The sequence below is a fragment of the Rhizobium sp. NLR8a genome (assembly GCF_019685235.1).
GTDB lineage: Bacteria > Pseudomonadota > Alphaproteobacteria > Rhizobiales > Rhizobiaceae > Rhizobium.
This window is the reverse complement of the sequence record NZ_JABDWI010000011.1, coordinates 166,976-223,986: the sequence shown is the minus strand read 5'-3', so window position 1 is coordinate 223,986 and position 57,011 is coordinate 166,976. Positions and strand designations below refer to the sequence as shown.

Genomic DNA, 57,011 nt, shown 5'->3' with positions numbered 1-57,011 from the left:
GGCGAGCCCGATTATCGCGGCAAGAAATGGATCAGCGCCTGGCTTCCCTCGCTGATGCATTTCATCTTCCTCGACGATCCCCGCACCAAGCGCATCGTCGGCGAGCCGCGCGCCAGCCACGAGCAGCAAATCCGCAATCTCGACCGCTCAGGCTTTGCCAAGGTCAAGCATTTCGATTTTCCGCACAAGCGGGCGCTTCTCGTCATGCTGACCCGCGAGCGCTTCTTCGGTGATCATCTCTGGGTGCCCGCATCATGAACGACATGAGCGAGATGAGCGGCAGCCTGCGCAAACGCCGGCTTGCCCCGGAAGATCTTGCCAGCCCGCAGCTTTTCCGGCTGCTGCTGCGCCTCGGCCTGCCAGCCATGTTCGGCCTGTCGATCAATGCCGCGCATCACACCATCAACATGGTGTTCGTCGGCATGATCGGCGAAGACCAGATCGCCGCGATCATGATCGTGCTGCCGATCCTGATGCTTGTCGCCGCCTTCGGCGAAGGCATCGGCGTCGGTGTGGCAACCGAGGTCGGCCGGGCGCTCGGCGCCGGAAACCGGTCGCGGGCGAGCACGCTTGCCTCGATCAGCCTTGCCGCCGGCATCGCCTTCGGCGTGGCAAGCGCGGTCGCCATCGTCGCATTCCCATCTTTCCTGCTGTTCGGCGCCACACCCGCCATCGAGCCGCTTGCGCAGCATTATCTCCTCATCATCGCAGTCTCGATCCCGCTGACGATGGGGCAGATCATTCTCGACTTCCTGGCGATCGCCGAGGGCAATGCCCGCTTCAGCATGTGGACGCTGGTTGCCTGCTTCGCGCTGAACATCATCCTCGACCCGATCATGATCTTCGGCTTCGGCCTCGGCCTGCAGGGGGTGGCAATGGCAACCATCCTCTCCCAACTCGTGGCGCTCTCCATCTACGGCGCCTATCACGCGAGACGGCTCGGCACGATCCGACTGACATTCGGTAGGCGGTTCGGCGATCTCAGGCATCTCAGGCCGGTGCTTGCCGTGGGCGCGCCGACGACGCTGACGAGCCTTGCGACGGCCGGCGCAATCGCCGCGATGCTGTCGGTGGCCGGCATCTATCATGGCGAGGACGGCATTGCCGGAGTCGGGATCGCCCTGCGGCTGCTTGCGGTCGGCGCACTTCCCGTCATCGGTATTTCGCTCGGCGCGCAGGCCATCCTGAGTTTTGCCTGGGGCCGCGGGGATATATCACGGGTGCTCTCGTCAGCCCGGATGCTGACCGCCGTCACGAGCGCGGTCGGCGGCGTCTACGGACTGGCGGCGATCATCTTTTCCGAACACCTCGCCTCATTCTTCACCGACGATGCGCCCGTGGTGTCGATCGCAGGCCAGGCGATCGTCGCGGCCCACCTGCCCTTCCTGCTGTTTGGCATCCGGCAGACCGTGCTGATCCTCTTCCAGGCGCAGGGCAGGCCGAAAGCCGCCCTTGCCCTCGGCCTGGCGCAGAACGGATATCTTCTCTTTCCGCTGCTTGCTCTCCTGCCGCCCTTCTTCGGTTTTTCGGGTCTGCTCGCAGCCATGTTTCTGGCCTCGGCGCTCACGGGCCTGCTGTCATGCTTCTGCCTGGCAAGGTCGATCGGCGCACTCCGGCAGCGCTCGGCCGAACCTCTGAGCGCTATCCGTCCCCCTCCCAGCTTTTGTCCATGAAAGGATCATCATGAACCAGTCCTTCAGCCCGCGCGACCTTGGCGCCCATGCGGCCGCCGACGATCTCTTCACCCCCGTCGATCCGGCCGCCTTCAACGCCGTATCGCCGCCAATCTTCCAGACCTCGCTCTTCACCTATGACAGCTACGAGGCGATGGAGGATGTCTTCGCCGGCCGGGCGCGCAACTTCATCTATTCGCGCGGCGACAATCCTACCGTCCGCGAATTCGAGCTCTTGGTCGCCCGCCTCGAAGGCGCGGAGGATGGGCGCGCCTTTTCCAGCGGAACGGCCGCCATCACCGCGACTATTCTGAGCCTCGTGGAAGCGGGCGACCGGGTCGTTGCCGTCCGCCACCTCTATAATGACGTCTATCGCCTTCTCGTGAAGCTGCTCGGAAGGCTCGGCGTCACAGTGGATTTCGTCGATCCTTCCGACCATGACGAGGTGCGCAAGGCGCTGCCGGGCGCCAAGCTGCTCTATCTCGAAAACCCCTCCTCCTTCGTCTTCGAGCTTCAGGACATCGTGGCGCTGTCTGCCATGGCGAAGGAGGCTGGAGTCACCACGATCATCGACAACTCCTGGGCAACGCCGCTCTTCCAGAAGCCGATCCAGCACGGCGTCGATATCGTCATTCACGCCGCCTCGAAATATCTCGGCGGCCACAGCGATACGGTTGCCGGCGTCGTCGTCGGCACGAAGGAGGCGATCGCCAGGATCAACTCGGCCTCCTATCCCTATGTCGGCGCAAAACTCTCGCCCTTCGAGGCATGGCTCCTGCTGCGCGGCATGCGCACGCTGCGCGTCCGTCTCAAGGAGCATGAGCGCAGCGGGCTTCTGCTCGCCGACCGGCTGAAACAGCATCCCGACATTGCCGACGTTCGCCACCCGGCCTTTCAGGACCATCCCGGCCGGGCGACGCTGTCGGGTTATGCCGGGCTCTTCGCCTTCGACCTCACGCCCGACATCGATGTCGGGCGCTTCGTCAACGCGCTTCGCGAGATCCGTCTCGGCGTCAGCTGGGGAGGACCGGAAACGCTCGTGGTCCCCGCCAAGGTCGCGCTGCAAATCCCCGACCGGATGACCACATTCATCCGGTTCGGCGTGAGCGAGCAGACGGTTCGCTTCGCCGTTGGACTGGAAGAACCGGAACTGCTGTGGAGCGATTTGCAGCAGGCGCTGCACGCCGCACGGCGGTAGTATCCCGGCGAGGTTCATGATCGGGGCGGGCGGGTTCAGTGATCGCCGAATGGCAATGCTGCTCCGCCGCCTTGATCATGAAATTGACAAGCGTCCTCGAGACGCCGAGTTCGGCCGCGATATCCTTCTGCGGCACGCCGTTCAGGCGGTGGCGGATGAAGGCGTCGTTGGTGCGCTTCGGCAGCGCCTCGAGCGAAGCAAGCACGTCACGCAGGGTCTCTGCGGCAACGAGCTGGTCGAGCACGGTGGGGATCGGTGCGGTGATTTCCTGCACCTGGTCTATCGACCTATAGTTGTTCAACTGCTGGCGTCGGCGACGGCTCTCGTCCAGGGCGAGGTTATAGACCATCCGGAATGCGTAACCGATTGGGCAACGAATGCCTTCGACGTTCACTCCGTAAGCTTTGATGACGCCATCCTGAAATATATCCTCGGAATATGACTTTGATTTAACAACACTTTCTATCGTTTTCAGGAGTTTATCCTTGTTTTCGATCATCGCATTGACAACCGCATTTCCGTTCACATCACGATGCGATGATCGCATTACCCTGTACCCTTTTTACAAATGGAAAATCAGGCTCTGTGGTTGCTGGTCGGTTCGGTCGCGGTGTTCCTTTTTGAGCAAATGCACACGATGTGATTGCAGTGTCTAATTTAAGATGATAACGCGAGTCAAGTTTAAATCGATCGGCCGGAGACGAGAAAAAAATGGGACGAACAGTTGAGATCCTGACGGGCAAGGCGGAGCTCTGCCGGTCGATCATGGGAGCCTTGCCCGATTGGTTTTCCGAACCCGAGGTCATCGAAGCAAGCGCAGAGGCGGTCGAAGATCTGCCGGTGTTCGGCTATATCGAGGCGGATGTCGTCACCGCCATGATCGCGCTGAAGCCGCACCTGCCAGGCGCAGTCGAGATCGCGCTGATCGCGACGCGGCCGGAATATCGCGGCCGCGGCGGCGGACGACATCTTGTCGATGCGGCCGAACGCTTCGCCCATCAATCGGGCGCCCGGCTGCTGACCGTCAAGACGCTCGCGCCGCGCGGCCGCAACGAGCCGCAATTCGAGGCGACGCGCCGCTTCTATGACCGGAACGGCTTCGTCAGGGCGGAGGTGTTTGACAAGCTCTGGCACGAGGACCATCCGTGCCTCTTCATGGTCAAGCCGCTCGTCGGAAATCAGCCGAGCGAGACCGCGCTTTGAAACGACGGGACTTTCTTCTGGGCGCGCTGGCAATGACGAGCGCGCCCGACACGGCGCGCGCCGGCGACGGCGGCGTCGTGTCGCTCGATTACGGACTGGCATCGACGATGCTGGCGCTCGGCAGCGTGCCGCGTGCGATCGCCTCGCTCAGGAACTGGTCGGAATGGGTCGTCGAGCCGGCCATGCCGCAAGGCGTCGTCGATATCGGCACAACGTCCGAGATCAATCTCGAAGTCCTTACCAGCCTCCGGCCATCGCTCATCCTCAGCACGCCCTTCCTGGCAGCGCTGGATGAAAAACTCTCCCGCATCGCACCGGTCGCGACCTTCACCGTCTATGCCGCGAACGGCGATGCGCTCGACCGTTCCTACGCCGAGACGCGACGTCTCGGCGCCATGATCGGGCGAAAGAGGCAGGCGGAGGCGTTTCTCGCCCGCGCCGATGCTACATTCGAGCGGTTGCGCGAGACGGCGAAGAGCCTGTCCGCGCCTCCTGTGGCGGTCATCAACTTTATCGACCAGAGGCATGCGCGCATCTATGGCGGCCCCGGGCTCTATGGCGGCGCCATGAGACGCATCGGCGTTGAGAACGCCTGGAAGGGAGAGGCCAGCTACTGGGGATTTCAGACGATCGGCCTGGAGCAGCTCGCCGAACTCGGTGACGACGTGCACCTCGTCGTCGTGTCGCCGCTGTTTCCACCCGATGTCCTGACCCGGCTTTCCGAAAGCCCGCTCTGGACAGGCCTTCCCTTCGTCCAGCGCCAGCGAATCTCGGTCGTTCCAGGCGTCCTGATGTTTGGAATGGTCCAGGAGGCGCTGCGCTTTTCGACCCTGATGGTCGATGTTCTGGAGACTGCCGCCTGATGAAGCCTCAATATTCCCGCTTCGGCGCGCCGGCACTTGCGACGCTATTGCTGTTTTCAGGCCTCAGCCTCGCCGCCCTCGATCTCCTGCCGGCGCTGCCGCATCTCGAGACGACAGGCGGTTACGACGCCCAGCACCTGTTGCTTCTCTATTCCACGCTGCCTCGCATGGCGACGGCACTGATCACGGGAGCCGCCCTTGCACTTTCGGGAACGATTCTGCAGCAGGTGCTGCGCAATCCGCTGGCCTCGCCGACGACACTCGGCGTCTCGGCCGGCGCCAATCTGGCGCTGGTATCCGTCATGCTCGCCTTTCCCTCACTGGCGGGATGGGGCCGCGACGCGGTCGCGCTCGGCGGAAGTGCGGCTGCTGCCCTCGCGATCTTTTCGATCAGCGCCCGGCACGGCTTCTCGCCCTTTTCCCTCATCCTGTCGGGCATGATCATCGGCCTCTGGTGCGGAGCGGCGGCGGCCATCCTCATTCTGATGAACGATCAATATCTCTCGGGGATCTTCATCTGGGGCGCCGGCTCGCTCTCGCAGCAAAGCTGGGCGATCCCGCTATCGCTGCTGCCGAAAGTGGCGCTGCTCGCCGCCCTTGCCCTTCTCGCTACCCGGCCGCTGGCGCTGAGCCAGCTCGGCGATGCCGGCGCGACCAGCCTCGGCCTGCGGATCAAATGGGCGCGGGGCTTCGTCCTGGCGATCGCGATTGCGCTGAGCGCCCTCGTCACCAGCGCCGTCGGCGTCATCGGCTTCGTCGGGTTGGCCGCCCCGCAGATCGTCCGGATGGCCGGTGCAAGGCGCATCCTCAGCCAATTGATCTGGTCGCCGGTCGCAGGCGCCGGCCTTCTCCTCATGACGGACGAGACCATCAAGCTTCTGGCTCCCGGTGATTTCGTGCCGACGGGCGCGGTGACGGCACTGCTCGGCGGGCCGATCCTGATCGCTCTGCTCCCACGCCTCGCCACCGCCTCGCGCGCACTGCCCGGCATCGCCTCGCCACGGCTCGCGGTCGGCAGCAAAGGGGCTCCCCTTGTCCTGCTGTTGGCCTCGATCGTCGCATTGGCGATCGCCGCGATCTTCTTCGGCCGGGCACCCGACGGAGACTGGGCCTGGCTGCCGGCCGCCTCATGGGACGACATCCTTCCCCTTCGCCTGCCGCGCGTCGCCGCGGCATTCGGCGCCGGAACGGTGCTCGGCGTGACCGGCCTCATTCTGCAGCGGCTGACCGGAAACGAAATGGCAAGTCCCGAGGTGCTCGGCGTATCGGCCGGAGCGACCCTCGGCGTCGCCGCCGCCCTCTTCGCCGTTTCTGCGCCGGGGCTGACGGTCCAGCTTGCCTTTGCCGGCGGCGGAGCGCTCGCCGTGCTTTTGCTGATCTTCCTCCTGAGCGCCGGTTCCGGCTTCGGCCCGAACCGCGTTCTGCTCGCCGGCATCGCCTTCGGCGCAATGCTCGATGCCGGGATCGGCGTCCTTGCCGCGAGCGGCGATCCCCGCGGCCTCGCGCTCATCCGCTGGATGGCGGGCTCGACCTATTTCGTCGACAATGCGGCTGCCGCAAGCGCCCTGTCGATTGCGCCGGCCTGCCTCGTCGCCGCCTTTCTCGCCAGCCGGTGGCTTGCGCTGCTGCAACTCGGGCCGGAAGCGGCGAGCGAACTCGGCCTCAGGATCGTCCCCACGCGCGCGGCCCTGTTCGGGCTCTCTGCGATCATGACGGCAGCCGCGACGCTGGTCGTCGGCCCCTTGAGCTTCGTCGGGCTGATGGCGCCGCACCTCGCCCACGGCCTCGGCTTTCGCCGCCCCTCGGTCCAGCTCCTCGCCTCCGCCCTCATCGGCGCGACCCTGCTCGTCATCGCCGACTGGGCCGGCCGAATGATCGCCTTCCCCTATCAGGTGCCGGCCGGCTTGATCTCGGCCCTGGTCGGGGCGCCGATGCTGCTGATCGTGCTGCGCCGGCGGCCTTGAGAAGCCGCATTCATCCCGCCAATGCTTCGGCGTCGGCCCCTGCAGGGATGCGCAATGGAGAGGAAGGATCGGTCGCAGCGCGCCATACAGCCTCGACGACGTCGACGGGCTGTGTCAGGGCGGTCACCGAGTGTTGCTCCCATGATGCGAACACCTCTGCGACGACCGACGAATAGGCGTGCGGGAAGCCGCCCTGTTGTTGAATCCGTGCGCGCGCCGTATCGCCGAACCGAGTCTCCGGCGCGCGCCCCGGAAGCACGATCCTCACACGCACATTGAAAGCCTCAAGCTCGAGCGCGACAGATTCGGTGAACGCGTTCACCGCGGCTTTGCTCGCCGTATAGACCGAGAGGAGCGGAAGCGGCTTGAGCGTCACGCTTGACGTGACGTTGACGATAACGCCTTCCTGGCGCTCCCGCATCTGCGGCAGAATCGCCTGGGTCATCGCGATCGTTCCAAGGGTGTTCGTCTCGAAAATTTCGCGGGCGATCTCGATCTGCGTTCCCTCAAGCGCGTTGAGCAAACCGATGCCGGCATTGTTTACCAGCACATCCACAGGCCCGGCGGCCTCAACCGCAGCACGGATGCTTTCAGGGCTTGTGACATCGAGCGCAATGATCGTGAGTTGGTCCGAAGGCGGCAGAAGGTCTTGGCGAGGCGTTCGCATGGTGGCGATCACCTTCCAGCCCTGCGCAAGAAAGAACCTGGCAATTTCCAGCCCGAACCCCGACGAGCATCCGGTAACAAGAACGGTCTTCATATTTTTGTCTCCTATCCATCTGCCAGCAACAGATGTAGACGGCGAACGCGGCACTTACTATCATGCATCGTCCTTGTTTCATTATCAGGAGTATCAATGAGCGACCCGCTGGCCGATATGGTCACGCTGCTGCAGCCAGCGGCGCGCCATTCAAAGCTCGTCAGCGGCGCAGGGACGTGGCGCGTCGAGCGCCAGGAGACGGGTCAGCCTTTCTATTGCGTCGTGCTGGAAGGTTCTTCAAGGTTGAGCGCGGAGGACGAGCAAGTCACACTCCTAGAAGGCGACTTCATCCTGATCCCGGCCGCCCATGCCTTCACGATGTCGAGCCTGGACGACGGATTATCGCCCGGCATTGATCCCTTTACCGTCACGATGCTTCCTGAAGAAACCCGTCACGGCGATCCCGAAGGGGCTGTGAATGCACGCTTGCTTGTCGGCCACTTCGCCTTCGGCTCGCCGGATGCAGCGTTGCTGGTTTCCCTGCTGCCGCGGATCATCCACATCCGCGGCGACAGCAGACTGTCGGCGATCGTCCAGCTCGTCACCGACGAAGCCCGCGCCGAGCGGCCGGGAAAGAACATGATCCTGGCGCGCCTGTTGGAAGTCTTGCTTGTCGAGGCGCTGCGTTCGAATTTCGGGGAGAAGGCGCCGCTTGGAATTCTGCGGGGCCTGAGCGATACACGCCTCGCCCTGGCTATCCGTCGGCTGCATGAAGATCCATCCAGGGAATGGACGGTGGAACAGCTCGCCGGCGAGGCGGCCCTGTCGCGGTCGGCGTTTTTCAATCGCTTCCGTCGCACTGTGGGCATGGCGCCAATGGAATATCTCATATCGTGGCGCATGGCGCTCGCCAGAAATCTGCTGAGGCAGGAGGATATCGGAATTCAGGAGATCGCCGAGCGCGTCGGCTATGGCTCCGCGAGCGCGTTCAGCACGGCATTCACGCGCTTTGTCGGGTTGCCGCCGTCACGATATGCCGAGCAGGCAAAGACCATGTCAAATGCCGCCGCATAATTCTAATCGGCCTCAATGCCGCCCGTCCGGCAGCGGGCAGGCCTCGCCGCAGCCGCCGACGCCAGGCAGGTTATAGCGCAGGCAGCAGACCTTGCGGCGAGCGAATTCCAGACCGCATTGCTGCCGCGCCATGCGGATCATGCCGAACATTGGATTGCGACCGCCGCCCGGCCACTCGGCATCGTTCAGCAGCGCCAGGCCGCCTTCGACGAGGGCAGGCTCGTGGCGGTGAGCGATCTCTTTCAGGATCCAGGAAAGATAGGCCGCGAGATTGTTCCAGAGAAGCTTCGGCGCCACGCCGGCAATGGCGGCAATCGCCGCAATGACCGGTTCGGCATGGCCGAGCATCAGTCGGTGAAGCTCGCCGGCCGGATCGGTCGTCGGCTCTGGCCTGCCCGACATCACGAACGCTTCCGGCTCGCCTGTCTGTTCGTTGCAGACGAGAGAGAGCCGGTCGATTTCCATCGGCAGCGCGATGCGGTTGACGAACATATGGACGCTAGGCGCGATCGTCAGCATGCTGAAATAATAGAGCGTCCACATGGAGACAATCGCGCGGCGGTCGCTGCCCGGAAACTTCTGGCCATAGCGGGCGATGATCCCGTCAAAGACGTCGCGGTCGCCGAGATCCCTGCAGGAAACCACCAAACCAGCCGGCGGCGGAGAGGCGAGCAGCTTGCCGCGGCAATAGGCGAACGGGCCATCGCCCACCAGGCCGTCGAGGTCGATGGCCTGGCGGCCGACAGGGCGATCGCCGATCGAAGGGCGCGAGGCCGCCCCGTTCGTCTCTAACGTCATGGTGCTACCACCGATACTTCAGGGTGCCGGTCATGTTGCGACCCTGGCCGAGGTAGCAGAAGCCCTCGTTGCAGACGGTGTCGCGCTCGTCGGCGATGTTGCGGATGGCAAAGGCCGCCGTCAGGCCTTCGTATTTCTTGTCGGCCGCGCCGAAATCATAAGCGGCGGAGGCGTCGATGTAGAAGCTCGCAGGATTCTTCGACGTATTGGCCGTATCCGTCCAATTTTCGCTGACGTAACGGACACCCGCGCCGACTGACAGACCATGGAATGGATTGGTTTCCTGGAACGTATAGTTGGCCCAGAGGCTTGCCTCATGCGAGGGCGTCAGGGCAGGCGTATTGCCCTCGTTTTCACCGCCTCCCGTCACTTCCGACTGGTTGTAAGTGTAGGCCGCAATGAGATCCCAGCCGTCGGCTACCGCCGCGCGGGCTTCGAGTTCGATGCCTTTTCCGGTTACTTCACCGATCGAGCCATAGGCAAACATCACCGGATCCACCAGCACCGGCTTGTTCTTTTCGACAATATGATAGGCAACGGCCGACAAGAGGATATCGGAGCCGGGCGGCTGGTACTTCACACCGAGCTCGTACTGTTCACCCTCTGTCGGCGCCAGTATCTTGCCTGAGGTCGACCGGTTGGTCACCGGATCGAATGAGGTTGCATAGGAGACGAAGGGAGCAATGCCGTTGTCGAACAGATAGAGTGCACCGGCTTGCCAGGAGAAGGCGCTCTTGTCGACCTCCTCCGAGCTGATCGAAGGCAGGGTCGCATCGCGCGTCTGGTTCACCCATGTTTGCCGGCCGCCGAGATTGAAGCGCCAGTTTCCAGCCTCGATCTGGTCCAGGGCATAAATGCCGACCTGCCGCATGTCGGCCTTGGACGCTAAGATACTATAGTCCGGCGTATCGCCTGAGACTCCATAGGTCGGGTTGGCGATATCGAAGTCGAATGCCGGATCGGCTGCTCCAGCGCCATAGCCAAAGCTCGATTTGAGATTGGTATAGTCCAGCCCGAACAGCATCGTGTGAGCAAGCGGGCCGGTATCGAACTTCGCCTCGAGCTGATTGTCGAGCTGGAAAACGTTCATCTCGTCCCGGATCGCATTCGTGCCACGATGTGCAACGGTCCCTGTCCAACCGGTAACACCGAGGTAGCGAGCCCTGAGATCGAGATGCGAATAACGCAGGTTCTGCCGGAAGGTCAGGCCATTGTCGAATTCATGCTCAAATTGATAGCCGATCTGCTGCTGCTTGACCTTCTGGTAGTCGTAGTCGGGGTCGCTCGCCCTGAGTTCATGAATCTTACCGTCCAGGGTCGTGATCGCGCCGACGTTGGAGTCGGTCTCGTCGGATTGCACAAGGCCGTAAACCGTGAAGGTCGTGCCCTCGTCGGGCTTCCAGGTAAAGGACGGCGCCAGGAAATAGCGGTCGTCGGCAATATCGAAATTGGTATCGCCACGCCGGGCGAGGCCGACGATGCGATAGAGGAAATCGTCGTTGCCTTCGCTGATCGGCCCGCCGAAATCGAACATCCCTTGCACCCGGTCCTTGGTGCCGTAGGTAATACCGACTTCGCGGATCGGCTCCTCGGTCGGAAGCTTCGAGATCTTGTTGACGAGACCGCCCGGTGATCCAGCACCATAGAGAACGGAAACCGGCCCCTTGATCACCTCGACGCGCTGCAGTTGATAGGGATCGGTTCGGAACATGCCGTAATTGATATAGGGCTGGCGCAGGCTGTCACGAAAGTCTCCGACCGTCGTGACGTTGAAGCCGCGAATGTAGATCTGGTCGAAACGCGGATCGAAGCCATTCGGTCCGGTCGTCACGCCGGCCGTATAACGCACCGCCTCGATGATCGACTGGGCGCCGCGCTGCTCGATTTCCTTCTCGGTGGTGACCGAGATCGAACGCGGCGTCTCGACGAGCGGCGTGCTGATCTTGGTCGCACCCGCGCTGTTCTTGGCGGTGACGGATGTTCGGTCGGTCTTGCTATCAGAGGCTGCACCCTGGATGACGATGGGCTCCAGTGTCGTCGCGGTGTCCCCTGCGGAGGTGCTCTGAGCGGAAGCCGGCGATGCTGCAATGCCGATCAGGACGACCGCAGTCGTCGCAAAAAGGCTCTCTCTGTAAATTCGCGATACATTATTAGAAACGTTCAAAAAAACACGCGCCATAACCTGGTCCCTACGTCACGGATGCGGGCGGAACCTATGAAGCGAAGTGGAGCTTGTCAACATAAGATGAGTTTTTTTATCACCTTTTATTCGATGATCTGTCCGTGACTGTCATTCGCGAAGAGGTTGCACGTAGCATCGTCACTGGAACGCTCGAAGGGCACACCTGCGATGCGGGCTCCGGCCGCTCCTCCTGTCCGTTCCCGAACCCGTACCCAGACTGCATAACCTTATCCCAGCCGGAGTAACGACCGAAGCAATACAGCTTCAGAAGTCCCCAATTCCCTACCGTTCTTGATAGGAAGAGAAGTTTCCTATTGAGGCAAACAAAAAATCTGGTTTACTGCACTTCGCTTGTTGGCTTTCAGGGGGAGTTTAGCCGATGGTGTGGACCCGCAGGAGTATTATGCTCGGTGGATTGGCGTTGCTGGGGACCGGCGCCGCCAGCAAACCGGCAGCCGCCGCGGCAGCTTCTTATTTCGGCGGCGCAGCCGTCGACAACGGCGTGACATTTCGCAGCACCAATTTCGCAAAAATCGACAAGCGCTGGCATCGCCAGGTCGTCAAATATTTCAGCAGCGAGCCGATCGGCACCGTTGTCGTCGATACAAGGCACCATTTTCTCTACCTGATCATGGAGAACAAGACCGCCATCCGTTATGGCGTCGGGGTCGGCCGCGAAGGCTTCAAATGGTTTGGCCGCGCCACCATCGACGCCAAATCGCTCTGGCCGCGCTGGACGCCGCCGCCGGAGATGCGCAAGCGCCATCCCGAACTGCCGGAATTCGTCTCGGGTGGCTCACCGAAGAACCCGCTTGGGCCCCGCGCCATGTATCTGCATCGCGACGGCGTCGACACCGGCTATCGGTTCCACGGCACGCTGGAGCCATGGAGCATCGGCAAGGACGCCTCCAGCGGCTGTATCCGCATGTTCAACGAAGACGCCATCGATCTTTATCAGCGCTGCCCCATTGGCACCGCTGTACAGGTTCTGCCGCATATTGCCGACCAGGCTGAGGGCGCCACCCAGGTTAGCGAAACAACTCCGGTCGAATGAGGAATATCACCCCTATGTCTGCGATGATCGGATACACCAAGCGCCTCGCTGGCGCAGCCATGCTCTTGGCGCTCGCCGCCTGCTCCACCACCGAGGTCGCCTCCCTGGAAGAACCGGCGGCGGCGCCGATGACCGGGCAGACCAACGACCCCGCCCCCGGCTTCGAGAATGTCGCGCAGGGCAGCGAGGAGGATTTCATTCTTAGTGTCGGCCGACGGATCTACTTCAAGCAGGACTCCGCCGCGCTCGATGCCGTCGCCATGGCCACCCTGGATAATCAGGCGGCCTGGCTCAACAAGAACCCGACCTGGCTGCTCAAGCTTCAGGGATTCGCCGACGATTCCGGTTCCGCCTCCAAAATGCAGACGCTCTCGCAGAAACGTGCCGATGCGGCGATGGCCTATCTGACCTCGAAGGGTGTGGACCCCAAGCGCATGTGGGCCAAGGGCTACGGCAACGACCGCGAAGTCCGCGACTGCACAGAGCGCTCCTGCAAGGTGCAGAACCGGCGCGTGGTCACCAATCTGCGCACTCAGCCTGATGCGGTCTGATTGCGCCCACAGGAGGGACCGAACAAAGGCAGGCTTGGTCCGCAAGGGGTTGCGGCAAGAGAATTCGAGGGGATCATTCGTGCACAAGGGCCGGCCCCACGGCGCCGGCCCCAGTTGATGTGAATCCCTGTTCAGGATCGCGCTTCAGAAACCGCGTCCGCGCTGCGGAGCTTGCTTAACGACTTCGAAAACAGAGCCTTAGCCGCATTTTTCGCGCTGCTTCCGCGACGTTTCCTGATCTCCACGATAAACGGCTTTATCCGGGACTTCATGGAGAGGCTCTCCTTAAGCCACCTGACGCTCGGCTTCAATCTGAAGAGGCGCCTGCTGAAAGGAGCCGTCTCCGATGGCGATCTTGCGCGGTTTCATGGCTTCGGGCACTTCACGCTTCAGCGCAATCGAGAGAATACCATTCGTCAGCGAGGCATTCTCGACCCTGACGTGATCGGCGAGCTCGAAGCGGCGTTCAAATGCGCGCCCGGCGATGCCGCGATGGAGATATTCGCCGTCCTTGCCGTCGGCTTTTTGCCCCTTCACGAGAAGGACGTTCCGCTCCTGGGTGATGTCGAGGTCGCCTTCGGCGAAGCCGGCCACTGCCATCTGAATGCGATAGTCGTCTTCGCCCGTCTTGACGATGTCATAGGGCGGCCAGGCCTCGATTGCCTGCAGGCGCTGCGCATTGTTCAGGAGATTGAAGACACGGTCGAAGCCGATGCTGGACCGGTAAAGGGGGGCGAAATCAAGTTCGTTTCTCATAGCCATATCCTCCGTAAAGCAACATGGGTTGGAGACGCGTTGGAAACCTGCGTCTCCGCTCTGATCATCGGCCCGCTTTTGCGCTGCCGACGACGATGATCTGGTTTCGCACGATTTTCGATTCAAGAGGAGAATCTAAAAATTTTCAGTCTGCTTTATCCGGTAATCCGGAGCACCTCTTGACACTGTTTTCATTCAACTCAACGATAGGCGCCTGGCCGTTCGATATCGGAATCATGAGGTCGAAGGCGGCAGCACGTAGCCGGCTGGCGACGGCAGGTCGATCACGGATCTTGCGTCCGCGGCATTCGCCGCCAGGACCAGCTGATAATCACCCGGTTCGGCTCGGAAGGCGCCGGCCTCGATATCGAAATAGGCCAGATCGCGTGGCACGATTTTCATGACGGCTGTGCCTGTTTCGCCGGGTTGCAGCGAGAGCTTTGCGAAGGCGCGCAGTTCCTTGTCCGGACGTTCCACTTTGGCTAACGGTGAGCGTACGTAGAGCTGGACCAGTTCCGAACCTGGCCGGTCGCCTGTATTGGTGACGTCAATGCTGACGGTGATGCCGTCCGGTCCCATTTCACGCACCGAAAGCCGCGGCTCGCCCCAGCGGAAACTCGTATAGCCGAGGCCGAAGCCGAAGGGGAAGAGCGGTTCGACCGCGCTGATATCGTGATGGCGGTAGCCGACGAAGACGCCTTCGGCATAGTGCACATGCCCGTCCTTGCCGGGATAGACGGCAGGATCGCCCGTGATGGCGGAATTGTCGGTCAGCGCCTTGGGGAAGGTCTGCGGCAGGCGGCCGCCCGGCTCGGCATCGCCGAACAGAATGTCGGCGACGGCATTGCCGAGTTCCTGGCCGGGATACCACATCTGCAGCACGGCGCCGACCTTGCCGAGCCAGGGCATCTCGATGGGACCGCCGGTCTGGAGCACGACGACGGTGTTGGCGTTGGCGGCAGCGACCTTCTCGATCAGTTCCTCCTGCCGGCCAGGCAGCCGCATGTCGGGCAGATCAAGTCCTTCCGTGTCCCACTCGCCGTCGCGGCCGACGAAGAGCAGCGCCACGTCGGCATTACGGGCGGTTTCGACGGCGGCCTCGATATCGGCCTCGCCGAGCGGCTTTTCGACGCCGAAACGGACGGCGATGAGGTTGATCCCCTCCTCGCTCGCCGTGGACGGCTCATATTCGACGGTGATTTCGTACAGCCGGCCCGCTTCCAGGCTCACCCCACAGCGCTGCTCGTCATTGGCGGTGCCGAAATAATTCTCGCCGCGCGTCCAGCCCCCATGGCCATCGACCGTGAGCTCACCATCGACGAAGAGCCGCGCCAGCCCGGCATTGGTCATGCCGAAGACATGTTCACCGCTCTCCTCCGGCGCGTATTGCATCACCATCCGGGCCGAGAAATCGGCGGGATCGAGTTCGCCCGACGGCAGCTCGAACCAGAAGAACTCGCCCTTGTCGACGGTCTCGACATGAAGGGGATTGCCCTTGCAGCCGCGCCCCTTGAAATATTCGACGGTGATCTTCCCTTTGAACACGTCGATCAGCCGGTTGTGGCGGCAGCCGACCGCATGGCTGATGCTGTTGGCGTTGGAAAGGGCGGCGCGAATGCCTTCGAGCGGGCTCACCGTATAATGCGCTGCGATCTGCGCGCTGCCGCCGCCCATGACACGGGCGGTGGCCGCATTCGGCCCAATGACGGCGATCCGGTCGAGCGAGGTCTTGGCAAGCGGCAGCATGCCGTCATTCTTGAGGAGTACCGCGCCTTCGGCACCGAGACGCCGGATCAGCGCCCGATCCTCGGGCAGGTCGATCGCCCGCTCCGTAAGATCGGGTTTGCTCTTAAATGCGCCGACCCGCTCGAGCAGCAGCAACATGCGCCGTGCTGCCGCACGCACCGTCGCCGATTCCACCTTGCCCTCACGCACGGCCGCAACCAATTTCTCGCCGCGGTCGCGCGCCGGACCCGGCATTTCGAGATCGAGGCCAGCATTGATCGTCTCAGCCGTCGAATGTGAGCCGAACCAGTCGGACATGACGATGCCGTCGAAGCCCCATTCCTCGCGCAACACCTTGGTCAGCAGCCAATGATGCTCACTCGTATAAGTGCCGTTAAGGCGGTTATAGGAGGACATGACAGCCATGACGCCCGCGCGGCGCACCGCCTGCTCGAAGGGCGGGAGATAGATTTCGCGCAGCGTCCGCTCGTCGATATCGGACGACATAGTCTGACGCTCGATCTCGGATTCGTTGCCGGCGAAGTGTTTTATGGTCGCCGCGATCCCCTCGCCCTGCACGCCCTCGATATAGGCGACGGCGAGTTCCGATGTCAGCATCGGATCTTCGGAATAACATTCGAAATTGCGGCCGTTGAGGCCGGAGCGATGGATATTCACCGTCGGTGCGAGCACCACGGCTGCTCCCTTGCTCTTGGCCTGGCGCGCAAGGGCAACGCCCATCTGCTTGACGAGATCGGGATTCCAGCTGGCGCCGAGCGCGATTGCGACGGGAAAGCAGGTCGCCTTGACGCCGGCGACCAGCGAACCCGCGCCGCGGGCGCCGTTCGGCCCATCCGTCACCTTGATCTTCGGCACGCCGAGCCGCTCGACGGGAACGGTCGTCCAGAAATCGGCGCCTGACAGCAAAGAGACCTGCTCTTCGAGCGTCATCCTGTCGAGAATGGAATCGATCATGCAAACCTCCTCAAAAGACCGCGAGCATCGCGCCTATTAAACCTACCGATTACTCGGTATTTTTAAGATGTCAATCCGACGGGCCTAATGTAAGGAGAAAGCAGACGAGATATCGGCCGGAGCATTGTGGACCGTCGCATCGCCGCTAAAAAGGCCGGACAGGAGAAACGATGGCAGAACACAAGGCAGGACAGGAAGAAAAACGACGGCGCCGTTCCCGCAAGGGAGAGGAACGACGCGCAGAGATCCTGGCGGCGGCGATGCGGCGTTTTGCCGAAGACGGCTATCAGAATGCCGCGATCGGCGATATCGCCCGGGATGTCGGCCTGTCGCTGCCCGGCCTGCTGCACCATTTCCCAACCAAGGTCGAGCTGCTGCTGGCGATCCTCGCCAAGCGCGATCTCGATAGCGCTAATTTCATCGGGCACTTCCGCTCCGATGTCAGCGCCCTACTCAAGGGCATGGTCGAGATCTTCCGCCGCAACACCGAAATGATCGAGGTCGTCAGAGCCTTCGCCATCCTGAATGCCGAAAGCCTGATGAAGGATCACCCCGCCAAGGCGTGGTTTCTCGATCGCACTGCGGAGATGCAGAAGGACATCGCCGCGACCTTCGAGCGGGCGATCGCCGATGGCTCGATCGACAAAGGGATCGACAGCAAGGCCATGGCCGCCGAGCTGATCGCCGTGATGGACGGCCTGCAGATGCTCTGGCTGCGTGATCCCGATCGCTTCGATATGGTCGGCGGCCTGGAAGCTTATGTCGGTCGCTTGTTGGCGAGCCTCGGCCTCGATGGCTAGACGCTCTCTTCATCGAAGCGCGTGAGCCAGATCATGATGCGATTGACGGATTCGTGATATCTTTGCCCGACCAACAAGCCCGTATGCGTCGTGCCCCAGAGACCGAGATACTCGCCGCCGATATGCCGGGCCGTCGCCTGCCCTCGCCGATCGGCGGCGGCGTCGTTGACAGCTGAGATGACCAGGCTGGGGCCGGTGATCTTGCCGCCGTCGATGGAAATCCCCTCGGCTCCGCAATGAAAGGAAAAAGCGCCGAAGGCTCTGGCGGATTCCATGGACAGGTACCTCCGCTGGAAGGCGATATCGTCGGGCGTTTCGTCGGCGCTGGATTGCTCTTCACGCACCGGCGCGGGAATAACGACGCCAGGTATCTCAGGCGCAAGATCCTGGTAGGGCACCTCGTCATGCACCTGCCTGGAGATGCTGGAATCGATCAGCACCAGCCCGGCGATCTCCACGCTTTCCGCCAGTTTCTGGCTGAGGATCCCTCCCATGCTGAAGCCGATCACGACAGGAGCGACGGCACATTCCCCAGTGATTGCGGAAATTGCCTCAAGAATGTCTTCCAGATAGTTCTCGAATTCGACCTTCGTCAAATCCACCGACCGGCTTTTGTAGTGGCCTCGCAGATTGATGCAGTAGGAGGTCCATCCCGCGGCTATGAAGTGCGGGATATATTTGCTCCACATCCAGCTGCCGGTGTAAGCGCCGTGGACAAAAAGGAGAGGCGGTCGACCGGCCTCATCCGAGCGATTGTTCCCAGGAAAGATTTCCAGGAACAGGTCGTTCTCTCCGATATATCTCGCAGTGTGCTCCGGCAATTCTTTCGTGTAGTCCCGCATGCCATCCACTCCTTGACTCGGCAGCCCCATCCGTTCCGGCTGCCGAACAAAGGATATTTGTTATGCAATGTTGATCAATCGCCGTAAGTGGACTTAGATAAAGGACAAAATGTCTCCAATTGGATCTTGCCGTGGATAGTCTCGCGAGCCTCTTCGCCTTCGTTCATGCGGCCGAACAACAGAGTTATGTCGGAGCCGCGCGCGTTGCCGGCGTTTCGCCGTCCGCGATCGGCAAGGCCGTGGCGCGTCTTGAAAACCGGCTCCATGTGCGGCTCTTCAACCGCACGACGCGCAGCATCAGCCTGACCGAGGAAGGGGCTGTCCTCTACGAGCGCTCTAAGCGCATCATCGACGATATACAGGACGCGGAGGCAACCGTCCTGCAAAGCCGGGAACGCCCAAGGGGGCGCCTGCGCGTCAGCGTCCCGCATATCGTCGGACACCATCTGCTGATGCCGATGCTGCCGGCCTTTGCCGAGCGCTTCCCGGAGATCGAACTGGATGTGGATTTCGAAGACAGGGTCATCGACATGGTCACGGAAGGTCTGGATGTGGTGGTGCGCAGCGGCGAACTTGCCGATGCGCGGCTGATCGCCCGCCATCTCGGCGAGCAGCACTTCGTGGTGTGCGGCAGTTCCGAGTATTTGGAGCGCCATGGACGGCCTGAGACGCCGGGCGATCTCTTCAAGCACGCCTGCATTCACTTCAAATATCCCTCCAGTGGCCGCCTGGCACCCTGGGCGTTCAGCGCACCATACGAGCGGCTGCTTCTGCCAAAAAGCCTGACATTCAACAATACAGATGCAGGGCTGCGGGCAGCACAGGATGGTTTGGGCCTCGCGCATCTGCCCGTCTATGTCGCCGAGGCAGCCATGCGGGCGGGAACCCTGAGCCCCGTCCTCACTTCCTTCATGGTGCCCTTCGGTTCGCTCTCGCTCGTCTGGCCGTCGAACCGCCAGCTATCGCGCAAGGTCCGCGCTTTCGTGGACTTCGTGGTCGAGACCTGCGCCGCCCGGCCCGGCGCTTTTCGGCCGGCAGGCAGCCTGTCGCGCTGATCCGTTGCCGCGCATACCCGAGGCGGGTCCACTTTCCCTATTCACAACACTGGGGGCTTTGGTGCTCAGCCGCAGTTCCGGCTTGGTTTTGGATCGGAACCGGCACTTGCTCCGCCAGTGAGTGCCATTGGCCGATCTGAACGCGCCGATCCGGTCGATGCGGATGACGTTTGCGGGACGCGCGGATCCGTCGTGGCCAGCCAGCGGTCTGCCGAAAAATACGCCCTGGTCCTTGCCTGCGAGCCCGGAGCCGCCTTGAGACCAAGAGCAAAATTAAAAATGTTTTTGCTGCCGGCTTCGAGCGTGAAGCTGAGATAAGAGCCAAATCGCTCGGTCTCTACCTGGCGAAGGCTTCGGATCGACGCAAGCGCATCTTCAAAATCGCGCCAGCACGCCTGCTTCACAATGATCTCGAAAATGCGCAGCACATCAGGGGCGAGGCGCCCCTCAGCGTCAATCGCCGGCCCGACGATCTTGGCGCGGATCTCAACAATATCACCCGCTTCATCTCCACGAACCCTGAGGAAGGTAGAGCTGAGCGGCCGCACCTCGTCCCGTTCGTAGATGCGCTGAAAATAACATTCATAATCGCGATTGCGCATCGATGCGGCTTTCCATTCGCTCACCTCGATGCCGGCCTCTCGAAGAGCGCCACAAATATTCGCGCCTGAGACCAGCCACATCCGCAGAAACTGACTTGCCAAATCGAGCTTTGGAAGCTCCATCAGATGCCGCGAAATGGGCATCGGCGGAAGAGCAGAAGGAGCCGACGCATGGGAGTCGGCAGCTACGGGTGATGGTCGGGCTGCCTTATCGAGGCCTGCATACTCAAAGTGCTGAACCGGGCCTGCGGAGTGGCGGATTTCACGGTAAAGAACAGCGGTGCCTGCAAGAAGTAAAATGGATATTGAAAGCGCCGACCAAAAAAGCCAGCGGCGGCGGCTCCGCAATGGGAACTTCCACTGCCGGGGTGGGCTGCCACGAGGAGGAGGGACTGCTGAGAACACTTTATCCACGGCGTCACCTCGCACACTTGCGACCAGCGGCGTTGGCCGGCGAACGGCCAATCAGCCGCTGCGCCACGTCCTTCCAAGGCGAGCAACGATGTCAAAGCGGGCGCCGTCGACTCACCTCGACCCCGCGATTCTGATATCGAGTATATTAGGCGTCAAGCAAGAACCCTGGCTATGCGCTCACCACCGATCCGAGGCTTTTTCAGTTGGCGACAGACGAGCGCGGGCCGAGCCGGAATGGGAGACTGCAACGCCTCGCTACTGCCGCATTCACGCCGCGTCGGAGACTACTTTCCGTCGAGCCATTCCTGCAGCTCCGCCTCAGCCCGTTCCAGAGCGCTGTAGTTCAGAAGTTTACGCAATAAAGCAATCGTGACAGCGCGGGCGCGGAGATTGAAGCGGCCGTCCTCGTGGTCGTCGCCAGCCGTCTGATAGACGTCGAGCTTGTCGTAGAGCTGCTGCAGGCGGTTCTGCACGCTGCGCAGCGACAGGCTCCGGCGTTTGGCGATGGCCCGGTCGGTTAGACCGAGGGCTATGTCGACGAGGATCTCGTATTCGGAATCGGTGAAGCCGTTGGTCTGGCCGAGGCTCTTCTGCTGTAGGCCACGCACCTCGCGGTCGATGACACACTGGCTCTCGATGAAGATCGAGCGCAACGCAAGCTTCAACCGCTCGTCAGAGGCGGATTTCAGCACATAACCATAGGCGGCGCCATCCGGCACAATGCGCGAGACGCCGCGCACATAAGCCTCATCCGAATAATTCGACCAGAACAGGATACGGGTCTCCGGTCGCTCCTTCCAGATCGTCCGCGCCGCCTCGATGCCGTTGCGGCTTGCCATCTGCAGATCCATGACGATATGCGCCGATTTGTGGTCGCGGGCGAGCTTCTCGCCGACGGTTCCGTTCTCCGCCTCGATCACCGTGTCGCATTCCGGCAGGGCGGCGTTGACAGCCTCGTGCAGGTAGGACCGGTGCAGCGGGTCGTCCTCGACGATCAGAACCTTCATCGTGTCTTTCTCCTCAGTCTGGCTCGCCCGCCGGGCCGTTCGGCGCCAGCGGCAGCACGACGCGCACCGCGGTCCCGCGATGATTATGGCCGGGGCCGATCGTGAAGCGCGCCGAGATCAGCCGCGCGCGTGTCTTCATATTGTCGATGCCGCCGCCGATCCGTCCCCGCGTCTTGGCAAGCCCGGTCCCGTCGTCGGAGATTTCGATCAAAAGCTGTTCGTCGTCTGCTTCGAGCCGCACCATGATCGCCAGCGGCGCGGCATGGCGCACCGCATTATTGATCGCCTCCTGCGCTATGCGGAACAAGGCGACGCTGACGGTCGGTTCCAGCCTTTCCAGCGCCCCGTTCGTCTCGTCGGTAAGGCCGCATTCGATGCCCGATCCGGTGTCGCGGGTCGATCGGTCGAGATGATGCTCGATCGCCTGGGCGAGGCCGAACAGCTGGAGCACGGAAGGTTTTGCCTGTTCGATGATCTGCCGCAGATCCTGCATGCAATGCTGCAAGGACCGAGAGACGGGCTCGAGCGCCTCCGGGGTCACCTCGCCGTTGCGCGACAGCCGATCGATCCGGCGAGCAAGTCGCGTCAGGTCGGCGAGCGTCTGATCGTGAAGATCCATGCCGATCCGCTGACGTTCCTGCTCCAGCGCTTCGGTCAGCTTCAGCGCGCCCTGACGCAGCCCCTCCTCGCGAGCGCGCGCCTCCGCCTCGACGATCGCCGAGCGTTGCGCCTGCTCGGCTGCCTGCAGCGCGAAGAAATAAGGTGTCAGAAGGTCGGCGATGATGCGGGCGCGCTCGACGTCCTCCATCGTATAGACGCCCGCCCTGTGAGAAGAGCAGGAAAGTGCTGCGATGATCGTACCTTGCACCTTCATCGGAACATGCAGCCGGCTCCTCAGCGATTGCTCGACGATCGGCCGCTTGAAGGCGCCCTCGAAATGGAAGCGCGGGTCTTTCATGGCATCGTCCGAAAGCAGAAAATCGACCTCACCCCGCAGCAGCGAGCGGATGGGGCTGTTGACCACTGGCGCGCCGGCGATCTCGCCCCAGGCGGTCTCGATGCCCGTCTCATAGGCCGTGTGATAGTTGCCGCCCTCGAGCAGCACGCAGACGTCGAGATGATCGTGCGGAATGATGTGAGCGACTTCAGCCGCGACCGAACGGATCGCCGAACGGAAGTCGAGCTGGCCCGCGAGCAACCGGGAAATGCCGAGATAATGGTCGAACAGGGCTGCCGGTGCGAGATGCAGCATTGTCAGTTCCTCCCCGTCACGACAGGCTCCTCAACCCGCCGCAATCATTTCCCAGTAAGCGCCCGCAAATGGGCCGCCGTCTTGCATAAACCCGCAGCTTGTTGCGCAAAACCCGCAAACGAGTTGCCGCCTTGCCCCTGTACAGGCCGGCTGATCTCCCGCATCCTGCCCTTACTGAGAGGAGGAAGCTCAGTGCAAGAACAATTTTCACTCGGAGCCCGCTTGAGCCGGCAGGAGTGAAGCGATCCCGCCGACCGGCGCGATCATGAGGGAGGAAGACATGACAATCCGTAAGATGCTTCTGGCATCGGCCGCCATTGCTTGCGCCGCCATGCCCGTTTCCGCCTTTGCCGACACGTCGGCCAAGAAGATCGCCCTTTCTAATAACTATGCCGGAAACTCCTGGCGCCAGGCCATGCTGACGAGCTGGGGCAAGGTGACGGGCGAAGCCGTAAAGGCTGGCGTGGTCGCCGCAGCCGATCCTTTTACCACCGCCGAGAACCAGGCGACGGAGCAGGCGGCGCAGATCCAGAACATGATCCTGCAGGGCTATGATGCGATCGTGCTGAACGCCGCCTCGCCGACAGCGCTGAACGGCGCAGTGAAGGAAGCCTGTGACGCCGGGATTACCGTCGTCTCCTTCGACGGCATCGTGACCGAACCCTGCGCTTGGCGCATCGCCGTCAACTTCAAGGAAATGGGCCGCAGCGAGGTGGAGTATCTGTCGAAGAAACTTCCCCAGGGCGGCAATCTGCTCGAGATCCGCGGCCTTGCCGGCGTCTTCGTTGACGACGAGATTTCGGCCGGGATCCACGAAGGCGTCAAGCAGTACCCGCAGTTCAAGGTCGTCGGCTCGGTTCACGGCGACTGGGCGCAGGACGTGGCGCAGAAGGCCGTTGCCGGCATCCTACCGAGCCTTCCCGATATCGTCGGCGTGGTGACGCAGGGCGGCGACGGTTATGGCGCCGCGCAGGCGATTGCCGCGACCGACCGGAAGATGCCGATCATCATCATGGGGAACCGCGAAGACGAGCTGAAGTGGTGGAAGGAACAGAAGGACGCCAAGGGCTACGAGACGATGTCCGTATCCATCGCGCCCGGCGTCTCCACGCTGGCCTTCTGGGTCGCCCAGCAGATACTCGACGGCAAGCAGGTCAAGAAGGATCTCGTCGTGCCTTTCTTGCGCATCGACCAGGACAATCTGGAGGCCAACCTCGCCAATACCCAGGCTGGCGGCGTCGCCAACGTCGAATACACGCAGGCTGATGCAATCAAGGTCATCGAGTCGGCAAAATAACTCTCCCGACTGCCGCGCGGCCGTAAATGGCCGCGCGGCATTCTTTGCGAGCAGGCATGGCGGGGCAGCATGGATGAGGTTTTGAAGGCGGTGATCGCCGTCGATGGCGCCAAGGTGAGTTTCGGCGCGGTCAAGGCGCTCGACGGCGTCACGCTCCGCGTCATGCCGGGCGAATGCGTCGGGCTCGTCGGGCACAATGGCGCCGGCAAGTCCACCATCGTCAGCGTCATCAATGGCGGCCTGACGCCGCATGAAGGAAGTGTGGCGAGCGACGGCGAGCGGCTGGAGCGTTACGGCATCAATGCGGCGCGCGCCCGCGGCGTTCGCTGCGTCTTCCAGGAGCTATCGCTCTGCCCCAATCTCTCCATCGTCGAGAACACCCGCGTCATGCATCGCCATCTCGGCGGTTTCGGCTGGCGCAGGCGTGCCGCCAACATCATCGAGAAGAGCCTCGACACTGTCTTTCCGGGCCATGGCATCGACAGCGGCCGGGCCGTCGGCGATCTCTCGATCGCCGAGCGGCAGATGGTCGAGATTTCAATGGCCTTTTCCGATGCCGGCACGCCGCCGCGGCTGGTCATCCTCGACGAACCCACTTCGTCGCTCGATGCGAGCCTTGCCCGCCAGATGCTCGACCATGTCCGCCGCTTCACCGCCACCGGCGGGGCCGTCATCTTCATCTCGCATATCTTGCACGAGATCCTCGAAACCTCCGACCGCATCGTCGTGATGAAGGACGGCCGCGTCGTCGCCGAACGGCCGGCGCAGGGCTTCGACCATCACGGCCTCGTCGAAGCGATGGGCACCGTTGCGAAGGAGGAGAGCGGGCAGCGGGCGGCGCGCGAACAATCCACCGCGCCCGTCATTCTGTCGCATCAGGCGAGAGGCCTGCCCTTCGCGGCACGCAAGGGCGAGATCGTCGGACTGGCAGGGTTAGCCGGCCACGGGCAGACCGAGCTGCTACTTGCTCTGCACGCCGCCCAATCCGGCAATTGGCTGCCCGAGCGCGATCCGCTCGTTACCTTCGTCGCCGGCGACCGCCGCCTCAACGGCGTTTTCGAACTTTGGAGCATCTTGCACAACTTTTCCGTCGCCTCGCTCGGTGACCTGTCGCGGCGCGGCCTCATTCTGGCTGACAAAGAGGAGAGCAAAGGCACGGACTGGAAGCGGCGGATCGATATCCGCACGCCCGATATGGAAAACCCTATCCTGTCGCTTTCCGGCGGCAACCAGCAGAAGGTGCTGTTCGCCCGCGCCCTTGCAACACGCGCGCCTGTCGTGCTGATGGACGATCCGATGCGCGGCGTCGACGTCGGCACCAAGCAGGAGGTCTACGCGATTATCCGCGAGGAGGCGGCGCATGGCCGCACCTTTATCTGGTACTCGACCGAAATGGACGAGGTGCGGCTCTGCGACCGCGTCTACGTCTTCCGCGAAGGCCGCATCATCGCCGAACTCGCCGGCGATGCCGTCAACGAGACGAATATCATCGCTGCCTCCTTCGAAGGGGTGGCTGCATGACGTTCCGGCTGTCGTCCGATGCCTTGCGTCTTGCCATTCCCGCCTTGTCGCTGACGCTGCTGCTTGCCGCCGTCTTCTGGCTGCAGCCGCGCGCCATGAGCTATGTCGGGCTCAATCTGCTGTTCAACCTGGCGGTGCCCATCGCGCTTGCGACGATCGCTCAGATGCTTGTCATGGCGGTCAACGATCTCGATCTGTCGATGGGCACCTTCGTCAGCTTCGTCGCTTGCGTTACCGCGACCTTTCTGCGGGATGACCCGGTGACCGGCGTCCTGATCCTTGCGGGAGCGATCGCGGCCTATGCGGGCCTCGGTGTCATCATCTACCTGCGCGATCTGCCGTCCATTGTCGTCACTCTCGGCATGAGCTTCGTCTGGGGCGGCCTTGCCGTGCTGCTGCTGCCGGCGCCCGGCGGCCAGGCGCCGGACTGGGTGCGCTCTCTGATGACCGTCAAGCCGCCGCTGGCGCCGATGGCGATCGTCGCCAGCATCATCATCGCCGCCGTCGCTCATCTTCTCGTCATGCGCTCTTCGCTCGGCGTGCTGATCCGCGGCATCGGCGGCAACCAGCGCTCGGTCGAGCGCGCCGGCTGGTCGATCGTCGCCGCCCGCGCCGCCGCCTATGGCCTGGCGGGCTTCTTCGCGGTGCTCGCAGGTATCGCTCTCGTCGGCCTGACGACGTCGGCAGACGCCAATATCGCGCTGCGTTACACGCTGCTGTCGATTGCCGGCGTGATCCTCGGCGGCGGCGAGTTCATTGGCGGGCGTGTCTCCCCCGTCGGGGCCGTCATCGGCGCGCTGACGCTGACCCTCGCCGGCTCGTTCCTGTCCTTCCTGCGCATCTCGCCGGACTGGCAGATCGGAGCCCAGGGCGCGATCCTGATCATCGTGCTCGCGCTCCGCCTGATGCTGAACCGCCTGGAGAAACGGGAGAAACGCCGCCGATGACTCCCCTCCTCAGCCTTTTCGGCAAACCCTGGATCTGGTCATGGTTTGCCGCTTTCATCGTCTGGTTCCTGACGATCATGGTGACCCTCGGCGCCAGTACGCTCGGCCTGTCGCAGGCAGCCCTCACTTTCGCCGCCTTCTCGGTGATCGTCGGCATCGGCCAAATGTTCGTCATCACGCTCGGTCCCGGCAATATCGATCTGTCGGTCCCCGCCACCATGACACTAGCCGGCACGGTGGCGCTGAAGCTGATGAACGTGCAAAACGGCTTGATCCTGCCCGGCTTTCTTGTCGCCCTCCTCATTGGCCTCGTCGTCGGCCTCGGCAACTACGCGCTGATCAAGGCGCTCCGCATTCCGCCGATCATCGCCACGCTTTCCATGAGCTTTATCGTGCAATCGGCGGCAATCTGGACAAACCGCGGCTTGCGCATCAAACCTCCGAGCATGCTTGCGGAATTCACTACCACGAACACGCTCGGCGTACCGAACGTCGCGATCGTCGCGCTCCTCATCTCGCTGCTCGCCTGGTTCCTGCTCGAGAAGACGATCTACGGGCGCTGGATCTCGGCGATCGGCCAGAGCATGCCCGCCTCACGCATGGCCGGCATTCCGGTCGACGGCACGCGCTTCGTCACCTACCTCTTCTGCGCCGTACTTGCATCCGTCGCGGGCTACCTGCTCGCCTGCTTCTCGGGCGGCGCAGCACTCAACATGGGCTCGGAATATCTGCTGACCTCGATCGCCGTCGTCGTGATCGGCGGCACGGCGGTGGCCGGCGGCGATTCCAACGTACCGGGCATCTGGGGCGCGTCGCTCTTCATGTTCCTGGTCGTTTCCATGCTCAACACCTATGGGTTCGGCGCGGGCATCCGCCTCATGATGACCGGCCTCATCATCATCAGCGTGATCATGCTCGCCGGCGGCCGCCGGGCCGGCATGCGATAAACAGGGAAACTGCCATGGCCGAGGCCAGCATCTACGAAATCCACGACCCGCGCTTCCGGCAGTTGATCGTCACCAGCGCCGGCCTCGACGAACTCTATTCCGGCTGCCGCTGGGCGGAGGGTCCTGTCTGGTTCAACGATGCGAACCAGCTTCTGTGGAGCGACATTCCCAACCAGCGTATGCTGCGATGGGCGCCCGAAGGCGGCGTCTCCATCTACCGGCAACCATCCAACTTCACCAACGGCAACACGCGCGACCGCCAGGGCCGACTCATCTCCTGCGAACATGGCGGGCGCCGCGTCACGCGCACCGAGATCGACGGTTCGATCACCGTGCTCGCCGACCATTTCGAAGGCGCGCGGCTCAATTCGCCGAACGACGTGGTGGTGAAATCGGACGGCACGATCTGGTTCACCGATCCAACCTACGGCATCATGTCGAATTATGAAGGCTATCAGGCCGAGCCCGAGCAGGCGACGCGCAACGTCTACCGGCTTGATCCGGCCACCGGCAAACTTGCGGCCGTCGTCACGGATTTCATCCAGCCGAACGGCCTCGCTTTCTCACCTGACGAGACGATCCTCTACGTCGCGGATTCGGCGGCAAGCCACGACGAAAGCCTGCCACGTCAGATCCGCGCCTTCGACGTAGTCGACGGCAGCAGGCTTGTGAACGGCCGCGTCTTCTGCCTCATCGACAACGGTATCCCGGACGGTATCCGCACTGACGTGAAGGGGAACCTTTGGTCCAGTGCCGGTGATGGCGTGCACTGCTTCGATCCGACAGGCAAGCTGATCGGCAAGATCCGTGTCCCTCAGACCGTCGCCAACCTCACCTTCGGCGGCCCCGGACGCAACCGTCTGTTCATCGCCGCAACACGTTCACTCTATTCCGTCTACGTTGCCGCGACGGGCGCCCAACGACCGTAAGCCGGTGAAAGCCACGCGGCCGATCTCGTCAGGCCGGTCGGTGAAGGGAATGTCGGCGTCGAGATTGCCCTCTGCCAGATCGCTCATGCTTGCAGCGATCCGGCCGATCAGCGTGATTATGGTCAGCCGGCCGATGTCGAGATTGAGGGAGAGAACGAGAGTTGGCAGCATTCGCCTCCTCCTGGGCCTTCGTCGCCATGGTCTTGGCCGAGTCCACCCCTTCCTCGAAGCAGCCTGGCTGGCCCCATCAGCAATCACCAGCAATTTCGACTACGTCTGGCGGTCGCACTCCCCCGTCTTGTCAATCAGGCTAGCTGGCTCTTGGGGCCGATAGCCCGCTTCGAAGCAAGACGCCTCTCTTCACCGGTTGGACATCGCTCCCCTTTATGACTGTCACCTGCATGGCAATCGCCAAATTGTCCAGTATTGCCCCTCGGGCGAGTAGATGGGTCGCCCCGCCTAATGGAAGCGGCGGAGCGTTATTTGCAGCAGGCGGCGTCAGGCCTTCTGCAGCCTCCAGGTCCTGATTTCGAAGGGCATGATTTCGGCGGGGCCTTTGCGCTCCATCGGCTCTTCGAGGATGTTGAGCGGCTGCGACGCCCGCCATCCGGAAGGCAGGCCGAGGGAGAGGCGGCCGCGCCGGCCGGCCGGTTCGTAGAGGCGCAGGATGAGACCTTCGCCCTCCTCCGCAGGCTTCAGGCCCGAGAAGGCGACAGGCGTGCCCGCGACATCAATCGGCGCGAAACGGCCGGCGGAGAGGCCTTTGGCCTCGGCCGTCACCAGCGGCTGGTTGAGGTCGAGTGCTTCGTCAAGCACACCGCCTTCATGCCAGGCGCCCTCATGCGGCATCAGTGCATAGGTGAAGCTCTGCTCGCCTTCATCGGCCAGCGGATCCGGATAGATCGGACCGCGCACCAGGCTCATGCCGATCACATTGCCGCGGGCGCTGTGGCCGTATTTGGCATTATTGAGAAGCGCCACGCCGAAGCCCGGCTCACTGACATCGACGAAGCGATGGGCGGCGGCCTCGAACATCGCCTGCTCCCAGGAGGTATTCGTATGTGTCGCCCGCTCAACCACGCCGAAGGCGCATTCGAAGGTCGCCTTACGGGCCTTGACGTCGACCGGGTTCAGGGTACGCAGCAGGGTGCGGCGGTCGTGCCAGTCGATGGTCGTTTCGATATCGAGCCGCTTCGAATTGGCCGTCAAAACATAGGTCTGCATGACACTCGAATGCCGATAGCGGTGAACGACGCGGATTGCCGCACGGTGCGGACCGCTTTCGACGAGGCTGATGCTTTCGGGCGCATCGAGCCGGACGGATTTATCGGCATAGTCGGCATCGACGTCCCAGGCGTCCCAGTTGCGCGGCTTGTCGGCCGGATAGACCCAGAGCTGGTTGGCGGAGCCATCGACCGCTTCGCGGCCGCTCGCCTTGTGGATTAGGCTGGTAACGGCTCCATCCTTGCCGATGACGATCGAGAGATGATCGTTTTCCAGCCGGTCGACGCCGGCCTTCAGCCCGCCCGCCGGCTTCAGCGTCTGCCTGTCAAAGACGGCGACCGCCAAGGGAGCGACGATCTCAGCGGCCGAAAGCGTCGTGCCGTCGGCAAGTGTCGCGCTCACCGGTCGTGGCGCAAGCGAGGGATTGACGACGATGAGCGCGTCAGTGACCCCGCCCTTCGGCAGATTGACTGACAGCGCCTGCAAGGCCTTGGCCTGCTCGGCCTTGGCATGGTCGATGACGCCGCCGAGCTCCTGCTCCGCATCCTGATAGACTTCGCGGATGCTCGAACCCGGCAGGATGTCGTGGAACTCGTTCTTCAGCACCACGCGCCAATCCGCCTCCAGGCTTTTCGGCTTTTCGGCGCCGAGCATATGGGCGAGCGACGCGAGGGTCTCGGCGGTGATCAGCGCCCGCTCGGCCTGGCGATGCTTGCGCTTGACGCCGCTTTGGGTCGTCAGCGTCGCGCGGTGCAGTTCGAGATAGATTTCGCCGTCCCAGACGGGAAGCTTCTTCTCCGAAGCGGTTTTGTGCGCCCGCTCGTAGAAGCTTTTCACGGTGCCCCAGCGGGCCTGCGGAATGGCGGGAAAATCGCGCAGCTGCACTTCGCGCTCCACCATCTCGGGCGTCACGCCGCCGCCGCCGTCGCCGTAACCGACGGCAAGAAGCGAGGCGTGATGCTGCGTCTTGCCCCGGAAATTCTTCCAGGTCGGCAGGTAGCAATCGGGCTGCACGAAGCCGTTATAACCCTGCATCGGATTGTCGAAGGTGTGGGTCAGCACCTGGCTGCCGTCGAGGCCCTTCCACCAGAAGAGATCGGAGGGGATGTGGTTGGTCTCGCTCCAATTGACCTTGATGGTGAAGAAACTGTCGATGCCGCCCTGTCTCAGGATCTGCGGCAGCGCGCCGGAAAAGCCGAAGCAATCCGGCAGCCAGCAGACCGTGTGGCGCGCGCCAAAGGTCTTTTCGAAATAACGCTGGCCGTAGAGCACCTGGCGGGCGAGGCTTTCGCCGGTCGGCATATTGGTATCAGGCTCCACCCACATGCCGCCGACGGTTTCCCACTTTCCTTCCGCGACCTTCTCCTTGATGCGTTCGAGAAGCTCCGGATCTTCCTCCTCCATCTGCGCGTAATAATGGGCGGTCGACTGGTTGAAGCGGAAATCGGCGGAGCGCTCCATCAGCGACAGCGCCGTGTTGAAGGTGCGCCGCATCTTCCGCCGCGTCTCGCGATAGGGCCAGAGCCAGGCGAGATCGATATGAGCATGGCCGGTCAGCACCAGCTCGCCGTTTGGGGGAAAGCGCTTCTGCAGTTCCTTCAGCCGCGCCGTGAGGACCTCGAAGGCGGAGGCCGCCGAAGCGCTCTGCTCGTCGGAGAGACCTGCCGGATCGGATACAAGCTCCGGCAGCTCCCAGATCTTCTGCTGCATGACGGCGCCCGACGTGCGGGAGATGTAGGCCGCCGTATCCGATGGCCAGTCGAGGCTGCGCAAGGCCTGCTCCGCGGCATCGACCAGATGCGGCACGACCTCATGCTCGCCGAGCGCGCCAATCGCCTCGGCGATCTGCTTCAGGAGAAGATGCAGGCTGTGAACGGGACCGTCGAGCCAGATCAGCCGGGCCTTGTTGAGCCTCGGCGCGCGGTTGGGCTCGCCGAAAGGAAAGCGGGCAACACTTTCCGTCGCAATCGAGAAGCGGCGGCCCTTCAGCGGGAATTCCTGGTGATAGGGATCGAGGCCGAATGTTTCGCTCTGGCCATCGGGATAGCTGAGCGTGATCAGGCTCTCGCCGCCGAGATCGAGCTGCAGGCGAATATCTTCGAGCGGCCAGTTCGCCGGCGCTTCGGCGCTCGCGGCAAAATGCACCACGCCCTCACGATGCGGCCAGTCCTGGTGATGGGCGATCGGCTCCCCCTCGAAGGTCCAGCCATCGATCGGGCTGCTATGCTGGTCCCGCCAATGCGCGAGCTCGGCGATACGGACCTTCAGACTGTCGAGGCGTTGGGCGATGGTGAGCGGCATGGCTTATCCTGTTGAAAATCGGCGACGCGCGATCGGGAATCATGGCTTTGGGAGATAAAGGATAGTGCGATGGGATCGCGAATGCCGACCCCTCCTCCCAGCGGTTCGGCTGACGCTTAGATTAAGTAACTTTGATTTGGCGTCAAGCCCGCAAGAGATCGCCTTTTCCTGGTTTTTTTGCTCTGCCGTGCATGGGAGCTGAACCGTAGAGGCATCTAACTGCGAGTCATGAAGGATGCGAAGGACACGACTGCTGTTGCCCGCCTCCTGATTGAAAAACCAGCTTCAATTCTCTCTAAGCTAGTGCGAGAAAAAGGAATTTTCCGCATAACCTGATCTCATCTGCCGAGATGATCATTCGAGGATTTGCTCCCTCGTTTTAATGCAATTGATTTCTCGGGATCGAACGAGAGCGATCATGAAAGTCGTCATCGTGCTCTTCGCCTGCGCCCTCGCATTGTCAAGCAATAAAGTCAGCATCCCAGGCCACGATCGCCAATATTGCCGAATAGGTCAGATGATGAGCGAGCTGGTCGGCGCCGTGAAGTATCCAGAATGAACGTGTATTGACCGGGTGCGGCTGACGTCGACCGTGGATGGCCTTCAAGTGGTCGATAAGGAAATGGATCAGAAACTCGCTGCAGACAACGGCGAAAATCCACGTCGGATTCGTGATTGCAACCAAGAGAATTGGCGCGGTGGCGACGGCGTGGATGCCTGCATGGACATAAGCGCCCGGCTTCTTGAAGTTGCCTTTGCCGGCAATCATCCATTCGGGCTGCAGGACATAGTCAGCCATGAAGTGCTTGGTTTGCAACCAAATCAGCGTTGTGAGCAGCAGCATCGTCATGCTCCCTCAGTCCGCCATATCAGCCGGATCGATCGTGTGCACACGGACCGGCGCGATCCTTCCCCGTATGCCGACGCAGCCAAGCGGCCTTGTCTGAATAAGGTCTCGGGTCTTTCGAAGCGTTTCGTCGCTTAATGCAATTTCCACGCCTTTGTCCTTGGCCACGCCAACGAGCCGGCTCGCGAGATTGACGACGTCGCCGATCGCCGTATAGCTGAGGCGTTCAGTCGAGCCAATATTGCCGACAAGGGCCACGCCGGTGTTGATGCCGATACGCACCCGAATCTCATCATGCTTGGGCGCAATCGGCGCCATGGCATGCATCGCATCGCGAATTGCCGCTGCGGCGCGGCACGCGCGCAATGCGTGATCCGGCACATTGCCGGGGGCATTCCAGATCGCCATCACCGCATCGCCGATGAATTTGTCGACTGTGCCGCCTTCGGCATGAATAGCGACGATCGACAGGGTCAGAAACCGCGTCAAGCTTGGTTCAACGCCAGCGCCGAACTCTTCCGTGAGTTCCGTAAAGCCTGGCAAATCCGCAAACAACACCGTTATGTCCCTGAGTTCGCCGCCGGGACGAGGCTTAAGACCGCCATCGACAAGGGGACGAACGACCTCGACGGGCATGAAGCGCGCGAACGCGGCAAGGCCGCTCGACATGCGCTTCAGGGCGGAGGAGAAATGATCGAGTTCAGTCAACAGCGCCGGGCGATGTTCCACGGCGTCGAGTTCGAACCTCTCGATCATATGCAGCTGCTCGGCAAGGCGCGACAGTGGCCGAGCGAAGAGAATTCTGGCAAACAGGATCGCCGTCACAGCGGCCAGCACAGCAATGCCCCCGATGATGAAGATCAGTCGCTCGGTATTGGCATCGATGTCACGGGCAAAAGTCGCCCGCGGTATGGCGGTGACCAGACGCCAGTCTTCGAACGGCAACTTGCCAGATGACACGAAGATTGGGCCGAGCGCCTTGCTTGCCACCAGCGTCCGGGAACCGTCGGGCTTTTCGGGGCTGGCAGCCATGGCGACTGCCGCGGCCAGGGCGTCGGACGCGGCAAAATCCTTGAGATGAGCAGCGATCATACCGTCTGACGGCTCGGATGTCGCCAGTACCGCATTATCCCGCGTTAGCACAAAGGCCTTGCTGCCTTCCGGCATCTTGAGCCCTCCAAGGATGGCCGACAGCCGATGCAGGCTGACCGCCACCATCACCACACCTTCGAAATGGCCGAACACCTCGACTTTCTTCGAGACGACGATCGCCGGTTCAAAGCCGTTCGGAAGAATATTGACGAGGCTCCAGGCCGGTTCTGCACTGGTCCGGCCACGTCTAAACCATGGCGAGCCCTCCGGAACGTAGACACTCTCGGCCCTCAGCCGATTTTCGAAAAAGATATCGCCAGGGATTGGCTTATAGAGATCGCGGCGTAGCGGACGCGGCTTGCCGAGAGGTGCGTGGCCGATCTCCACCATTTCGATCTCGCCATCCGGCAGCGCGTGCGCCCCAAAGAAGCGGCCGTCCGGGAAGCCGAAACCGATCCAGGCAATCGCCGGCTGTTCACGCAGCAACGACAGGAATAGGAATTCACGCTTCACCTCGTCGTCCGGCCTGATCGCTCCCTGGAAAAAGACCGATCTGACGATCTCCGCGCTGCTCGAAACCAGCGCCAGATTAGAAGAAAGCTCGTTGCGAACCGCAGCGGTGCTCTGAGCATCAAGGCTCGCAACAATCGTTTCAATGTTCCGGCTTGCGGTACGATACCAGACCAGGTGCACGAGCGCCGCCGTTGACAACACTGCAAGCAGCAGCAGTGCAGTGACCGCACGCCCCATCTTTATGCGTGGGAATGTTCTAGCGTTCATGGCGGTCGGTAATCAGACGGGCGGCGCGGTCATACCGGACATAAGCCAGCGCCCAGTCCGCAAACACCACGATGCGATTGCGGAAGCCCACGAGAAACCAGAGATGGGCGATGTTCCAGACCAGCCAGGCGGAAAATCCTGAAAGACGGATGCGGCGAAAGTCGGCGACCGCCGCATTGCGTCCGATGGTTGCCAGATTTCCGAAATCGCGATAGCCGAACAGACCAGCGGTCCGACCATCGAGACCGGCGAGAATGGCGCGGGCCGCGTATTCGCCCATCTGCTTGGCGGCCGGCGCGACTCCGGGAACCGTTCTGCCGTTCTTGTCCGTGAACGCCGCGGTGTCGCCGATCACGAAGATCTCGTCATTGCCCGGCGGGTTGAGGTTCCGGTCGACATGAACGCGGCCGGCGCGGTCCGCGGGCACGCCGAGCCATTTGGCCGCCCTGGAGGCCATGACACCGGCCGCCCACAGCACGCAGGACGATCGGATTTGCCGGCCGCCGGCAAGCGCTACTCCTTCAGAGTCGCAGCGCGTTACCGCTTCCCCGAGGGACACCTCGACGCCGAGCATCTCCAGGTGTCGCCGGGCTTCTCCCGACAATTTCGCCGGCATGGTCGGCAGAACGATATTGCCGGCTTCGACCAGCACCACGCGAGCCGAGGACGGATCAATGCGCCTGAAGTCACGGACGATGACCTTTCTTGCCAGCTCGGCGATTGCTCCAGCCAGTTCAACGCCTGTCGGGCCGCCGCCAACAACGACGAAGGTGAGAAACCGCCGCCGCTCGGCTTCGTCCTCGGCTGCCTCGGCACGTTCGAAGGCCGACAGGATCCGGGCACGGATTTCGGTCGCATCGGCGATTGTTTTCAACCCGGGCGCGGTCTCCGCCCATTCATCCTTTCCGAAATATGCGTGCCTTGCACCGGTGGCGACGACCAGATAGTCGTAGGCGATGCGACTATTTGTGGTCTGAACGAACCGGTTCTTCTTGTCGATCCCCTCGACACGCTCCATCAGCACAGTGACGTTGGATTGCCGAGAGAGAATGCGGCGGATCGGCATGGCGATCTGGGCTGGCGAAAGCGCGGCCGTCGCGACCTGATAAAGCAGCGGCTGAAAAAGATGATAGTTGCGCCGATCGACGACCGTCACATCCACGTCCGCATGCCGAAGACCCTTGGCGGCGGCGAGGCCGCCAAATCCGGCTCCGAGGATGACGACCCTAGGACGGCGGCCCGCCGCCTGACTTGCCGCTGGATCCATGAGTGGCGAGTCGCCGCTTGTTTCTTCGATGCCGGCGCGCATGGCTCAGCGCCCCCTCGGGAACAGGCGTGCTCCCAGATAGTCGAGTGAAACCGCACCGGCCCCGCGCGTCAGGATCAACAGCAACGGTGCCGTCCAGAGCAAATGGTCCGGCCAGTTCTGCGGGTAGACGAGGAGCTGGATTGTCAAGATGACGCAAAGCAGCAAAAGGGCAGCGGGCCGAGAGAACAGGCCTAGAAAAATCAAGATCGAGCCAGTGACTTCGGCCGTCGTCGCAAGCACGGCGGCCACGCCGGGATCGATGACGGGCAGCTGGTATTCGAGCGTAAACAGCTGAACTGTCGCCGGCCAGGAGGCAAGCTTGCTCTGCGACGACTGCCAGAAGACGTGGGCGACCGCCAGACGGGCAACGAGCTGGACGAGCGACAACGGCAGGCTGTTGAGGCTCTCGATAGCGGCGACATAGAGACCGATAATACCGCCTCTGTGTCGCGTCGAAGAAGGGGACATCATAGTCATGACTTCCATCCTGTTCACTTGGTTGCGGGCTTGATGTGGCGAATGCGAGCGACGAGGCCAAAGGCGAAAAGGCCGCCAAAGGCACCCTCGAGATCGAAGCCGGGAGTGCGGGCAAGCACACGGCTGACCGCAGCCTCCAGGCTGGCGCGCCTTTTCAGGGCATGAAGGAAGGCGAAATGACTGGCATCGAGGCGCAGAAATCGCATGCTATCTTGGCCGCGCCAGAGCGCGATCCGCTCCGGTCGGCGGCCCAGCCTCGCCAATGCTTCGATGTTTCCGCCGGCTTGATGCGCTTCCCATATGTCCAGCGCCGGCCAACGACAAACCAGCAGGCGTAGCGAGGGCTGAAGAACGATCTCGGGTGAGGTGTCGTCTTCACCGTCCGCCAACTGCTCCAAGCGACAGCCGGGCAGCGCCAGCGCGTCCAGCGCCTCGGCAATCATCCATTCCAGCCGCGCCGTTTCGGCAATGAAGGGCATGGCGCGGATGCCATCAAAGTCCGCCAGGAAGCGCGGGAAACTGCCGCCATAGCGAACAAGCTGCGCTTCCTGCGGCGGATTATTCCGGATGAAGGCGCCGGCGACATGACGAAAGTAGTTTTCGCCGAGAAGCTGGACCGTGATCGGAAAAACCGCGATCAAAGTCGCTGTCAGCGAGGCGAAGGTGTTGTTGCGATAGATGTTGAACCGACGCAGCGGGTCGAAAGCACCTTTCGCCAGCACCGGCGCAAGATCGCAGCCATCTTCACGGAGGATGGCTTGGGCGACCCGCGATTGCAGTGCGCAACTAGAGAGCATGGCCCACCCTCCTTGCGCCGGGACGATTGGCGAACATCGACGGCTTGATTGTCGCAAACGCGGCGAGCGCCGGCATTGGGCCCGTTCGGCTGTCGGCCCGCAATGGCAGGATCATCCCCTCGAACCGGGTCGACTGTGGTGTCGGCCGTTCCACCAGCATGCGATCTTCGAAGGCGATCGATTGCGCCAGCATGTCGGCCCACATGGCTTCACCGAGTAGCACGTCGAGAGCGGGCACATCCGTATCCCATTCGATGAGCGTCGGACGCGGTCCAATCTTGCGGATCGCGTAAGCATAGAGCGACCAGACGGCCGGCGGAACGCGCGAACCGTGGTCGTCGATCAGCACGATATCACCTTCGACCTCGTTGATCGCGTGCCCGGCAAGATGGATCTCACCGATGGCGCACGGGGGAAGCTGGTCGATGAAGGCTTTGGAATCGAAGCCGAGATTGCAGGCCGAGACGTGAACATTATTGATATCGAGAAGCAGGCCGCAGCCGGTAAGGCCCACGAGCTCTACCAGGAATTCCGCCTCGGTCATTGTCGACCCCTCGAAGGCGACATAGGCAGAGAGGTTTTCGATATAGACACGCCGCTGGAGGGTGTCCTGCAGCCTCGAGACATTGGCGGTCACGATGGCGAGGGCCTCTGCGTCGTAACGCAGCGGCAGGAGATCATTCAGATAGGCGCCGTCGGCGGCGCTCCAGGCGAGATGCTCGGACACCAGGCTTGGCTGGAAGCGCAGGCAGAGCTTGCGCATGCGCTCCAGATGGTCGCGGTCGAGACCGGAACTGCTCCCGAGTGAAAGGCCGACGCCATGGACGGACAGGGGATAGCTTTCCCGCAGCCGTTCCAGCGCGTCGACGGCCGCCGAGCCACCCATGTAATTCTCCGCATGGACTTCAAGCCATCCCGCCGAGGGGCGGCGAGACAGCATTTCACCGATATGCTGGGAGCGAAGACCGATGCCCGCGGCGGTTGGCACCGGATTGCTCGGAAATATCTTGGACATCGATTACTCCTTTGGTTGAAGTGGTGGAAAGGTCAGGCCTTGGGTTCGTTGCTTCCGCCGGTGATTTTGGTGCAGGTGCCGGCCGGCACGTAGATCCAGGAATCCTTGGCGTTGTCGGCGGTGGACGTGCCGGCACAGGAGTGGCTGGCCGTCTGGCAGTCGTTCAGGCCAGCCTTGACGACGCCGAAGCACTTTTCGAACGAGAAATCCGGCTTGGCAGCCGGGCCGGCAAAGGCGCTGCCGGCAGCCACGGAGGCTGCGGCGGCGAGGGCCGAACTGATGAGAAGACGAGTGGTATTCATGAGAAATCTCCTGGATTGCGTGAGGTCAAACCGCCATCGGCTTGCCTGTCTTCACATTCCCAGAAGTCAGCCGTCATCTGAAATGCTGTCTCTGCATGATTTCGATACGCCGTCTCTATGTGTCGATGGGCAATCTCTTTCAGACAAAAAAAGCCCCCGCCGGAGTGGTGGACGGGGGCTTAAGTTTCGGCCGGCGGGAGGCGGACTGCCGAAATGGCTGAGGATCAAAGATAACGTTCGCGGACGTCTACGGTCGATCGTTTGCCGATTTCCTGGTAATTGGCCTGCAGCCAGAGGTTGGCGCATTGGCGGCCGCGATCCCTCAGGTCCATGAGCGCCCCCCAGTCGGCGTTCATCTTGCTCGCTACGCTGAGGTTTTTCATCGCTTCGTCGTCTGAGATACCGTGCACGAAAATGCGCTTGAGATTGGAAGGCGGCGTCGCTGCCGTGTCGATCAGCTGTGTGACGAAGGCCACCGCCCGCATCTCCCTCAGCAGCGACGAATTGAAACTGATCTCATTGATGCGGTTGAGAATTTCTCCAGCCGTGCGCGGCAGTTCCGTTCGTTCTATCGGATTTATGTGAACCACGAGCACATCGGGCGTGTCGCAGCCATAAATCAGCGGGAAGATTGCGGGGTTGCCCATATAGCCACCGTCCCAATAGGCTTCCCCTCCGATTTCCACGGCTTGGAACAGGAAGGGCAGGCAGGCAGACGCCATGATGGCATCGACCGAGAGCTCGTCGTTGCCGAACACCTTCACCTTGCCAGTCCGCACGTTGGTGGCGCAGATGTTGAGCTTGACAGGGCACCGTGCCATCCGGATTGCCTCCAGGTCGATCGATTGTTCCAGCACCTGGCGCAGGGGATTGAAATTGAAGGGGTTGAACTGGTACGGCGACATCAGCCGTGTCACCAGGTCGAACATGATGAACGCCGGCGAGAATTCCAGCGATTTCGAGCCTGTAAGGCGGTCGAGCAAGGTTGGCTGCAAAGGTCCGGATGCAGCTGCGTGGCTGACACGGCGCCAGAAATTGGCCAGCGCCGTCTGTGCTCCGCTCCGCCCGCCCTCAGCCAGGCCATAGGCTGCGACCGCAGCATTCATCGCGCCGGCGCTGGTTGCCACAATGCCTTCGAATGACAGGCTTGGCTCGTCCAGCAACCGATCGAGCACTCCCCACGTGAAGGCGCCATGTGCGCCGCCGCCCTGCAGCGCAAGATTGATCGTCCGCGGCTCGCGCTCGGCGAGCGACGAGTCGGGCTGCATTTTGAGCTTTGCACCCACATGTTTGTTCACGATCGCAACCTCCGTGTCTCAAATGCTTGATCAGTGCGCAGTCCAGCCGCCGTCGACAGGGATCGCCGTGCCTGTGATCGATCCAGCAAGATCGCTGCAGAGAAAGACGGCAAGCGCGCCCATTTCCTCGACGGTGGCAAAGCGCCTCGTCGGCTGGTCCTTCAGGAAGACGTCTCGGATCACCGCGTCGCGTGGGATGTTATGCGACTTCGCCTGATCCTCGATCTGGTGTTCGACAAGCGGCGTCCAGACGTAGCCGGGGCAGATCGCGTTGGATGTCACCCCGAATTCGGCGCCTTCGAGCGCGATCGTCTTGGTGAACCCGACAATGCCGTGTTTGGCCGCCACATAGGCGGATTTGAAGGGGGACGCGACCAATCCATGGGCGGAGGCGACATTGACGATCCGGCCATAGCGGTTGGCGCACATGCTGTCGAACGTCGCCTGAACGAGATGGAAGGCTGAGGAAAGATTGATAGCAAGTATGGCGTCCCACTTTTCAGGCGGAAACTTTCCGAGTGGCGAAACATGCTGGATACCGGCATTGTTGACGACGATGTCCACCTGTCCGAAACGCGCGAACGCCCTCTCGACCATCATATGGATCGCTTCCGGCCTCGACATGTCGGCGGCGTCGTAGGCAACGTCGACATCGTTATCCGTGGCAATGCCGTCGCGCAGCATCTCGATCTCGGCAGGGTCGCCGAAGCCGTTCAACATCACGGCGGCCCCTGCCCTTGCAAGCGCATGTGCAATGCCAAGGCCGATGCCGCTGGTCGAACCAGTGACAATGGCGCTACGCCCTTCCAAGGGCCTGCGGCCGACGAGAGTATCAGTTACGGGATCAAAGGCGTTCAGCATATGTGCTCTCCACTACGATCGACTACGCCGTCTGGCGTCTTGCAATCAGAATGGCCGACGGGGCTTCGCTTTAGAAATGCCAGTCTGGTATGGAATTGATAAATCCATGGCATTGGTGGAGAATGCCGCCCGCGGAGAATATTGAGGGTATTGCAAATAGAATTCATGCCGGGGGGCGGCGATGGATATCCACCATATAAGGTATTTCCTGGCGGTGTGTGAAACTCGAAACTTCACGCGCGCGGCCGAAAAGTGCAATGTTACTCAGCCAGCGCTCAGTCGCGCCATCCAGCAGCTGGAGGATGAGGTGGGCGGCCTGATGTTCCGCCGGGAGCGCAATCTCACCCACATAACAGATCTCGGCAACCTTCTTCGCCCGCGATTCCAGCAGATCCAGGACGAGTTGATGGGCGTGCGTACGGAGGCGTCGCGATTTCTCTGTCTTAGTGAAGCACCGCTCAAGGTCGGCATTATGTGCACGATCGGACCGCGCCGGTTTACTGGCCTGCTCACCGACTTCAACATGCGCCACAAGGGAATCCAGCTGCAACTGATCGAGGGCGTGCCCGCCCGATTGTCCGATCTGCTGGAGACTGGCGAAATCGATGTGGCCTTGATGTCGACGGCAACAAGCTTTCCGGAACGCTTCGACGTGACCTCGCTCTTTCGCGAGAGGTTCATGCTCGCTTTCCCCGCCGGCCACCGCCTCGGTCAATACGATGCCATTCCCATCGCGGCGATCGACGGTGAGATCTACCTGCGGCGTGTCAACTGCGAATACTGGGATTACCTCACGGATCTCTGCGATGCACAAGGCGTGAAGACCCTCGTCTCCTATTCCAGCGAGCGCGAGGACTGGATTCAGAACCTGGTCGCCGGTGGCCTTGGTATCTGTTTCATTCCCGAATACAGCGCCGTTATCCCAGGATTGCAGGTGCGACCTGTCGCGGACCCGGAAGTGTCGCGCGAGGTCTGCCTTGTGACGGTGGCGGGCCGACGCTTCTCCCCGGCGGTTTCAGTCTTTGTCGGCGCCGTGAAATCATACGGCTGGGCGAAAGCGTCGGGCCGTTCGCATTAAGGGCAGTATCGTAACAATCACGGGAGCACAGCCTGGCAAGCTGCCGGGCATTCGGTGTTTCCCCTGCGGCTGACAATAGCTTGCGGCTATCGAAATCAAAAGCATCTGGCATTTCTCTTTCGATCGGCGCTCCGCCAGTCTTCGAACATGCTCGGCACCGTCCTCGCCGGGCTCCAACAAGGAGAAACCGCTGATGAAGCCCGTATTGAAAACCGACCGCATGTCCCTCGCCGCTCTCGCATTTGCTGCAGTGGTCCTGGGCGCCGCCCTGCCCGCCGCGTCCGCCATGGCGGGCGAATGCCCGGCTGATCAGGTCACTGAAGATGGCATGAAGCCTGGCCCGATGATGCCGAAGGGCGTCTCCGACAGCGTCGTCAAATCAATCGATCTCTCGTCCAAGGGCGAGGCATGGAAGGGAAGCATGCTGCGCATGCGCAAGCTCGTCGTGCAGCCGGGAGGCATCGTTCCCTGGCATTCGCACGAGATGCGCCCGGCCAATATCCTGATCATCTCCGGCTCGATTACGGAATACAGCAGCACCTGCAAGGTGCCGATCCTGCACAAGAAGGGCGAGGTGACGGCCGAGTTTGGACATCTCTCCCATTGGTGGAAGAACAATGGCAAGGCTTCGGCCGTGCTCTATTCCTCCGACATACTGAGCCCGGAAATGCACACCGATGACGCGGCGATGTAACGGTTGCCCTTTGATCTGAAGCAGCCCCATCGCTCGCCGGCGTTTCCCTCGCACTGGCAGGGAAACGCCGCATCCCGGAGGAACAAGCATGACCGACATCGAACAGCCGCTCACGGCATCCGTTCAAGAGCGCCGGACCATTCACGCCGACAGTTGGCGCTTTGGACTGATCGCACTCATCGCCTTTTTGACCTTGGTCGACCTCTTTGCGGCGCAAGCCGTATTGCCTTCTCTGGTCGAGAGGTTTCAGGTCAGCCGCGCCACGATGGGTTTCGCCGTCAATGCCAGCACCCTCGGTATGGCGCTCGCCGGTCTGCTCGTCGCCTTCGTCGGCAGCGGCCTGGACCGGCGCAACGGCATCTGGATCAGCCTCGCGATCCTGTCCGTGCCAACGACGCTTCTGGCATTTACCGACAACATCATCGTCTTTTCAGCGCTGCGGGTGCTTCAGGGGCTTTGCATGTCGACGGCCTTCACGCTGACGGCCGCCTATCTGTCGGAGCATTTCTCAGCAGGAAAAGCCTCTACGGCCCTGGCCGCCTATGTCACCGGCAATGTTGCCAGCAACCTCTTCGGCCGCATGCTGTCCGCTGCCGTCGCAGGCATTGGCGGCCTCTCGATAAATTTTCTGGTGTTTGCCGCCCTCAACCTCCTCGGCGCCGCCCTGGTTTGGTTCACGCTCAAAAGGACGACCAGCATGATGCGGAGCGATGATCGCGGGAACCTCACCATGCGCATCTGGGGCGGACATCTTGCCGATCCAAAGCTGCGACGCGTCTTCGCTATCGGCTTCCTCATCCTCTTCGTGTTCATCGGCACCTACACCTATGTCAACTTTCGGATTGTCACGCTCGGGGTACGCCCGATGGCGCTCGGCCTTGTCTATCTCGTCTTCCTTCCGTCGATCTTCACCACGCCTTTCGCCGGCAGGCTCGCAAGCGCTGTGGGGCCGGCAACCGGAATCGTGCTGACGCTTGCGATTGCCATCGTCGGACTCGTCGCGCTTCTCAGTGCGTATTTGCCGGTCATCCTGATCGGTTTGACACTGGTGGCAGTCGGCACCTTCCTCGCACAGGCAATGGCAACCGGCGTCGTCGGTCAACATGCCAGGAGCGACAAGGCTGGAGCGAGCGGCATCTACCTCGCATCCTACTATACCGGAGGCATGGCCGGCAGTGTGGTTCTCGGTCAGGTCTACGATCACGTCGGCTGGAACGCATCCGTCTACGTGCTTATCGCAGCTCTGGCGGTAGCAATGCTGCTCGCGGGTTCGCTAAGCGCCCCGCACCGATAGATCCCAACTTTCCGTGGTAGCCGGAATAGGGGTCGCCCCTTCCATGCGGAAGCCGGCGACGAGTTTGAATACAGACACAACCGAAAGGAGTAAATGACATGCAAAGAATGATCAGACTATTGTTCATGGCCGCGCTTTCATTGGCAGGAATTCTGTCGGCATCAGCCACTATCGTCCAGGCAGGTGCCCGGGACGGTGTCGTTGTTCTGAAGAGTCGCTATTCGGTCGACGAGACTGTCACAAAGATCAAAGGCAGCGTCGCAGAGAAGGGCATAATGCTGTTCGATGATATCGATCAAGCAAGGCTCGGCAACGCGGCTGGCAACAAGGTCCGTCCATCGCGGCTGATCCTGTTCGGCAATCCGGCGCTCGGAACGACGTTCATCACCGCCAATCCAGTGGCCGGGCTCGATTGGCCCGTCAGAGTTCTCGTTTACGAAGCGAAGGATGGAACGGTCCGTGTCGCCTACACCGATTTTAACTGGATCGCGCGACGCCATGGCATCACCAGCCGCGAGAAGGAGTTCAAGATGGCGTCCGAGGTCATCAAAGCGGTGACGGATCCGGTCCATCAATGAGGTCACGGCGATGCGGTGATGAATGGGGAGGGAGCGACTTCCTCCTCATTGCGGATGTTGCAGAGAGGTTACCATCCGAGGCTGCCCTGACCTTGATGGTTGGTTGAGAACCTTCCAGGCGCGATGCTGACTTTGGTCCAGATTCTACTGGTTCTGATGACCGTTGCTCGCCACGGACTTCGCAATGCCCACGGTCCGCTGGTGGCCCCAGACCTGCTGATCATCGTATACAACGGGAAGCTCTGCGCGTTCGCTGATTGGTATAAGGCTGCCAACCATCTCGTGGGACGAGTTGTTCAGCAGCTTACTGAAGTGCGACTTGGGACGCTGCTGACATCAATTCTTCGGGACTCGGCGCCCGGCATAGATTTTGGCCCCCCTCTTCGGCTTCTGTGAAACTCCAGCGCACAGTGCCGTCCCGATCGAGCAGGAACTCGCCGATAAGCGGCATGTGACCGGCGATGATAATCTGCTGGTCGGCCGCCGTCATTTCATACGGGTCCTTTTTCTCCAGAAAGTCGCCCGCCGCAGCCGGGTTCATCGGCACGGGCAACTCCCGCGGTAAATCGATCCGCATTGTCCTGACCGCGTCCATTCCGAGCTTGTGCGGCCATTCGGTTTCATTCTCCGTGAGCTCGAGGATGGGTAAACCGAAGGCGCGATGCGAAGCCCCCTCCGGGTCGGATGCGCTGATAAGGTTGGGTAGTGGATGGTAACGAAAGTAGAGCCGCGCCCGTTCGACGGGCGTCTTGACGACAGCGAGACACTCGATGCCTTTCTCCTTCAGGGCAGGGTTGAGCTGCGCCATCGCCGAGACATGACGCCGACAGAATGGACAGTGTAGGCCTCGAAATAGACCGATCAGTAGCGGGCTACGGCCTCGAAAGTCATCGAGCGCGATCTTGCCTTCGCGCGAGATCGCATCGAGTACAACATTCGGTGCCCGGTCGCCCGGCTGCAGCGGGCGGTCGACACTATCCGTGGACATGAACAACCTCCTCCCGATCGATCAAAAAGGCAGCACACCCAGCGCTTCGGGGGGCGAGCCCTGCTGGGCGCAAACTCCCTTCGCCGGGGCAAAGTAGCGTTCGGCCTCTGCCATATTCCAGACGTCGAACTTGAGCTTTGCAGGCCCATCATAGCATGGAAAAGACATCCGCGGGCGAACATTCAGGCTGGTCAGCAATCCGCGGCGTGCTATGTCCTCCGAGAGATTTTGGATCGAGCCGCCTGCCTTCATCCGACGCACGTTCTGATCGTCCAAGACAAGTTTATCGAAAGCGATATCACATCCAACACTGAGCGTGATCTTCTCAACGCCCGTGCCATGTCGTTTCTCCTTAACGAGCCGGCCGGAGCTCTCTCCAGCCTCCGAGCCCTTCGAAAAAACTCCCTTTCTAAGTAGGCGACCATCAGCCGCAAGGATAACGCAATCTTGATCGATGATGACAGTTTCCTGATCGCAGCATCGACCTATCTGCTTTGGCAACCACACTGAAGACGCTGCCTGTTGGCGGCGAAGGGAGGGTTGAGGGATGCTCCGGATGTGGAAATTGCCGGCAGCGATGGCAGCGCTCATCGCCGTTGCCATGTCGGCGTCGTCCTGCACGACGACCTCTACCGACCCGGCGCAGACCGGATCGGTTGGATACTCCAGCGCTGACTTCGCACTCAGGCCGGCTTGTCGCGACGGTTTCGGCAACGATCGTCCTTGCAGCTATTAACGTATAGAAGACGCAGCGAGGATGATCGGCACGCCGTTGCGGTTCTCGAAAGCCGGAGCACTTCGTTGGAAAATCGTTACGAACACCGATAAGCGTGATACACACCGTCGAAGTGCTCTCAAGAAAGACGGTCATGCGGTATCTTCGGTCGGGGCCGCGTCGGCTTCACACTCAAGAGTTGGGCGCTCCCCGCGCCAAAACGGTGGGCTTGAGATCGGGTGAGATCGCCGACCGGAATATCCGCGTCATCCTAGAAGCAATCCGCCGGCACGGGCCACTGACGCGCACCGAGCTTGGGCGGCATAGCGGGCTGACCGGGCCTGGCATCACCAATATATTGCGGCGGCTTGCCGACGAGAAGCTCGTGACATCGAACCGGCGCACCGGGCTCGGCGGCGTGGCGACGGCCACGGAATTCGCGCTGCGGCCGGAGGGCGCGTTTTCGATCGGCGTCAAGCTTCGACGGACGCGCGGCGAGATCGTGCTGATCGATTTGAGCGGCCAAGTGCATGACCGGGTCTATTTCGACGTGGAGCCGGAAGACGGGGTTGGCGCGGTACACGCGGCGGTCCGGGACATGGCCGATCGGCATGCGACATTGCCGATCGTCGGGCTCGGGATCGCCGCCAACGATTGGAACGATGCCCGCAGCGAGCAGCTTGCCGCGATGTCGACGATCGCACGCACCTACGTCGAAAACGAATGCACGGCGAGCCTGCTTGCCGAGCGCACGATCGGCAGCGCCATGCCGGAGGGCGGGCTCGCGATGATCATCATCGACGATGACGTTCAGGCGGGTTTCCTCATCCGAGGCATACCCTATTCCGGCGTGCATGGGCGGGCGGGCAGCATCGGCGAAATGCTGACCGGGCCCGACAATGTCCAGCTCAATACCGTCGTCGGTTTCGATTCCCTGCGCTCGCGCATCGGAGACGAGGACTTCGCGCGCCTGCTCAGGGGCGAGGAGTTCTCCTCGTCGTCGCTGTCGCAATGGATACGCGAGGCCGCCGGCCATCTGCTCGACCCGATCATCGCCATGGCCGGCTTCATCGCCCCGAGCGTCGTCATGATCGGCGGCGACCTACCGCAGGGGGTGATCGAGGCGCTGATCCATCAGCTTTCCGTCGAGCGGCGCGACACCTCGACCAGGCCGCTGCTGACGCCATGGATTTCGCCGATGCGGCCGGCAAGCTTCAGCGGTGGCGGCGTGGCACTCGGTGCAGCCCTCCTGCCCTTCCTCAACACGCTTCTGCTGCCGCCAGCTTCGGCCTAAGCCGACCGTGCAACATAATTCGGCGGGCTCAGCCGAGCGCCTCATCGGTATGGCTGAGATCGGAGGCGAGCGCCGTGTCGAGCACCTTCTGGATGTTGGCGGCGCGCCGGAAGGAGGGTTCCTGGGTCTTGCCCGCCCGCACGGCCTGGACGAAACGTTGGTAGTTCGTCTCCACAGGATCGAAAGGCACATCGCGCCACGTCGCGGTATGCACATCTTCGCCAAGGCAGGCGCGCAGCGTCGATTTACCGGTGTCGTAGATCATCTCGACCGAGCCGGTTTCACCATAGACCCTAAGGCGCAGCTGATCCATCTGGCCGGCTGCCGTGCGTGTCGCCTGGATCGTGCCGATCGCGCCATTGGTGAAATCGACATTCATCGTGAAGCTGTCATTGGCGTCGAGATCGTATTCGCCGATCCTGTGATCCGGCGCCTTGTCGAAAGTCTTCAGCCGCGCAAAGACGTGGGCGACGTCGAGGCCGGAGCCATAAGAGGCGAAATCGACGATGTGAATGCCGATATCGCCAAGCGCGCCGTTCGAGCCGTGTTTCTTGCTCAGCCGCCAGAGCCATTTGCTTTCGCTCTTCCAATCGCCCCAGTGGCGGCCGACCAGCCAGCTTTGCAGATGCGACGCCTCGACATGGCGCACGGCGCCGATCTCGCCGGCAAGCACCATCTGCCGGCCCTTCTGCAGCGCCGGCGAATTGCGATAAGTGAGGTTGACCATGCCGACCTTGCCGGCCCGCTCGATCGCCTCGGTCATTTCCATCGCCTTGACGGCATCGGTGGCGAGCGGCTTTTCGCAGAAGACATGTTTGCCGGCGGCGATCGCCTGAAGCGTCGTCGGGTGGTGGATACGATCGGGCGTGACGTTCGCCACCGCATCGAACTCGCCCCACGCGAGCGCATCCTCCAGCGAGATGAAATGATTGGCGATGCCATGTTCGGTGCAAAAGGCCGCGAGCCGCTCCGGGACGACATCGACGCCGCCAACGACGCTGACGCCTTCGATCGCCTTGAAACGCGCGGCGTGCTGGTTGGCCATGCCGCCGGTTCCGAGAATGAGTAAACGCATCTTCTCCTCCATGGACTTCAGTTTCCGGCTGCCGCTGCGGCCCGGAGCACGAACTGACACCATCGCGGCCATCCGCGATCGATCGGCCTTTTCCTCAGGAAAATTGCGGGTTGGATGCGCCTGATTTCCCTAAGGCGCTGTCGGCAACTTATTTTGGCGTGCATCCCTTCCGAAAACCGCAGCGTGCGCTAGCTGCTGTTGAATGTCGCCAGCATCTCATCCTCCCAAGCTCTGGCTTGACATCAAATCAAAGTAACTTAATCTAATTAATGCAGCACGGAAATGAGGAGAGGTCAACCGACCGCCAGGCTGTATTCGTTCAAAATGGGGAGGAGACCCATCATGAAGAGCGCGACCGTCAGCGCATTGGCGCTGAGCACTGTCTTATTTTCAGCATCCACCATTTTTGCCCAGGAACTTGCCACCAAAGACCGGATCGGCCTTGCCGATGCGCCGAAAACGCTCGTCGTCCGCCTGACGAACGACAGCCCGAACAATTCCGATCCCGCCATTGCCGAGGGCTATCAGAAGCTCTTCGTCGATTTCATCAAGAAGCATCCGGACTGGAAATTGCAGATGCAATTCATGTCCTCCGACATCGGCACTGAACAGGCCAAGATGCTGGAGCAGGCCAAGGCCGGCAACGCGCCGGATTGTGCGGCCGTCGACTCCTTCGTGCTCTCGCAGTTCATGGTCAATCACGTGCTGGCCGATTTCACACCCTATTTCTCCAAGGAAGAAGTGGACGATCTCTTCCCCTTCATCCGCAGCGGCATCACCGACAAGGACAAGACCATCCGTGCCTGGTGGTGGGATACGGACCTGCGCGTTCTCTACCGCAACAAGTCTGTGGTCGCAGATGCGCCGAAGACCTGGGACGAACTGAAGAAGGCCGCCCTTGCCTCCACCAAGGAGGGCATGGAAGGCGTGCTCTTCAACGGCGGGCGCTGGGAAGGCACGACCTTCGACTGGCTCGCCAATTACTGGGCGCTCGGCGGCAAACTCGTCGACGACTCGGGCAAGCCAATCTTCGGCGAAGGCGAGAACAAGGAGAAATTCCTGAAGGCGCTGAACTACTTCAAGGATCTCGTCGATTCCGGTGCGGCGCCGAAGCGCGTTACGACGATCGCCAATTACGACGATATGAACGCTGCGGCGGCTGCCGCGACGACGGCGCTCTTCATCGGCGGCAACTGGCAATATGCACAGCTGAAGACGACGCTCGACGAAGAGGAATTCAAGAACTGGACCTTCTCGCCGATCCCGGGCCCCACGGCCGACCAGAAGTCGACGGGCACCGGCGGCTGGACGGTCGCCTCCTTCAGCAAGGACAAGGAGAAGATCGAAATGTGCGCCAACCTGGCGCGCGACGTCTATATGGGTCCTGCAAACGCGCTGCAGCAGCAGCTGCCGACGCGCAAGTCGCTCTTCGACAAGTATGAGGTCTTCTCGACGGAAGCCAACAAGACCTTCGCCAATGCGCTGGTCGATGGCCAAGCCCGGCCCGGCGTGCCGATCTATCCCGAGATCTCCAACCAGATCCAGATCATGATGGGAGACGTGCTGTCGGGGACGAAGAAACCGGAAGAGGCCCTGGATGCCGCATTTAGCGCGGCGATGGAGGCTTACAAGCGTCTCTGATCCCGGGCGTTTCCACGCTTCCGACCGCGACGGCGCCTGGACTTGAGGCGCCGTCGACAGTGCCAAACCCGGACAGAGAAGCCAATGAGCCCAATTGCCATCGAGGCTGACAGCCCGCCTCAAAGCAGAACGTTCATGCGCCGGTTCGCCGGTGCGCCCCTGCCCTGGATCATGCCCGTGATCATCGTCATCGGCATATTCTACCTCTATCCCGTCATCGACGTTTTCCGGCTTTCCTTCACCAATGCGACGCTGATCGGCGAGAACCAGCAATATACGTTTGGGTCGATCACCAGTGCGCTGAGCTCGCCGCAACTGCCCGACATTCTCTGGGCGACGCTGATCTTCGTCGGCGGCAGCGTCATCGGCCAGCAGATCCTCGGGCTTGCGGTCGCCGTCACCGTCATTCGCGGCGAAAAGCGCGGCCTGTTCGGCACCACGATCCTGAGGACCACGGCGCTTGTCGCCTGGGTCGTGCCGGGCATTGCCGGCGGCATCATCTGGCAGATGTTGTTTTCCGAAGCGCCTTACGGCGCGCTCAACAGCATTTTGAGGCTGATGCACATGCCGACCGTCGCCTGGCTCTCGGACCCGGCAATGGCGCCGTGGTCGACTCTGATCTCGAACATCTGGCGCGGCACCGCCTTTTCGATGGTCGTCATGTATGCGGCGCTGAAATCGATCGATCCCTCGCTCTACGAGGCGGCGGAGGTCGACGGCGCCAGCGCCTCGCAGCAGTTCTTCTTCGTCACGCTGCCGCAGCTGCGCGCTGCCATCCTCGTCAACATGATCCTGATCACCATCCAGACGGTGAACACCTTCGATGCGATCATCACACTGACAGGCGGCGGACCCGGGCGCGCGACCGAAGTGATCTCGCTCTACGTCTTCAATATCGTCTTCCGAAACTATGACCTCTCCGGCGGCAGCGTGCTCTCCGTGCTGATGCTGATCATCAGCCTCGGGCTCGCCTTCGTCTATGCGTCGTTCCTGCCGAAGGAGGAAGAGCAATGAGCGGACGCACCGGAAGCCGGTTAGGCGATGCCATGAGCTATCTCTTCATGTTGGTGATGTTCGTCTTCTTCGCCGGCCCCCTCACCTATCTGCTGTCGATGGCGCTACGCGACAAGCGCGAGGTCTATCGCGGCGCGGCGCGCTACATTCCCGACAACCCTACCATTCAGAACTTCATCACCGTTCTCAACAACAGCTATTTCCCGATTTATCTCTGGAACGGCCTGAAGCTTGCGGCTCTGAGCGGGCTCGGCGTGCTGATCGTGGCCTTGCCCGCCGCTTACGCTTTCTCCCGCTTCCAGTTCCGTGGCAAGGGCCTCTCGATGATGGGGCTGCTGCTCTTCCAGATGATCTCGCCGCTCGTCATCATGGTGCCGCTCTATCGCTACATGAACCGCCTCGGCCTGCTGGACACGCATTTCGCCGTCGTCATGGTCTATATCGCGCTCGGTGTTCCCCTGGCGACCTGGCTGTTGAAAAGTACGGTCGACGGCATTCCGCGCAGCCTCGACGAGGCGGCGATGATCGATGGCTGCAATCGCTTCTCGGTTTTCTGGCGCATCATCGTGCCCCTGTCGGCGCCGGGCATCGCCTCGGTTTTCATCATCACTGTGATTGCCGGCTGGTCGCAATTCCTGGTGCCTTTCCTGCTGCTCACCAAAAATGACCTGATGCCGATCGGCGTCGGAATCTTTAACTTCCGCGGCATGCAGACCGACTCGTCCATCCAGCTGCTTGCAGCCGCCTGCCTGATTGCGGTCGTTCCGGCGATCGTGGCCTTCCTGTCGCTCCAGAGGCTGATCCTCGGTGCGATGACCAGCGGCGCGGTGAAGGGATGAAGAGGTCTGCTTCACTCTTCACGCGCGCGGAAGGATTGAACGCATGAACCAGACACTCGGCGCTAGGCTCTCCCCCGATCTGACGGGCGCCAATGTCGAAGACGCGGGCGAGCACAACAGGGCCGTCGTCCTGCGCTGCATCCACCGCCAGGCGCCGATTTCGCGCGCCGAGATCGCCAGGCAGACGGGCTTCACCAAACCAGCGATCGCCCGCATCGTCGACCGCCTGCTGGACGAGGGCCTGATCATGGAGGCCCGCCGCCGGCATGGGCTCAGAGGCCAGCCGGCAATCGAACTCGAAATCAATCCCGATGCCTATTACGCCATCGGCATCAACATCGACCGCGACCATCTGACGATCCTGGCGGTCGACGCCGTCGGCAATGTGCGCGCCCGCGTACACCACGAGAAGCGCTTCATCCTGCCGGCGGAATTCATGCAACTGACATCAGATGCGATCTCGCATTTCCAGCGCAGCCGACTGATCGACGATGCGCGCCTTGCCGGCATCGGCCTTGCCATGCCGGATTGGCTCGGCGAAATCTCGCTGCTCGGCAAGCCCGACGCCTATCAGGAATGGACTGATTTCGACGTGCGCGCCGCACTGGAGAGCCTGACGCCGCATCCCGTCTTCACAGAAAACGAGGCTAATGCCGCTGCCCTTGCCGAGCTCAACTACGGCCTCGGCGCGGAAAGCAGCAGCTTCTTCTATATTGCCGTCAATGCCTGCCCGGGCGGCGGCCTCGTTCTCGACGGCAACGGCCATCGCGGCGCCATGGGCCTCAGCGGCGAGATCGGCTGGCTTCCGATTGCCGACGGCCGCGACGGCGAGGCGCAGAAGGTCCAGCTCCTCGGGGAGATCTTCTCGCTGTTCTTCCTCTATGATTTCCTCGCCCGGCATGGGATCGAGGTGAGCGTGCCGCAGGATCTGCTGACCCTCGACGCGCGCGGCAAGCGCCTCGTTTCACAATGGCTGAAGGAAATGAGCGCGCATCTCGCCGTCGCGGTCAAACATATCGCCATGATCGTCGATCCCGATGCCGTGCTCGTCGGCGGCCGGCTGCCGATCCGCATCGTCGATGAATTGCTGCGTTACGTCCACGAGCATCTCGACGCCGAGGACACGAACCTGCCCTCGCTGCATCGCGCCTCGATCGGCGAGGACGCCTCGGCCATGGGTGCGGCGGCCATGCCGATGGCGGCGGCCCTGATGCTCGCATCGGCCGATGTGGCGCAGCGCACGCGCTCGCCGCTGAAATTCATGGATCGGCTGAACAGTTGAAACGACCGCAAGGCCCCGGATTTTGATGAGGATCGGAGGATATGGTGAAAATCGGCTTCTATACCTCGACATTCAATGACCGCCCGCTGGAGGAAGTGGTAGATTTCGCCGCGTCGTCGGGGTTCGAAGCGATCGAGATCGATGTCGGCGGCCACATCAAGACGCCCGACCGGGTGGAAGATGCCGTTACGCTGGCAAGAAGCCGCGGCCTCTTCGTCTCCTCGATCACTTTTTTCGGCAATCAGCTTGATGCCGATCGCGACAAGCGCCGGGAACTCCGGGCAAGGACCTCAGAATTTGCCGAAGCGATCGGCGGCGCCGGCGTTCCGATCTTCGTGATCTTTCCCGGTCGTAACGATACGGCAAGCGACGAGGCCAATTATGACGACTTCGCCGACTTCGCGATTGGGCTGATCGCGCAAACGCAGGCAAGCGGCCTCACCTTCGCGATCGAGAACTGGCCCGGACCTAGAGACAATTTCATCGGAACGACGCCTAGGGGATGGCAGGAACTTTTCCGCCGCATCGAGGACCCCCGCTTCGGCCTCGAATTCGACCCCTCGCACCTCATCCGCATCGGCGTCGATCCCTATCGGGCGCTGGAGGCGGTCAAGGACCGCATCGCCATTCTGCACGCCAAGGATACGGCGATCGACGCCGAGGCCCTGCAGGCACTCGGCTATCACGGCAAGGGCTGGTGGCAATACAAGTTGCCGGGGTTCGGTCTGCTCGACTGGCCGCGTTTCCTCAGGCAGGCCCGCGGCTACGGTTTTGATGGCACGCTGTCGATCGAGCACGAGGATGCCGCTTACGGCTGGCCGGGCAAGGACTTGGCCGCGCGCAAGGAGGGTGAGCGCCTCGGCCTCGATTTTCTCAAAAGTGTCTTGAACGGACTTTGACGGCGAATTCGGGAGGAGTTTCATGGCCCATGTTTCGGTCAGCAATGCGCGCAAGGACTACGGCGCGTTCAAAGCCATCAAAGGCGTGTCCGTCGATATCGGCGACGGCGAATTCGTCGTCCTGGTCGGCCCCTCCGGCTGCGGAAAATCGACGCTGCTCAGAATGATCGCCGGCCTGGAGGGCATCACCTCGGGCAAGATCCAGATCGGCAAGCACATCGTCAACGAGCTTGCGCCCAAAGACCGCGACATCGCCATGGTGTTCCAAAACTACGCGCTCTATCCGCATATGACGGTGGCGAAGAACATGGGCTTCTCGCTGCGTATGAAGCGCATGCCGAGATCGGAGATCGATCAGCGCGTCGGCAATGCGGCAAAAATCCTCGGCCTGGAAAACCTGCTGGAGCGTTATCCGAAGCAGCTTTCGGGCGGCCAGCGTCAGCGCGTCGCCATGGGCCGGGCGATCGTACGCGATCCGGCCGTCTTCCTGTTCGACGAGCCTTTGTCGAACCTCGACGCCAAGCTTCGGGTGCAGATGCGCTCGGAGATCAAGGAACTGCATCAGCGGCTGCAGACGACGACAATCTACGTGACCCACGACCAGATCGAAGCCATGACCATGGCCGACAAGATCGTCGTCATGAAGGATGGGCTGATCGAGCAATCGGGCTCGCCGCTCGAACTCTACGACCGCCCGAACAATCTGTTCGTCGCCGGTTTCATCGGCTCGCCGGCGATGAATTTCATCAAGGGCAGCATGAGCGAAGACGGGTTCAGGACCGTGGACGGGCTGCTGCTGCCGAGCGAACGCCGGCCGAAGGATGCCGTGACCTACGGCATTCGCCCCGAACATATCATGCTCGACCCCAACGGCATCGAAGTGACGACCGTCGTCGTCGAGCCCACAGGCTCGGAAACACTCGTGCTCGTGCGGCTCGGAGGGCAGACGCTGACCTGCGTCTTCCGCGAGCGGATCCGGGCCGCCCCCGGCGACGTGTTGAGGATCGCCCCCGGCCACGACACCGTTCACCTCTTCGGCGCCGACGAGCAGCGCATCACTACAGGCGAAGCGCCATTGAGTTAAGCCCGCCGAATGCCCCCTCCCCTTCGGCCGGGCGCCGCCGGGGGCGCTTTGTCAGCGCCCCCGGCCCAAAATCCCCGGTCGTCCGGACATCACGCAGAGATCCGGCAAGCGCTTGAACGAGCATCGAAAAGGTTAATATGCGTTAACCTTAAATTTCTTGGCCGGTATCGGAGAATCGCGGATAATAACGGTTACAGGGGCTTTTGATCCCGAAAACCGTTATCCGAAAGATTGCTGCCGATGAACGCTAATTCGAACGCCGTGAAGGCCGCGCCGCTCTATTTCGAGGATCAGATTCTCGAGCACGGCGACGTGATTTCGAAGAAGCTGCATCTCCTGAGCGTGCAGCGCTTTCCGCCGAACGCGAAGAAGACGCTGCGCAACTTCTCTCTCGCCGAGGTCGCCAATTATGTCGGGGCCTCGCAGAGCACGTTGAAGAAACTGCATCTCGAAGGCAAAGGCCCCTGCCCGCAGACTTCGCCTTCCGGGCGGCGCTCCTACAGCGCCGAGCAGATGCTGGAGCTCAGGCGCTATCTCGATGCGCATGGCCGCTCCGAGAGCCGCATGTATGTGCCCCATCGCCGCGGCCATGAGAAGCTGCAGGTGATCGCCGTCGTCAACTTCAAGGGCGGCTCGGGCAAGACGACGACATCAGCCCATCTCGCCCAGCACCTGGCGCTGACCGGCCACCGCGTCCTTGCCGTCGATCTCGATCCGCAGGCATCGCTCTCCTCCCTGCACGGCTTCCAGCCGGAGTTCGACCAGGCCTCGTCGCTCTATGAGGCGATCCGCTATGACGGCGAGAAGAAGCCGCTCTCCGAGATCATCCACAAGACCAATTTTCCCGGCCTCGATATCGTGCCGGCCAATCTCGACCTGCAGGAATATGAATACGATACGCCGCTCGCCATGACCGACAAGTCGAGCAATGACGGCAAGACCTTCTTCACCCGCATCTCCCGCGCGCTCGCTGAAGTCGACGACCGCTACGACGTCGTCGTCATTGATTGCCCGCCGCAGCTTGGCTACCTCACCCTGACGGCGCTGACGGCGGCGACCAGTGTCTTGATCACCATCCATCCGCAGATGCTCGACGTCATGTCGATGGGCCAGTTCCTGCTCATGCTCGGCGGCATCCTGAAGCCGATCCGCGCCGCCGGCGCCGAGGTGAACCTCTCCTGGTATCGCTATCTGATCACCCGCTACGAGCCGACCGACGTGCCGCAGGCGCAGATGGTCGGCTTCATGTCGACGATGTTCCACGAGTTCATGCTGAAGAACCAGATGGTCAAATCGACGGCAATCTCGGATGCCGGGATCACCAAACAGACACTTTATGAGGTCGAGCGTTCCTCGATGAACCGGGGAACCTATGATCGCGCGATGGAGGCGATGGACGCCGTCAACGCAGAGATCGCCGGGCTTATTCACCAGGCATGGGGAAGGTGAATTTGTCGGCTGACAAATTCACGCTTTCCGTGAAGCAAATCAATGGAATGACCGCAACCGGAGGAAGCGATGGCACGGAAAAATCTGCTGGAAGGACTGGCCGATATGCCGGACGAAAACGCGGGCGCGCCTAACTATCCGATGCGCGGCGCAGGCCGGTCGCTCGTCCGCTCGCTGGATGAGCTGGCCAAGCAGGCGGAAAAATTCCTCGAAGGCGAGGCGGTGGTCGATCTTGACCCGGATCTCGTCGAAGCCTCCTTCGTCAAGGACCGGCTGTCCGAGGATGACGAGGACTTCCAAATGCTGGTCGAAGCGATCCGGGCGCGCGGACAGGATACGCCGATCCTGGTACGTCCCCACACCAGGATCGACGGACGTTATCAGGTGGTCTTCGGCCACCGGCGGCTGCGCGCCGCCCGCGCGCTCGGCCGCAATGTCCGCGCCGTCGTCAAGGC

At 61.8% G+C, this 57,011-nt stretch carries 53 protein-coding genes (2 of these 53 running past the window's edge); 30 read left to right on the top strand and 23 right to left on the bottom strand.

Going from position 1 to position 57,011, the window contains the following annotated elements; translation table 11 throughout:
- The 3 genes in view from HJC04_RS22205 to HJC04_RS22195 are tightly spaced (at most 10 nt apart) and all read left to right on the top strand, a layout consistent with a single transcriptional unit that may run on beyond the window.
- Positions 1–258, top strand: the 3' end of a protein-coding gene (locus HJC04_RS22205) for a GNAT family N-acetyltransferase (RefSeq protein WP_210632190.1). Its footprint begins 732 nt before the window's first position; only the last 258 of its 990 coding nucleotides appear in the window; its start codon lies off the left edge, out of view; its stop codon occupies positions 256–258.
- Positions 255–1,673, top strand: coding sequence for an MATE family efflux transporter (locus HJC04_RS22200; RefSeq protein ID WP_210632132.1), 1,419 nt, complete (start codon positions 255–257; stop codon positions 1,671–1,673). The genes HJC04_RS22205 and HJC04_RS22200 overlap by 4 nt, the downstream gene beginning before the upstream one ends.
- A 10-nt stretch (positions 1,674–1,683) precedes the next feature.
- Complete coding sequence (locus HJC04_RS22195; protein WP_210632131.1) at positions 1,684–2,871, top strand: PLP-dependent transferase; 1,188 nt, start codon at positions 1,684–1,686, stop codon at positions 2,869–2,871.
- Here HJC04_RS22195 and HJC04_RS22190 read toward each other — a convergent pair.
- On the bottom strand, positions 2,762–3,418 hold the full coding sequence (locus HJC04_RS22190; protein WP_221147121.1) for a sigma-70 family RNA polymerase sigma factor: 657 nt from the start codon (positions 3,416–3,418) through the stop codon (positions 2,762–2,764). The genes HJC04_RS22195 and HJC04_RS22190 overlap by 110 nt on opposite strands.
- A 164-nt stretch (positions 3,419–3,582) precedes the next feature.
- On the opposite strand from HJC04_RS22190, the gene HJC04_RS22185 reads away from it, so the two are divergent.
- Genes HJC04_RS22185 through fhuB form a run of 3 tightly spaced genes read left to right on the top strand, consistent with a single transcriptional unit; the run spans position 3,583 to position 6,901 of the window.
- Positions 3,583–4,074, top strand: coding sequence for a GNAT family N-acetyltransferase (locus HJC04_RS22185; RefSeq protein ID WP_221147120.1), 492 nt, complete (start codon positions 3,583–3,585; stop codon positions 4,072–4,074).
- A 32-nt stretch (positions 4,075–4,106) separates the two neighbouring features.
- Positions 4,107–4,937, top strand: coding sequence for an iron-siderophore ABC transporter substrate-binding protein (locus HJC04_RS22180; protein ID WP_221147119.1), 831 nt, complete (start codon positions 4,107–4,109; stop codon positions 4,935–4,937).
- Positions 4,937–6,901: a Fe(3+)-hydroxamate ABC transporter permease FhuB gene (gene fhuB / locus HJC04_RS22175; RefSeq protein WP_221147115.1), complete on the top strand. Its 1,965-nt coding sequence runs from the start codon at positions 4,937–4,939 to the stop codon at positions 6,899–6,901. The genes HJC04_RS22180 and fhuB overlap by 1 nt, the downstream gene beginning before the upstream one ends.
- Before the next feature lie 10 nt (positions 6,902–6,911).
- Here fhuB and HJC04_RS22170 read toward each other — a convergent pair whose 3' ends face one another.
- Complete coding sequence (locus HJC04_RS22170; RefSeq protein ID WP_221147114.1) at positions 6,912–7,661, bottom strand: SDR family oxidoreductase; 750 nt, start codon at positions 7,659–7,661, stop codon at positions 6,912–6,914.
- 96 nt (positions 7,662–7,757) lie between these two features.
- Here HJC04_RS22170 and HJC04_RS22165 point away from each other — a divergent pair, with 96 nt between their 5' ends.
- Positions 7,758–8,675, top strand: a complete 918-nt coding sequence (locus HJC04_RS22165; protein WP_210632126.1) for an AraC family transcriptional regulator — start codon at positions 7,758–7,760, stop codon at positions 8,673–8,675.
- Between the two features lie 12 nt (positions 8,676–8,687).
- Here HJC04_RS22165 and fhuF read toward each other — a convergent pair whose 3' ends face one another.
- Together fhuF and HJC04_RS22155 are read right to left on the bottom strand one after the other, a co-directional pair.
- Complete coding sequence (fhuF, locus tag HJC04_RS22160; protein ID WP_210632125.1) at positions 8,688–9,473, bottom strand: siderophore-iron reductase FhuF; 786 nt, start codon at positions 9,471–9,473, stop codon at positions 8,688–8,690.
- Positions 9,474–9,477: 4 nt separating this feature from the next.
- Entirely contained in the window at positions 9,478–11,652 is a 2,175-nt protein-coding gene (locus HJC04_RS22155) for a TonB-dependent siderophore receptor (RefSeq protein WP_221147113.1), read from the bottom strand.
- A 382-nt stretch (positions 11,653–12,034) separates the two neighbouring features.
- Between HJC04_RS22155 and HJC04_RS22150 the strand changes: the two genes are divergently transcribed.
- The gene (locus HJC04_RS22150; RefSeq protein ID WP_210632123.1) at positions 12,035–12,709 is read left to right on the top strand and encodes a L,D-transpeptidase; all 675 of its coding nucleotides are present in this window, start codon (positions 12,035–12,037) and stop codon (positions 12,707–12,709) included.
- Between the two features lie 14 nt (positions 12,710–12,723).
- On the top strand, positions 12,724–13,260 hold the full coding sequence (locus HJC04_RS22145) for an OmpA family protein (RefSeq protein ID WP_210632122.1): 537 nt from the start codon (positions 12,724–12,726) through the stop codon (positions 13,258–13,260).
- A 285-nt stretch (positions 13,261–13,545) separates the two neighbouring features.
- Here HJC04_RS22145 and HJC04_RS22140 read toward each other — a convergent pair whose 3' ends face one another.
- Together HJC04_RS22140 and HJC04_RS22135 are read right to left on the bottom strand one after the other, a co-directional pair.
- Positions 13,546–14,016 carry an Hsp20 family protein gene (locus tag HJC04_RS22140; protein WP_210632121.1) on the bottom strand — a complete coding sequence of 157 codons (471 nt, stop codon included), beginning with the start codon at positions 14,014–14,016 and terminating at the stop codon, positions 13,546–13,548.
- Positions 14,017–14,250: 234 nt separating this feature from the next.
- The gene (locus HJC04_RS22135) at positions 14,251–16,716 is read right to left on the bottom strand and encodes a beta-glucosidase (RefSeq protein ID WP_221147110.1); all 2,466 of its coding nucleotides are present in this window, start codon (positions 16,714–16,716) and stop codon (positions 14,251–14,253) included.
- Between the two features lie 170 nt (positions 16,717–16,886).
- On the opposite strand from HJC04_RS22135, the gene HJC04_RS22130 reads away from it, so the two are divergent.
- Positions 16,887–17,516, top strand: a complete 630-nt coding sequence (locus HJC04_RS22130; RefSeq protein ID WP_221147109.1) for a TetR/AcrR family transcriptional regulator — start codon at positions 16,887–16,889, stop codon at positions 17,514–17,516.
- Here HJC04_RS22130 and HJC04_RS22125 read toward each other — a convergent pair.
- Positions 17,513–18,358: an alpha/beta fold hydrolase gene (locus HJC04_RS22125; RefSeq protein WP_221147108.1), complete on the bottom strand. Its 846-nt coding sequence runs from the start codon at positions 18,356–18,358 to the stop codon at positions 17,513–17,515. The genes HJC04_RS22130 and HJC04_RS22125 overlap by 4 nt on opposite strands.
- A 131-nt stretch (positions 18,359–18,489) precedes the next feature.
- On the opposite strand from HJC04_RS22125, the gene HJC04_RS22120 reads away from it, so the two are divergent.
- The gene (locus HJC04_RS22120) at positions 18,490–19,413 is read left to right on the top strand and encodes a LysR family transcriptional regulator (protein WP_210632117.1); all 924 of its coding nucleotides are present in this window, start codon (positions 18,490–18,492) and stop codon (positions 19,411–19,413) included.
- Positions 19,414–19,478: 65 nt separating this feature from the next.
- On the opposite strand, the gene HJC04_RS22115 is transcribed toward HJC04_RS22120, so the two are convergent.
- From HJC04_RS22115 to HJC04_RS22105, 3 genes are all read right to left on the bottom strand, one after another.
- Complete coding sequence (locus HJC04_RS22115) at positions 19,479–20,363, bottom strand: DUF6030 family protein (protein WP_221147166.1); 885 nt, start codon at positions 20,361–20,363, stop codon at positions 19,479–19,481.
- 350 nt (positions 20,364–20,713) lie between these two features.
- On the bottom strand, positions 20,714–21,436 hold the full coding sequence (locus HJC04_RS22110) for a response regulator transcription factor (protein ID WP_210632115.1): 723 nt from the start codon (positions 21,434–21,436) through the stop codon (positions 20,714–20,716).
- Positions 21,437–21,449: 13 nt separating this feature from the next.
- Positions 21,450–22,688 carry a sensor histidine kinase gene (locus HJC04_RS22105; RefSeq protein WP_221147107.1) on the bottom strand — a complete coding sequence of 413 codons (1,239 nt, stop codon included), beginning with the start codon at positions 22,686–22,688 and terminating at the stop codon, positions 21,450–21,452.
- 280 nt (positions 22,689–22,968) lie between these two features.
- Here HJC04_RS22105 and HJC04_RS22100 point away from each other — a divergent pair, with 280 nt between their 5' ends.
- The 5 genes from HJC04_RS22100 to HJC04_RS22080 all read left to right on the top strand — a co-directional run bounded on the left by HJC04_RS22100 (position 22,969) and on the right by HJC04_RS22080 (position 28,329).
- The gene (locus tag HJC04_RS22100) at positions 22,969–23,985 is read left to right on the top strand and encodes an ABC transporter substrate-binding protein (protein ID WP_210632113.1); all 1,017 of its coding nucleotides are present in this window, start codon (positions 22,969–22,971) and stop codon (positions 23,983–23,985) included.
- 69 nt (positions 23,986–24,054) lie between these two features.
- Complete coding sequence (locus HJC04_RS22095) at positions 24,055–25,506, top strand: sugar ABC transporter ATP-binding protein (protein ID WP_210632112.1); 1,452 nt, start codon at positions 24,055–24,057, stop codon at positions 25,504–25,506.
- On the top strand, positions 25,503–26,453 hold the full coding sequence (locus HJC04_RS22090) for an ABC transporter permease (RefSeq protein WP_210632111.1): 951 nt from the start codon (positions 25,503–25,505) through the stop codon (positions 26,451–26,453). Before HJC04_RS22095 ends, HJC04_RS22090 begins: the two co-directional genes overlap by 4 nt.
- Entirely contained in the window at positions 26,450–27,400 is a 951-nt protein-coding gene (locus HJC04_RS22085) for an ABC transporter permease (RefSeq protein WP_210632110.1), read from the top strand. The genes HJC04_RS22090 and HJC04_RS22085 overlap by 4 nt, the downstream gene beginning before the upstream one ends.
- Positions 27,401–27,414: 14 nt before the next feature.
- Positions 27,415–28,329, top strand: coding sequence for an SMP-30/gluconolactonase/LRE family protein (locus tag HJC04_RS22080; RefSeq protein WP_210632109.1), 915 nt, complete (start codon positions 27,415–27,417; stop codon positions 28,327–28,329).
- On the opposite strand, the gene HJC04_RS22075 is transcribed toward HJC04_RS22080, so the two are convergent.
- The 11 genes from HJC04_RS22075 to HJC04_RS22025 all read right to left on the bottom strand — a co-directional run bounded on the left by HJC04_RS22075 (position 28,282) and on the right by HJC04_RS22025 (position 40,632).
- On the bottom strand, positions 28,282–28,500 hold the full coding sequence (locus tag HJC04_RS22075) for a HAMP domain-containing protein (protein WP_210632108.1): 219 nt from the start codon (positions 28,498–28,500) through the stop codon (positions 28,282–28,284). The two genes, HJC04_RS22080 and HJC04_RS22075, sit on opposite strands and share 48 nt — an antisense overlap.
- A 327-nt stretch (positions 28,501–28,827) precedes the next feature.
- Positions 28,828–31,854, bottom strand: coding sequence for a glycoside hydrolase family 38 C-terminal domain-containing protein (locus HJC04_RS22070; RefSeq protein WP_210632107.1), 3,027 nt, complete (start codon positions 31,852–31,854; stop codon positions 28,828–28,830).
- 460 nt (positions 31,855–32,314) lie between these two features.
- On the bottom strand, positions 32,315–32,698 hold the full coding sequence (locus HJC04_RS22065; RefSeq protein WP_247241778.1) for a DUF3307 domain-containing protein: 384 nt from the start codon (positions 32,696–32,698) through the stop codon (positions 32,315–32,317).
- 12 nt (positions 32,699–32,710) lie between these two features.
- A complete protein-coding gene (locus HJC04_RS22060) occupies positions 32,711–34,573 on the bottom strand; it encodes an adenylate/guanylate cyclase domain-containing protein (RefSeq protein ID WP_221147106.1) in 1,863 nt (620 codons plus the stop codon).
- Complete coding sequence (locus HJC04_RS22055; protein ID WP_221147165.1) at positions 34,563–35,840, bottom strand: NAD(P)/FAD-dependent oxidoreductase; 1,278 nt, start codon at positions 35,838–35,840, stop codon at positions 34,563–34,565. The genes HJC04_RS22060 and HJC04_RS22055 overlap by 11 nt, the downstream gene beginning before the upstream one ends.
- 45 nt (positions 35,841–35,885) lie before the next feature.
- On the bottom strand, positions 35,886–36,359 hold the full coding sequence (locus tag HJC04_RS22050; protein WP_221123546.1) for a DoxX family protein: 474 nt from the start codon (positions 36,357–36,359) through the stop codon (positions 35,886–35,888).
- Between the two features lie 14 nt (positions 36,360–36,373).
- A complete protein-coding gene (locus tag HJC04_RS22045; protein WP_210632103.1) occupies positions 36,374–37,156 on the bottom strand; it encodes a putative DNA-binding domain-containing protein in 783 nt (260 codons plus the stop codon).
- Positions 37,146–38,171, bottom strand: a complete 1,026-nt coding sequence (locus tag HJC04_RS22040) for a DUF692 family multinuclear iron-containing protein (protein WP_221147105.1) — start codon at positions 38,169–38,171, stop codon at positions 37,146–37,148. The genes HJC04_RS22045 and HJC04_RS22040 overlap by 11 nt, the downstream gene beginning before the upstream one ends.
- A gap of 32 nt (positions 38,172–38,203) precedes the next feature.
- Complete coding sequence (locus tag HJC04_RS22035) at positions 38,204–38,473, bottom strand: DUF2282 domain-containing protein (RefSeq protein ID WP_210632101.1); 270 nt, start codon at positions 38,471–38,473, stop codon at positions 38,204–38,206.
- Positions 38,474–38,697: 224 nt separating this feature from the next.
- Positions 38,698–39,771 carry a patatin-like phospholipase family protein gene (locus tag HJC04_RS22030; protein WP_247241777.1) on the bottom strand — a complete coding sequence of 358 codons (1,074 nt, stop codon included), beginning with the start codon at positions 39,769–39,771 and terminating at the stop codon, positions 38,698–38,700.
- 30 nt (positions 39,772–39,801) lie between these two features.
- Positions 39,802–40,632 (bottom strand): 3-hydroxybutyrate dehydrogenase, encoded by an 831-nt coding sequence (locus HJC04_RS22025; protein ID WP_221123544.1) that lies wholly within the window; start codon positions 40,630–40,632, stop codon positions 39,802–39,804.
- 181 nt (positions 40,633–40,813) lie between these two features.
- Between HJC04_RS22025 and HJC04_RS22020 the strand changes: the two genes are divergently transcribed.
- The 4 genes from HJC04_RS22020 (at position 40,814) to HJC04_RS22005 (ending at position 44,276) form a co-directional block, all read left to right on the top strand.
- On the top strand, positions 40,814–41,710 hold the full coding sequence (locus HJC04_RS22020) for a LysR family transcriptional regulator (protein WP_210632099.1): 897 nt from the start codon (positions 40,814–40,816) through the stop codon (positions 41,708–41,710).
- Positions 41,711–41,903: 193 nt separating this feature from the next.
- Complete coding sequence (locus HJC04_RS22015) at positions 41,904–42,404, top strand: cupin domain-containing protein (protein WP_210632098.1); 501 nt, start codon at positions 41,904–41,906, stop codon at positions 42,402–42,404.
- An 88-nt stretch (positions 42,405–42,492) separates the two neighbouring features.
- Entirely contained in the window at positions 42,493–43,698 is a 1,206-nt protein-coding gene (locus HJC04_RS22010) for an MFS transporter (protein ID WP_221147104.1), read from the top strand.
- Between the two features lie 98 nt (positions 43,699–43,796).
- Positions 43,797–44,276, top strand: coding sequence for a DUF302 domain-containing protein (locus tag HJC04_RS22005; protein ID WP_183705088.1), 480 nt, complete (start codon positions 43,797–43,799; stop codon positions 44,274–44,276).
- Between the two features lie 304 nt (positions 44,277–44,580).
- On the opposite strand, the gene HJC04_RS22000 is transcribed toward HJC04_RS22005, so the two are convergent.
- Entirely contained in the window at positions 44,581–45,264 is a 684-nt protein-coding gene (locus HJC04_RS22000; RefSeq protein ID WP_183705030.1) for a peroxiredoxin-like family protein, read from the bottom strand.
- Between the two features lie 547 nt (positions 45,265–45,811).
- Between HJC04_RS22000 and HJC04_RS31895 the strand changes: the two genes are divergently transcribed.
- Entirely contained in the window at positions 45,812–46,000 is a 189-nt protein-coding gene (locus HJC04_RS31895) for a hypothetical protein (protein WP_097601245.1), read from the top strand.
- A gap of 133 nt (positions 46,001–46,133) precedes the next feature.
- The gene (locus tag HJC04_RS21990) at positions 46,134–47,273 is read left to right on the top strand and encodes an ROK family transcriptional regulator (RefSeq protein ID WP_210632096.1); all 1,140 of its coding nucleotides are present in this window, start codon (positions 46,134–46,136) and stop codon (positions 47,271–47,273) included.
- Between the two features lie 28 nt (positions 47,274–47,301).
- Here HJC04_RS21990 and HJC04_RS21985 read toward each other — a convergent pair whose 3' ends face one another.
- Entirely contained in the window at positions 47,302–48,348 is a 1,047-nt protein-coding gene (locus HJC04_RS21985) for a Gfo/Idh/MocA family protein (RefSeq protein ID WP_210632095.1), read from the bottom strand.
- Between the two features lie 342 nt (positions 48,349–48,690).
- Between HJC04_RS21985 and HJC04_RS21980 the strand changes: the two genes are divergently transcribed.
- The 8 genes from HJC04_RS21980 to repB form a co-directional block, all read left to right on the top strand.
- The gene (locus HJC04_RS21980) at positions 48,691–49,989 is read left to right on the top strand and encodes an extracellular solute-binding protein (RefSeq protein WP_210632094.1); all 1,299 of its coding nucleotides are present in this window, start codon (positions 48,691–48,693) and stop codon (positions 49,987–49,989) included.
- An 84-nt stretch (positions 49,990–50,073) separates the two neighbouring features.
- Positions 50,074–51,003, top strand: a complete 930-nt coding sequence (locus HJC04_RS21975) for a carbohydrate ABC transporter permease (RefSeq protein ID WP_221123515.1) — start codon at positions 50,074–50,076, stop codon at positions 51,001–51,003.
- Positions 51,000–51,842 carry a carbohydrate ABC transporter permease gene (locus HJC04_RS21970; RefSeq protein ID WP_085782016.1) on the top strand — a complete coding sequence of 281 codons (843 nt, stop codon included), beginning with the start codon at positions 51,000–51,002 and terminating at the stop codon, positions 51,840–51,842. Before HJC04_RS21975 ends, HJC04_RS21970 begins: the two co-directional genes overlap by 4 nt.
- Positions 51,843–51,885: 43 nt before the next feature.
- Positions 51,886–53,124 carry an ROK family transcriptional regulator gene (locus tag HJC04_RS21965; RefSeq protein WP_210632092.1) on the top strand — a complete coding sequence of 413 codons (1,239 nt, stop codon included), beginning with the start codon at positions 51,886–51,888 and terminating at the stop codon, positions 53,122–53,124.
- A gap of 44 nt (positions 53,125–53,168) precedes the next feature.
- The gene (locus tag HJC04_RS21960; protein ID WP_221147164.1) at positions 53,169–54,023 is read left to right on the top strand and encodes a sugar phosphate isomerase/epimerase; all 855 of its coding nucleotides are present in this window, start codon (positions 53,169–53,171) and stop codon (positions 54,021–54,023) included.
- Between the two features lie 22 nt (positions 54,024–54,045).
- On the top strand, positions 54,046–55,107 hold the full coding sequence (locus HJC04_RS21955; protein ID WP_085782018.1) for an ABC transporter ATP-binding protein: 1,062 nt from the start codon (positions 54,046–54,048) through the stop codon (positions 55,105–55,107).
- A 240-nt stretch (positions 55,108–55,347) separates the two neighbouring features.
- The gene (repA, locus tag HJC04_RS21950; RefSeq protein WP_221123513.1) at positions 55,348–56,556 is read left to right on the top strand and encodes a plasmid partitioning protein RepA; all 1,209 of its coding nucleotides are present in this window, start codon (positions 55,348–55,350) and stop codon (positions 56,554–56,556) included.
- Positions 56,557–56,625: 69 nt separating this feature from the next.
- Positions 56,626–57,011, top strand: partial view of a plasmid partitioning protein RepB gene (gene repB / locus HJC04_RS21945; RefSeq protein WP_221123512.1) — the 5' end (the start) only. 589 nt of this gene lie beyond the right edge of the window; 386 of the gene's 975 nt are visible here — the first part of the coding sequence; its start codon is at positions 56,626–56,628; its stop codon lies off the right edge, out of view.

Coding starts and splice junctions, on each gene's coding strand:
- HJC04_RS22200 (WP_210632132.1), top strand. CDS start 255: ATGAACGACATGAGCGAGATGAGCGGCAGCCTGCGCAAACGCCGGCTT.
- HJC04_RS22195 (WP_210632131.1), top strand. CDS start 1,684: ATGAACCAGTCCTTCAGCCCGCGCGACCTTGGCGCCCATGCGGCCGCC.
- HJC04_RS22190 (WP_221147121.1), bottom strand. CDS start 3,418: ATGCGATCATCGCATCGTGATGTGAACGGAAATGCGGTTGTCAATGCG.
- HJC04_RS22185 (WP_221147120.1), top strand. CDS start 3,583: ATGGGACGAACAGTTGAGATCCTGACGGGCAAGGCGGAGCTCTGCCGG.
- HJC04_RS22180 (WP_221147119.1), top strand. CDS start 4,107: ATGACGAGCGCGCCCGACACGGCGCGCGCCGGCGACGGCGGCGTCGTG.
- fhuB (WP_221147115.1), top strand. CDS start 4,937: ATGAAGCCTCAATATTCCCGCTTCGGCGCGCCGGCACTTGCGACGCTA.
- HJC04_RS22170 (WP_221147114.1), bottom strand. CDS start 7,661: ATGAAGACCGTTCTTGTTACCGGATGCTCGTCGGGGTTCGGGCTGGAA.
- HJC04_RS22165 (WP_210632126.1), top strand. CDS start 7,758: ATGAGCGACCCGCTGGCCGATATGGTCACGCTGCTGCAGCCAGCGGCG.
- fhuF (WP_210632125.1), bottom strand. CDS start 9,473: ATGACGTTAGAGACGAACGGGGCGGCCTCGCGCCCTTCGATCGGCGAT.
- HJC04_RS22155 (WP_221147113.1), bottom strand. CDS start 11,652: ATGGCGCGTGTTTTTTTGAACGTTTCTAATAATGTATCGCGAATTTAC.
- HJC04_RS22150 (WP_210632123.1), top strand. CDS start 12,035: ATGGTGTGGACCCGCAGGAGTATTATGCTCGGTGGATTGGCGTTGCTG.
- HJC04_RS22145 (WP_210632122.1), top strand. CDS start 12,724: ATGTCTGCGATGATCGGATACACCAAGCGCCTCGCTGGCGCAGCCATG.
- HJC04_RS22140 (WP_210632121.1), bottom strand. CDS start 14,016: ATGAGAAACGAACTTGATTTCGCCCCCCTTTACCGGTCCAGCATCGGC.
- HJC04_RS22135 (WP_221147110.1), bottom strand. CDS start 16,716: ATGATCGATTCCATTCTCGACAGGATGACGCTCGAAGAGCAGGTCTCT.
- HJC04_RS22130 (WP_221147109.1), top strand. CDS start 16,887: ATGGCAGAACACAAGGCAGGACAGGAAGAAAAACGACGGCGCCGTTCC.
- HJC04_RS22125 (WP_221147108.1), bottom strand. CDS start 18,358: ATGCGGGACTACACGAAAGAATTGCCGGAGCACACTGCGAGATATATC.
- HJC04_RS22110 (WP_210632115.1), bottom strand. CDS start 21,436: ATGAAGGTTCTGATCGTCGAGGACGACCCGCTGCACCGGTCCTACCTG.
- HJC04_RS22105 (WP_221147107.1), bottom strand. CDS start 22,688: ATGCTGCATCTCGCACCGGCAGCCCTGTTCGACCATTATCTCGGCATT.
- HJC04_RS22100 (WP_210632113.1), top strand. CDS start 22,969: ATGACAATCCGTAAGATGCTTCTGGCATCGGCCGCCATTGCTTGCGCC.
- HJC04_RS22095 (WP_210632112.1), top strand. CDS start 24,055: ATGGATGAGGTTTTGAAGGCGGTGATCGCCGTCGATGGCGCCAAGGTG.
- HJC04_RS22090 (WP_210632111.1), top strand. CDS start 25,503: ATGACGTTCCGGCTGTCGTCCGATGCCTTGCGTCTTGCCATTCCCGCC.
- HJC04_RS22085 (WP_210632110.1), top strand. CDS start 26,450: ATGACTCCCCTCCTCAGCCTTTTCGGCAAACCCTGGATCTGGTCATGG.
- HJC04_RS22080 (WP_210632109.1), top strand. CDS start 27,415: ATGGCCGAGGCCAGCATCTACGAAATCCACGACCCGCGCTTCCGGCAG.
- HJC04_RS22075 (WP_210632108.1), bottom strand. CDS start 28,500: ATGCTGCCAACTCTCGTTCTCTCCCTCAATCTCGACATCGGCCGGCTG.
- HJC04_RS22070 (WP_210632107.1), bottom strand. CDS start 31,854: ATGCCGCTCACCATCGCCCAACGCCTCGACAGTCTGAAGGTCCGTATC.
- HJC04_RS22065 (WP_247241778.1), bottom strand. CDS start 32,698: ATGCTGCTGCTCACAACGCTGATTTGGTTGCAAACCAAGCACTTCATG.
- HJC04_RS22060 (WP_221147106.1), bottom strand. CDS start 34,573: ATGAACGCTAGAACATTCCCACGCATAAAGATGGGGCGTGCGGTCACT.
- HJC04_RS22055 (WP_221147165.1), bottom strand. CDS start 35,840: ATGGATCCAGCGGCAAGTCAGGCGGCGGGCCGCCGTCCTAGGGTCGTC.
- HJC04_RS22050 (WP_221123546.1), bottom strand. CDS start 36,359: ATGACTATGATGTCCCCTTCTTCGACGCGACACAGAGGCGGTATTATC.
- HJC04_RS22045 (WP_210632103.1), bottom strand. CDS start 37,156: ATGCTCTCTAGTTGCGCACTGCAATCGCGGGTCGCCCAAGCCATCCTC.
- HJC04_RS22040 (WP_221147105.1), bottom strand. CDS start 38,171: ATGTCCAAGATATTTCCGAGCAATCCGGTGCCAACCGCCGCGGGCATC.
- HJC04_RS22035 (WP_210632101.1), bottom strand. CDS start 38,473: ATGAATACCACTCGTCTTCTCATCAGTTCGGCCCTCGCCGCCGCAGCC.
- HJC04_RS22025 (WP_221123544.1), bottom strand. CDS start 40,632: ATGCTGAACGCCTTTGATCCCGTAACTGATACTCTCGTCGGCCGCAGG.
- HJC04_RS22020 (WP_210632099.1), top strand. CDS start 40,814: ATGGATATCCACCATATAAGGTATTTCCTGGCGGTGTGTGAAACTCGA.
- HJC04_RS22015 (WP_210632098.1), top strand. CDS start 41,904: ATGAAGCCCGTATTGAAAACCGACCGCATGTCCCTCGCCGCTCTCGCA.
- HJC04_RS22010 (WP_221147104.1), top strand. CDS start 42,493: ATGACCGACATCGAACAGCCGCTCACGGCATCCGTTCAAGAGCGCCGG.
- HJC04_RS22005 (WP_183705088.1), top strand. CDS start 43,797: ATGCAAAGAATGATCAGACTATTGTTCATGGCCGCGCTTTCATTGGCA.
- HJC04_RS22000 (WP_183705030.1), bottom strand. CDS start 45,264: ATGTCCACGGATAGTGTCGACCGCCCGCTGCAGCCGGGCGACCGGGCA.
- HJC04_RS31895 (WP_097601245.1), top strand. CDS start 45,812: ATGCTCCGGATGTGGAAATTGCCGGCAGCGATGGCAGCGCTCATCGCC.
- HJC04_RS21990 (WP_210632096.1), top strand. CDS start 46,134: ATGCGGTATCTTCGGTCGGGGCCGCGTCGGCTTCACACTCAAGAGTTG.
- HJC04_RS21985 (WP_210632095.1), bottom strand. CDS start 48,348: ATGCGTTTACTCATTCTCGGAACCGGCGGCATGGCCAACCAGCACGCC.
- HJC04_RS21980 (WP_210632094.1), top strand. CDS start 48,691: ATGAAGAGCGCGACCGTCAGCGCATTGGCGCTGAGCACTGTCTTATTT.
- HJC04_RS21975 (WP_221123515.1), top strand. CDS start 50,074: ATGAGCCCAATTGCCATCGAGGCTGACAGCCCGCCTCAAAGCAGAACG.
- HJC04_RS21970 (WP_085782016.1), top strand. CDS start 51,000: ATGAGCGGACGCACCGGAAGCCGGTTAGGCGATGCCATGAGCTATCTC.
- HJC04_RS21965 (WP_210632092.1), top strand. CDS start 51,886: ATGAACCAGACACTCGGCGCTAGGCTCTCCCCCGATCTGACGGGCGCC.
- HJC04_RS21955 (WP_085782018.1), top strand. CDS start 54,046: ATGGCCCATGTTTCGGTCAGCAATGCGCGCAAGGACTACGGCGCGTTC.
- repA (WP_221123513.1), top strand. CDS start 55,348: ATGAACGCTAATTCGAACGCCGTGAAGGCCGCGCCGCTCTATTTCGAG.